Source organism: Cytobacillus oceanisediminis 2691, assembly GCF_007678455.1.
In the GTDB taxonomy this organism is placed as follows: domain Bacteria; phylum Bacillota; class Bacilli; order Bacillales; family Cytobacillaceae; genus Mesobacillus; species Mesobacillus oceanisediminis_A.
In genome coordinates, this window is the sequence record NZ_VEEP01000001.1 from 229471 (window position 1) to 287141 (window position 57671).

General features: G+C 42.6%; 53 protein-coding genes and 1 other annotated feature (2 of these 54 only partly in view). Of the genes, 42 read left to right on the forward strand and 11 right to left on the reverse strand.

Going from position 1 to position 57671, the window contains the following annotated elements; all coding sequences use genetic code 11:
- From FS736_RS01175 to argF, 4 genes are all read left to right on the forward strand, one after another.
- On the forward strand, nt 1–487 hold the 3' end of the coding sequence (locus FS736_RS01175; protein WP_144474533.1) for an acetylornithine transaminase. 668 nt of this gene lie to the left of the window's left edge; the window shows 487 of its 1155 coding nt (coding positions 669–1155); its start codon lies off the left edge, out of view; it ends in the stop codon at nt 485–487.
- Between the two features lie 75 nt (nt 488–562).
- A complete protein-coding gene (locus tag FS736_RS01180) occupies nt 563–1642 on the forward strand; it encodes a carbamoyl phosphate synthase small subunit (protein WP_144474534.1) in 1080 nt (359 codons plus the stop codon).
- Nucleotides 1635–4736 (forward strand): carbamoyl phosphate synthase large subunit, encoded by a 3102-nt coding sequence (locus tag FS736_RS01185; protein ID WP_144474535.1) that lies wholly within the window; start codon nt 1635–1637, stop codon nt 4734–4736. Before FS736_RS01180 ends, FS736_RS01185 begins: the two co-directional genes overlap by 8 nt.
- Nucleotides 4733–5689, forward strand: coding sequence for an ornithine carbamoyltransferase (gene argF, locus FS736_RS01190; RefSeq protein WP_144474536.1), 957 nt, complete (start codon nt 4733–4735; stop codon nt 5687–5689). Before FS736_RS01185 ends, argF begins: the two co-directional genes overlap by 4 nt.
- Nucleotides 5690–5733: 44 nt before the next feature.
- On the opposite strand, the gene FS736_RS01195 is transcribed toward argF, so the two are convergent.
- Nucleotides 5734–6546: an undecaprenyl-diphosphate phosphatase gene (locus tag FS736_RS01195; RefSeq protein WP_144474537.1), complete on the reverse strand. Its 813-nt coding sequence runs from the start codon at nt 6544–6546 to the stop codon at nt 5734–5736.
- A gap of 149 nt (nt 6547–6695) precedes the next feature.
- Between FS736_RS01195 and FS736_RS01200 the strand changes: the two genes are divergently transcribed.
- On the forward strand, nt 6696–6878 hold the full coding sequence (locus FS736_RS01200) for a YjzC family protein (protein WP_079508079.1): 183 nt from the start codon (nt 6696–6698) through the stop codon (nt 6876–6878).
- A gap of 94 nt (nt 6879–6972) precedes the next feature.
- A complete protein-coding gene (gene clpB, locus FS736_RS01205; RefSeq protein ID WP_144474538.1) occupies nt 6973–9573 on the forward strand; it encodes an ATP-dependent chaperone ClpB in 2601 nt (866 codons plus the stop codon).
- 46 nt (nt 9574–9619) lie between these two features.
- On the opposite strand, the gene FS736_RS01210 is transcribed toward clpB, so the two are convergent.
- Nucleotides 9620–9808: a YjzD family protein gene (locus tag FS736_RS01210; RefSeq protein ID WP_144474539.1), complete on the reverse strand. Its 189-nt coding sequence runs from the start codon at nt 9806–9808 to the stop codon at nt 9620–9622.
- A 291-nt stretch (nt 9809–10099) separates the two neighbouring features.
- Here FS736_RS01210 and FS736_RS01215 point away from each other — a divergent pair, with 291 nt between their 5' ends.
- The 4 genes from FS736_RS01215 (at nt 10100) to FS736_RS01230 (ending at nt 13047) form a co-directional block, all read left to right on the forward strand.
- Nucleotides 10100–10843: a lipase family protein gene (locus tag FS736_RS01215; RefSeq protein WP_313959695.1), complete on the forward strand. Its 744-nt coding sequence runs from the start codon at nt 10100–10102 to the stop codon at nt 10841–10843.
- A 67-nt stretch (nt 10844–10910) separates the two neighbouring features.
- Nucleotides 10911–11738: an NAD-dependent epimerase/dehydratase family protein gene (locus tag FS736_RS01220; RefSeq protein WP_144474540.1), complete on the forward strand. Its 828-nt coding sequence runs from the start codon at nt 10911–10913 to the stop codon at nt 11736–11738.
- A gap of 144 nt (nt 11739–11882) precedes the next feature.
- Complete coding sequence (locus tag FS736_RS01225) at nt 11883–12833, forward strand: BMP family ABC transporter substrate-binding protein (protein ID WP_144474541.1); 951 nt, start codon at nt 11883–11885, stop codon at nt 12831–12833.
- A gap of 25 nt (nt 12834–12858) precedes the next feature.
- The gene (locus FS736_RS01230; RefSeq protein ID WP_144474542.1) at nt 12859–13047 is read left to right on the forward strand and encodes a ComZ family protein; all 189 of its coding nucleotides are present in this window, start codon (nt 12859–12861) and stop codon (nt 13045–13047) included.
- Nucleotides 13048–13072: 25 nt separating this feature from the next.
- Here FS736_RS01230 and FS736_RS01235 read toward each other — a convergent pair whose 3' ends face one another.
- On the reverse strand, nt 13073–13384 hold the full coding sequence (locus FS736_RS01235) for a hypothetical protein (RefSeq protein WP_144474543.1): 312 nt from the start codon (nt 13382–13384) through the stop codon (nt 13073–13075).
- Nucleotides 13385–13645: 261 nt separating this feature from the next.
- On the opposite strand from FS736_RS01235, the gene FS736_RS01240 reads away from it, so the two are divergent.
- The 15 genes from FS736_RS01240 to FS736_RS01310 all read left to right on the forward strand — a co-directional run bounded on the left by FS736_RS01240 (nt 13646) and on the right by FS736_RS01310 (nt 31282).
- Nucleotides 13646–14578, forward strand: a complete 933-nt coding sequence (locus FS736_RS01240; protein ID WP_144474544.1) for a beta-ketoacyl-ACP synthase III — start codon at nt 13646–13648, stop codon at nt 14576–14578.
- 53 nt (nt 14579–14631) lie between these two features.
- Nucleotides 14632–15873, forward strand: a complete 1242-nt coding sequence (gene fabF, locus FS736_RS01245) for a beta-ketoacyl-ACP synthase II (RefSeq protein WP_144474979.1) — start codon at nt 14632–14634, stop codon at nt 15871–15873.
- Between the two features lie 347 nt (nt 15874–16220).
- Nucleotides 16221–17204, forward strand: a complete 984-nt coding sequence (locus FS736_RS01250) for an ABC transporter ATP-binding protein (RefSeq protein WP_144474545.1) — start codon at nt 16221–16223, stop codon at nt 17202–17204.
- Nucleotides 17201–18223: an ABC transporter ATP-binding protein gene (locus FS736_RS01255; RefSeq protein WP_144474546.1), complete on the forward strand. Its 1023-nt coding sequence runs from the start codon at nt 17201–17203 to the stop codon at nt 18221–18223. Before FS736_RS01250 ends, FS736_RS01255 begins: the two co-directional genes overlap by 4 nt.
- 84 nt (nt 18224–18307) lie before the next feature.
- Complete coding sequence (locus tag FS736_RS01260) at nt 18308–19957, forward strand: peptide-binding protein (protein WP_144474547.1); 1650 nt, start codon at nt 18308–18310, stop codon at nt 19955–19957.
- A 546-nt stretch (nt 19958–20503) separates the two neighbouring features.
- On the forward strand, nt 20504–21454 hold the full coding sequence (locus FS736_RS01265; protein ID WP_144474548.1) for an ABC transporter permease: 951 nt from the start codon (nt 20504–20506) through the stop codon (nt 21452–21454).
- A gap of 57 nt (nt 21455–21511) precedes the next feature.
- Complete coding sequence (gene opp4C / locus FS736_RS01270; RefSeq protein WP_144474980.1) at nt 21512–22381, forward strand: oligopeptide ABC transporter permease; 870 nt, start codon at nt 21512–21514, stop codon at nt 22379–22381.
- Between the two features lie 193 nt (nt 22382–22574).
- Complete coding sequence (locus FS736_RS01275) at nt 22575–23333, forward strand: DUF2268 domain-containing putative Zn-dependent protease (protein WP_144474549.1); 759 nt, start codon at nt 22575–22577, stop codon at nt 23331–23333.
- 178 nt (nt 23334–23511) lie between these two features.
- On the forward strand, nt 23512–24534 hold the full coding sequence (locus FS736_RS01280) for an ABC transporter ATP-binding protein (RefSeq protein WP_144474550.1): 1023 nt from the start codon (nt 23512–23514) through the stop codon (nt 24532–24534).
- Entirely contained in the window at nt 24534–25520 is a 987-nt protein-coding gene (locus tag FS736_RS01285) for an ABC transporter ATP-binding protein (protein WP_144474551.1), read from the forward strand. Before FS736_RS01280 ends, FS736_RS01285 begins: the two co-directional genes overlap by 1 nt.
- 44 nt (nt 25521–25564) lie before the next feature.
- Complete coding sequence (opp4A, locus tag FS736_RS01290) at nt 25565–27283, forward strand: oligopeptide ABC transporter substrate-binding protein (RefSeq protein WP_144474552.1); 1719 nt, start codon at nt 25565–25567, stop codon at nt 27281–27283.
- Nucleotides 27284–27320: 37 nt separating this feature from the next.
- Entirely contained in the window at nt 27321–28286 is a 966-nt protein-coding gene (opp4B, locus tag FS736_RS01295) for an oligopeptide ABC transporter permease (RefSeq protein ID WP_144474553.1), read from the forward strand.
- Between the two features lie 11 nt (nt 28287–28297).
- A complete protein-coding gene (gene opp4C / locus FS736_RS01300; protein ID WP_144474554.1) occupies nt 28298–29206 on the forward strand; it encodes an oligopeptide ABC transporter permease in 909 nt (302 codons plus the stop codon).
- Between the two features lie 1005 nt (nt 29207–30211).
- Nucleotides 30212–30454, forward strand: coding sequence for a YuzI family membrane protein (locus tag FS736_RS01305; protein ID WP_260983500.1), 243 nt, complete (start codon nt 30212–30214; stop codon nt 30452–30454).
- Nucleotides 30455–30535: 81 nt separating this feature from the next.
- Complete coding sequence (locus FS736_RS01310; protein ID WP_144474555.1) at nt 30536–31282, forward strand: YjbA family protein; 747 nt, start codon at nt 30536–30538, stop codon at nt 31280–31282.
- Nucleotides 31283–31368: 86 nt separating this feature from the next.
- On the opposite strand, the gene trpS is transcribed toward FS736_RS01310, so the two are convergent.
- Nucleotides 31369–32358 carry a tryptophan--tRNA ligase gene (trpS, locus tag FS736_RS01315; protein WP_144474556.1) on the reverse strand — a complete coding sequence of 330 codons (990 nt, stop codon included), beginning with the start codon at nt 32356–32358 and terminating at the stop codon, nt 31369–31371.
- An 80-nt stretch (nt 32359–32438) separates the two neighbouring features.
- Nucleotides 32439–32673: a binding site (T-box leader), on the reverse strand.
- A 61-nt stretch (nt 32674–32734) separates the two neighbouring features.
- Nucleotides 32735–33100 (reverse strand): DUF3899 domain-containing protein, encoded by a 366-nt coding sequence (locus FS736_RS25435; RefSeq protein WP_144474557.1) that lies wholly within the window; start codon nt 33098–33100, stop codon nt 32735–32737.
- Nucleotides 33101–33373: 273 nt separating this feature from the next.
- On the opposite strand from FS736_RS25435, the gene FS736_RS01325 reads away from it, so the two are divergent.
- From FS736_RS01325 to FS736_RS01350, 6 genes are all read left to right on the forward strand, one after another.
- On the forward strand, nt 33374–35077 hold the full coding sequence (locus FS736_RS01325; protein WP_144474558.1) for a peptide ABC transporter substrate-binding protein: 1704 nt from the start codon (nt 33374–33376) through the stop codon (nt 35075–35077).
- A 138-nt stretch (nt 35078–35215) separates the two neighbouring features.
- Nucleotides 35216–36145: an oligopeptide ABC transporter permease gene (opp3b, locus tag FS736_RS01330; RefSeq protein WP_144474559.1), complete on the forward strand. Its 930-nt coding sequence runs from the start codon at nt 35216–35218 to the stop codon at nt 36143–36145.
- Nucleotides 36145–37173, forward strand: a complete 1029-nt coding sequence (opp3C, locus tag FS736_RS01335) for an oligopeptide ABC transporter permease (RefSeq protein WP_144474560.1) — start codon at nt 36145–36147, stop codon at nt 37171–37173. The genes opp3b and opp3C overlap by 1 nt, the downstream gene beginning before the upstream one ends.
- Before the next feature lie 17 nt (nt 37174–37190).
- Nucleotides 37191–38225, forward strand: coding sequence for an ABC transporter ATP-binding protein (locus FS736_RS01340; RefSeq protein ID WP_144474561.1), 1035 nt, complete (start codon nt 37191–37193; stop codon nt 38223–38225).
- A gap of 22 nt (nt 38226–38247) precedes the next feature.
- Nucleotides 38248–39189, forward strand: coding sequence for an ABC transporter ATP-binding protein (locus FS736_RS01345; RefSeq protein WP_144474562.1), 942 nt, complete (start codon nt 38248–38250; stop codon nt 39187–39189).
- A 170-nt stretch (nt 39190–39359) separates the two neighbouring features.
- The gene (locus FS736_RS01350) at nt 39360–40565 is read left to right on the forward strand and encodes a putative glycoside hydrolase (protein WP_395883491.1); all 1206 of its coding nucleotides are present in this window, start codon (nt 39360–39362) and stop codon (nt 40563–40565) included.
- 98 nt (nt 40566–40663) lie between these two features.
- On the opposite strand, the gene FS736_RS01355 is transcribed toward FS736_RS01350, so the two are convergent.
- Entirely contained in the window at nt 40664–40849 is a 186-nt protein-coding gene (locus tag FS736_RS01355) for a hypothetical protein (protein ID WP_144474564.1), read from the reverse strand.
- A 200-nt stretch (nt 40850–41049) separates the two neighbouring features.
- Between FS736_RS01355 and FS736_RS01360 the strand changes: the two genes are divergently transcribed.
- From FS736_RS01360 to pepF, 6 genes are all read left to right on the forward strand, one after another.
- Nucleotides 41050–41619 (forward strand): GNAT family N-acetyltransferase, encoded by a 570-nt coding sequence (locus FS736_RS01360; protein ID WP_144474565.1) that lies wholly within the window; start codon nt 41050–41052, stop codon nt 41617–41619.
- 435 nt (nt 41620–42054) lie between these two features.
- The gene (gene spxA / locus FS736_RS01365) at nt 42055–42450 is read left to right on the forward strand and encodes a transcriptional regulator SpxA (protein WP_079508109.1); all 396 of its coding nucleotides are present in this window, start codon (nt 42055–42057) and stop codon (nt 42448–42450) included.
- A 1014-nt stretch (nt 42451–43464) separates the two neighbouring features.
- On the forward strand, nt 43465–44136 hold the full coding sequence (mecA, locus tag FS736_RS01370; RefSeq protein WP_144474566.1) for an adaptor protein MecA: 672 nt from the start codon (nt 43465–43467) through the stop codon (nt 44134–44136).
- A gap of 245 nt (nt 44137–44381) precedes the next feature.
- Complete coding sequence (cls, locus tag FS736_RS01375) at nt 44382–45893, forward strand: cardiolipin synthase (RefSeq protein WP_144474567.1); 1512 nt, start codon at nt 44382–44384, stop codon at nt 45891–45893.
- A gap of 117 nt (nt 45894–46010) precedes the next feature.
- Complete coding sequence (locus tag FS736_RS01380; protein WP_144474568.1) at nt 46011–47213, forward strand: competence protein CoiA; 1203 nt, start codon at nt 46011–46013, stop codon at nt 47211–47213.
- Between the two features lie 150 nt (nt 47214–47363).
- Nucleotides 47364–49181 (forward strand): oligoendopeptidase F, encoded by a 1818-nt coding sequence (pepF, locus tag FS736_RS01385; protein ID WP_144474569.1) that lies wholly within the window; start codon nt 47364–47366, stop codon nt 49179–49181.
- Between the two features lie 797 nt (nt 49182–49978).
- On the opposite strand, the gene FS736_RS01390 is transcribed toward pepF, so the two are convergent.
- The 4 genes from FS736_RS01390 to FS736_RS01405 form a co-directional block, all read right to left on the reverse strand.
- The gene (locus FS736_RS01390; RefSeq protein WP_144474570.1) at nt 49979–50860 is read right to left on the reverse strand and encodes a ClpXP adapter SpxH family protein; all 882 of its coding nucleotides are present in this window, start codon (nt 50858–50860) and stop codon (nt 49979–49981) included.
- The gene (locus FS736_RS01395; RefSeq protein WP_144474571.1) at nt 50857–51258 is read right to left on the reverse strand and encodes a globin domain-containing protein; all 402 of its coding nucleotides are present in this window, start codon (nt 51256–51258) and stop codon (nt 50857–50859) included. The genes FS736_RS01390 and FS736_RS01395 overlap by 4 nt, the downstream gene beginning before the upstream one ends.
- A 220-nt stretch (nt 51259–51478) precedes the next feature.
- Nucleotides 51479–52123, reverse strand: coding sequence for a lytic transglycosylase domain-containing protein (locus FS736_RS01400; protein ID WP_144474572.1), 645 nt, complete (start codon nt 52121–52123; stop codon nt 51479–51481).
- Nucleotides 52124–52142: 19 nt separating this feature from the next.
- Nucleotides 52143–52730: a CYTH domain-containing protein gene (locus FS736_RS01405; protein WP_144474573.1), complete on the reverse strand. Its 588-nt coding sequence runs from the start codon at nt 52728–52730 to the stop codon at nt 52143–52145.
- Between the two features lie 118 nt (nt 52731–52848).
- Here FS736_RS01405 and FS736_RS01410 point away from each other — a divergent pair, with 118 nt between their 5' ends.
- The 5 genes from FS736_RS01410 to FS736_RS25380 all read left to right on the forward strand — a co-directional run bounded on the left by FS736_RS01410 (nt 52849) and on the right by FS736_RS25380 (nt 57287).
- Nucleotides 52849–53229 (forward strand): UPF0738 family protein, encoded by a 381-nt coding sequence (locus tag FS736_RS01410; RefSeq protein ID WP_260983501.1) that lies wholly within the window; start codon nt 52849–52851, stop codon nt 53227–53229.
- Between the two features lie 34 nt (nt 53230–53263).
- Nucleotides 53264–53902, forward strand: coding sequence for a GTP diphosphokinase (gene yjbM / locus FS736_RS01415; protein ID WP_144474575.1), 639 nt, complete (start codon nt 53264–53266; stop codon nt 53900–53902).
- A gap of 31 nt (nt 53903–53933) precedes the next feature.
- Nucleotides 53934–54734 (forward strand): NAD kinase, encoded by an 801-nt coding sequence (locus FS736_RS01420; protein ID WP_144474576.1) that lies wholly within the window; start codon nt 53934–53936, stop codon nt 54732–54734.
- Between the two features lie 452 nt (nt 54735–55186).
- On the forward strand, nt 55187–56092 hold the full coding sequence (locus tag FS736_RS01425; RefSeq protein ID WP_144474577.1) for an RluA family pseudouridine synthase: 906 nt from the start codon (nt 55187–55189) through the stop codon (nt 56090–56092).
- Nucleotides 56093–56201: 109 nt separating this feature from the next.
- Nucleotides 56202–57287 (forward strand): CAP domain-containing protein, encoded by a 1086-nt coding sequence (locus tag FS736_RS25380; RefSeq protein ID WP_313959696.1) that lies wholly within the window; start codon nt 56202–56204, stop codon nt 57285–57287.
- Nucleotides 57288–57344: 57 nt separating this feature from the next.
- On the opposite strand, the gene prpE is transcribed toward FS736_RS25380, so the two are convergent.
- On the reverse strand, nt 57345–57671 hold the 3' end of the coding sequence (prpE, locus tag FS736_RS01435; protein ID WP_144474578.1) for a bis(5'-nucleosyl)-tetraphosphatase PrpE. 411 nt of this gene lie beyond the right edge of the window; 327 of the gene's 738 nt are visible here — the last part of the coding sequence; its start codon lies beyond the right edge, outside the window — the gene reads right to left on this strand; its stop codon occupies nt 57345–57347.

Below are 57671 nucleotides of genomic sequence, written 5' to 3' on the forward strand. Positions count from 1 at the left end.
GCACTTTGGAATCTCACCCGATATCATAACGGTTGCAAAAGGGCTTGGTAATGGATTGCCAATTGGTGCAGCCGTCGGTAAAGCGATACTTGCAGAACATTTTGGCCCGGGTAGCCATGGATCAACATTCGGAGGGAATCCAATCAGTACCGCTGCTGCTTCCGCTGTAATGGATATTATCTTTGAACATGAATTCCTTAAAGAAGTATCTGCCAAAGGGGAGACTTTGTTTCAGTTGCTTGACCAGGAACTTGGCGATTTGGAAGTGGTAAATGAAATCAGGGGCATTGGCTTGATGGCCGGTATAGAATTGACTGTTGCAGCCCAGCCTTATCTCTCCCAGCTGAGGAAGGCGGGATTGATCACTTTGCCGGCAGGAGAAAAGGTGATAAGGCTTCTTCCGCCGCTGATTGTAACTGTCGAAGATCTGCAAAAGGCAGTATCTGTATTAAGAGAAATGTTAATAAAGCAAACCGTAACAGCTTAAGAGCTGTATATTTTTTAAAAATAAATGAATAAAAATTTATGATTATAAATAAATATTCAACTGGAGAGGTGACAAATGAAAGGATATTTGCATCTGGCTGACGGAAAGACATATCAGGGATCCCTGCTTGGTTCGCTTCCTGAAGAGGGAATCGCCGGTGAAATTGTGTTTTTCACAGGAATGACAGGATATCAGGAGGTACTGACCGATCCTTCCTATAAGAATCAAATCATTGTGTTCACTTATCCGCTGATTGGCAATTACGGTATAAATAATGAGGATTTTGAAAGCAAGAAGCCGCATGTTGCAGCGGTAATTGTCTGTGAAGCTGCCAAAGAGGCCTACCATTATGAAGCACAGCATTCTTTTACCGAGTATCTTGAAAAATGGAATATTCCGGTCCTTGAACATATTGATACCCGTGAGCTTGTAAAAAGCATCCGGCAAAATGGCACGATGCCGGCAGTTCTGGCAGCTGGCCGTGAAAGTACTGTATGCTGCGACACCATCGACAGCCTGAAGGTAAAAGAGGTTTCAGTCCAGTCACCGGTGACGATTGGAAGGGGCAATACCCACATCGTATTGGTCGATTACGGATTCAAAAAATCGATTGCCGACTATCTCGTTAAACAAAGCTGCCTTGTTACAATCGTTCCCTATGATTATAGTGCGGAACAAATTTCGGCACTGAAGCCTGATGGGGTGCTTTTATCAAATGGACCAGGAGATCCAAAAGAGTTGATTGATCAGCTGCCGGAAATCAGGAAAGTGGCTGAATATTATCCGGTATTGGGAATCTGTCTCGGCCATCAGCTGGCGGCCCTTGCTTTCGGAGGGGATACGAGAAAAATGCTGTTTGGACACCGGGGAGCAAACCAGCCTGTATTCGATGTGACGGGAAACCGTGTATTCATGTCATCACAAAATCATAGCTATGCGGTTGATCAAGATAGTATCGAGCATACAGGTTTGAAAATACGGTTCCTTAATAAAAATGACCAGTCCATCGAGGGGCTTTACCATGAAAAACTGCCGCTGATTACCGTTCAATTTCATCCAGAAGCAAGTCCGGGACCTGAAGATAGCATCTTCATATTCGAAGAATTCATCAATACAGTCAAATACAGAAAGCGGAGAGAAGTCAGCTATGCCTAAGGATACAAGTATTAAATCAATATTGGTCATTGGATCTGGCCCCATTATCATCGGCCAGGCAGCAGAATTTGATTATGCAGGAACACAGGCCTGCATCGCTCTGAAAGAGGAAGGCTACCGTGTCATACTTGTCAACAATAACCCTGCCACCGTCATGACGGATCATGTGTTTGCCGACGCAGTCTATTTTGAGCCGATGACAGTGGAAAGTGTAGAAAATATCATCAAAAAAGAAAGGCCAGATGGCATTCTCGGCACACTGGGCGGCCAGGCAGGACTAAATCTGGTTTTTAAGCTGAGTGAACAAGGAATCCTCGAAAAATACCGTGTGAAAGTACTTGGTACTTCAGTGTCGAGCATCAAGCAGGGGGAGGACAGGGAAGCATTCCGAAGCCTGATGCATAAGCTGAATGAGCCTGTGCCGGAAAGCGAAATCGTACAAATGGTGGAAGAAGCGGCTGCTTTTGCAGAAAGAATCGGTTTTCCGCTGATTGTCCGTCCAGCCTATACACTTGGCGGCACAGGAGGCGGAATTGCCGATGATATGGATGAATTACTGGCGCTTGTTTCCGGGGGATTGAATGAGAGCCCAATCAACCAATGCCTGGTGGAAAGAAGCATTGCCGGCTTCAAAGAAATTGAATATGAAATGATGCGTGATTCAGCTGGAACTTGTATCGCCATTTGTAATATGGAAAATATCGATCCAGTGGGAATCCATACAGGTGACTCGATCGTCGTTGCACCTTCCCAAACGCTGACTGACCGTGAGTATCAAATGCTCAGGACTTCGGCGGTTAAAATTATTTCGGCTTTAGGAATTGTCGGAGGCTGCAATATCCAGTTTGCCCTCGATCCTGAAAGCAAGAAATACTACTTGATTGAAGTGAATCCGCGTGTAAGCCGGTCTTCAGCGCTCGCATCCAAAGCGACAGGTTACCCGATTGCCCGTATGGCAGCAAAGCTGGCCGTTGGATATAACCTGGCAGAGATCAAGAACCCGGTAACGGGAAATACATTCGCCAGCTATGAGCCGGCGCTCGATTATGTAGTAGTGAAAATCCCGAAATGGCCGTTCGAACAATTCCCTCACATTGACCGGACACTGGGGACGCAAATGAAGGCAACCGGGGAAGCGATGGCGATTGACAGAAACTTTGAGCGTGCATTCATCAAAGCCGTCAGGTCCCTTAACATCAAAACCTTGGACTTGAAGCTGCCTGCTATTGCGGATCTTTCCGTTGAAGAGTTATACACCCTTGCAGACAATCAGACAGACCAGCGGATATTTGCTTTGCTGGAACTGCTGCGCAAAGGCGAGAGGATGATGGCTCTCCATGAAAGAACCAAAATAGATCTGTTCTTCCTATCTAAATTCAAATCATTGATTGAAATGGAGAAGGAAATTGAAGGATACAATATCGAAATCATTACACCATCTGAACTAAGAATTTTAAAAGAAAAAGGTTTTAGCGATGCCTATCTGGCAACAGTTTGGAAGGTTGCGGAGAAAGCTGTCAGGGAACTGCGAAGAGAGCAAGGTATAGTGCCTGCATATAAGATGGTCGATACATGTGCTGCTGAATTTGAATCAGCATCCAATTATTTTTATTCGAGCTATTTTGGAGAAAATGAGGCGATGGCTAAAAGCGGAAAGCGGAAGGTCCTCGTCATCGGAAGCGGCCCAATCAGCATCGGTCAGGGAATTGAGTTTGATTATTGCTCAGTTCACGGCGTCTTTGCCCTTAAGGAAGAAGAAATCGAAACGATCATGATCAATAACAATCCCGAAACAGTCAGCACAGATTTTGCGATTTCCGACAGGCTGTATTTTGAGCCATTGGCATTGGAAGATATCTTGAATGTGATTGAGCTTGAAGGAATTGATGAAGTCATTGTTCAGCTCGGCGGACAGACGGCTTTAAATCTTGCCAAAGGGCTTGAAGAAGAAGGAGTACAGCTCCTGGGAACATCCTCCGGGACAATTGATGTATTTGAGGACAGAGATGAATTTTACAAACTGCTTGATAAATTGGAGATTCCGCGTGTAAAAGGAGAGACAGCTGCTGACGAAGAAGAATTGCGGAATGCAGCCGAGCGTCTCGGATACCCAGTAATGATCAGGCCATCTTATGTCATTGGCGGGTTGAATATGGTCATAATTCATAACCAACAGGAGTTGAATAATGTATTGGAAGAAGGAAATATACATTACCCGATTCTTGTTGATCAGTATCTTGAAGCAAGTGAGGCAGAGCTTGACCTTGCGGCGGATGGTGAGCATATCCTGATTCCGGCGATCATCGAGCATATCGAGAAGACAGGAGTCCATTCAGGGGACAGTTTTTGTATGATCCCTGCCCAGAGCTTCCCGCCAAAAATGAAACGGAAAATGGCTGATTATGCCAAGAGGATTGTGAGCAGTTTGAAATATAAGGGGTTAATGAATGTTCAGTTCATTGTGAAAGGTGAGGACGTGTATTTACTGGAAGTCAATCCACGTTCAAGCAGGACCATGCCGATCGTTAGCAAGGTAGCCGGAGTGGATTTAGTGGAAAAAGCGACAAAAATATTGCTTGGGAAATACTTTTTGTCGAAAGACGAAATCAAACTCGATTCTGATGCACCTTTCATCTGTGTCAAACACCCTGTATTTTCGAACTTTGCACTAAAAGGGCTTGACAGCAAAACAGGTCCTCAAATGATATCGACAGGAGAAGGAATCAGTGTAGGAGCCTCTTTTCAAGAAGCCATAAATAAAAGTTTTCATTCCTTAAATGGAAAGAGTGTCAACGGTACCATTGCCATTGCTGATAAGAAGGTTTTATCGGAAGTGGAAAACAAATTCCCTTCTTTACAGCTTGTGGATATTGACCATGTAACTGAAGATAACTTAATCGCTGCCTTGTATTGCCCCGGGACTTTGAAAGAGGATATCGCTCTAAGGGAGTGGGCAGTAAAGAACAGAAAAATCGTCTTGACCCAAAAGGAAACATTATATGCTTTTTTAGAAAGCCAATCCATGCAATCCTGGAATGTAAAATCCCTAGGAGAATGGCTGACAGAAAAAAATGAGGAAGTGATTGTAAGATGACAGCACTGCAACAGCTTGATACCAATCTAAAAGGCAAAGATTTATTAACTCTTGCCCATATAGAAAAACATGAGATTCTGGCATTGCTGGAAAAGGCAATGATCCTCAAAGAAAAAACGCTCAAAAAACAATTTGACCAGCCTTTAAAAGGGAAAATCCTTGGAATGATTTTTGATAAATCCTCGACTCGGACCCGGGTTTCATTCGAAGTAGGCATGATTCAGCTTGGAGGCAGCGCTCTATATTTAAATGGCAATGATCTTCAGCTGGGGAGAGGCGAATCGCTAAGCGATACAGCCCAGGTTCTTTCACAATACCTGGATGGCATCATGATCAGGACGTTTTCACATAAATCGGTGGAGGAGCTGGCACAGCATGCCGATATACCGGTCATTAACGGATTGACCGATTTATATCACCCATGCCAGGCGCTGGCCGATCTGATGACGATATACGAAAAGAAGGGTAAGCTGGAAGGACTCAAGCTGGCATATATCGGGGATGGCAACAATGTCGCACATTCCCTGATGATCGCCTGCACAAAAGTGGGTCTCGACATATCGCTTGCATGTCCAAATGGATATTACCCTGATTCGCAAATTATATCCCTTTGTGAGAGCTTTGCAGCAAAGAGTGGTGCAAAACTCGTCATTACTGAATCGCCATCAGAAGCTGTTGCTGAAGCAGATGTCATCTATACAGATGTCTGGACGAGCATGGGACAGGAAGGCGAAAACGAAAAAAGAATGAAGGACTTTCAAGATTTTCAGGTTAATGCTGAATTGCTGACGGCAGCAAATGATGATTACCTTTTCATGCACTGCCTTCCCGCACATCGAGGAGAAGAAGTAGCCGCAGATATCATTGATGGTCAGCACTCAGTCATTTTTGAGCAGGCAGGAAATCGACTTCACGCCCAAAAAGCTTTGCTGGTGGAGATTTTGAAGGACTAGATACAAATAAAACCGGCTAAATGTTAGCCGGTTTTTTACCTTAATTAAGAGAAAAGGATCACTGCTGTGCCAGCAATGAAGCAATAAATCGCAAAATACTTCAGATTTCCCTGGGCCATGATATTCATGAACCATTTTAATGAAAAGTAAGAGGCGATTAGTGAAGCAATAAATGCAAATACATACGGTAATGCCAGATCCTTAAGAAATGGGTCTTGTAAAATGTCCGAAAATCCAAGGATCATGCCGCCGACACTGACAGGAATATATAACAGGAAGGAATATCTTAAGGCTGTTTCCTGTTTCATGCCAAGCGCCATTGCGGCAACAATCGTAGCACCCGAACGGCTGATTCCTGGTATGAGGGCTACAGCCTGGGCAAGACCAACAATAATCGCATCCCTAAAACTTAAATCACCGTCACTTTTGCGCCCCCGCAAATTCCGAATCATCCAAAGTGCAAAGCCAGTCACCAATAATGTAATGCCGACAGTTTTTATTGAAGCTAAATTTCCCTCGATAAAGTCGCCAAAAAGGATGCCGATGACTCCTGCAGGAATCGTTCCGACAATCAGGTAGATAATGAACATAAAGTCAGACTTCGCTTCAGGATCTTTATCCTTAAGATATGCAAGTCCATTGACAATTAATCGCCAGATATCTTCCCGATAAATGAATAATACCGCAAATAATGAAGCTGTGTTCACCAAAAGGGCAAAGCTCATGCCCCTGATTTCAAGCCCGAAAAAATGCTCGGCAATTTCAAGGTGGCCGCTTGAAGACACGGGTATTGGCTCTGTAATTCCCTGGAATAAACCTAAAAGTATGTATTTGATCAAATCAAAGAAATTCTCCATAATGATTTCTAATCCTCCATGTTTTTTTAACCCATACAAACTAATGTACAGCATATCCCTTTTTTTTAAAAGGATAAAATAAGCATTAATACTTTGGTTGAGAAAGTAAATAATATTACAGCCGGAATACTTATGAAGGAGGAAGGCAAATGGGTCAGAGTCATCAGTTCCGTGCCGGACAAAAGGCACCTAATAATGGTATTTACATTGAAATCGGCGAAACAGGCAGCAATGTCAACAACCCGCAAAAAATCAAGCTGAAAGCTGGGGATCGCTTTCCTGAAAACTCCAACCATAATCGCCACTGGACATACATGCCAAAATTTAAATAAAAGCAGTAAAGCCATCCAGTGCGGATGGCTTTACTTTATGGAAAATTTTATTATAATGAAATAAAGGTCAAAAAAGGTCAAAGGAGTGATTGGGTTGGATTTAAATAGAATGACGGAAAGCTTACAGCAGGCATTTGTATCAGCCCAGACCCTGGCTGTTCAACATAATCACCAGGAAGTGGACGATACCCATCTGTTGCTCTCCATACTTGGACAAGACGGTAACCTGGCCGCTACCCTATTGACGGGCTTAGGAATGAATCTGGAAAATTATAAAGAAGTCTTAAATAATTCCCTTGCAAAAAAACCACAAGTTTCAGGAAGCGGCGTCGAACAGGGGAAATTATATATTACCTCGACACTGCAAAAGGTTTTGGCACAAGGCGAAAAGGAAATGAAACAGTTTGAGGACGAATATCTGTCGGTAGAACATGTTATCCTGGCAGCACTCGAAACTGCAGGTTCCGAGGCTGGATCTGCCTTGAGGAATTCAGGCATAACGAGGGCAAAACTGCTGGCAAGAATCAAAGAGGTTAGGGGGAATCAGAGAGTGACTTCACAAAACCCAGAGGCGACTTACGAAGTTTTAAAAAAATATGGACGTGACCTAGTTGAGGAAGTCCGCTCAGGTAAGGTTGACCCGGTAATCGGCCGGGATAGTGAAATACGAAATGTAATCCGTATCCTATCAAGGAAAACAAAAAACAATCCAGTCCTGATCGGGGAACCTGGGGTCGGCAAGACTGCTATAGTGGAAGGTTTGGCACAAAGGATCGTGCGTAAAGATGTTCCAGAGGGCTTGAAGGATAAGACGGTATTTGCACTTGATATGAGTGCGCTGATTGCTGGTGCGAAGTTCCGCGGCGAATTCGAAGAGAGATTGAAAGCCGTTTTGAATGAAGTGAAAAAAAGTGAAGGGAAAATCCTTCTGTTCATCGATGAACTCCATACAATCGTAGGGGCTGGGAAGACAGAGGGCGCTATGGATGCAGGGAATATGCTGAAGCCTATGCTTGCCCGCGGGGAACTTCATTGCATCGGCGCGACAACTCTCGATGAGCATCGTAAATACATTGAAAAAGACCCCGCATTGGAACGCAGATTCCAGCAGGTACTGGTACAGGAACCGGACGTAGAAGATACAGTTTCAATTTTAAGGGGATTGAAAGAAAGGTTCGAAATCCACCATGGAGTGAATATCCATGACCGTGCACTGGTTGCTGCTGCCACATTATCTGATCGGTATATAACGGACAGATTCCTGCCTGATAAGGCGATTGACCTTGTTGATGAGGCGTGTGCACTAATCCGTACGGAAATTGATTCAATGCCCTCTGAACTTGATGAGGTAACCAGAAGGGTCATGCAGCTGGAAATCGAAGAAGCTGCATTGACAAAGGAAAAAGATGATGCCAGCCGGGAACGCCTTGAAATTCTTCGTAAGGAACTCGCGAATTTAAGGGAAAAAGCGAATGGGATGAAGGCAAGGTGGCAGCAGGAAAAAGAGGGAATCCAAAAGGTTCAGGAAAAACGTGAAATGTTGGAAAAACTGCGCCGTGAACTGGAAAAAGCAGAAAATGATTATGATTTGAACAAGGCGGCTGAATTAAGGCATGGCCGTATTCCTTCGCTGGAAAAAGAGCTGAAAGAGCTTGAATTGGAGGTTAGCAAGAATGAAGATGACAGGCTTCTTCGTGAGGAAGTAACCGAAGAAGAAATTGCCGGTATCGTTTCACGCTGGACGGGCATTCCAGTAATGAAACTGGTTGAGGGGGAACGGGAGAAGCTTCTCAAGCTTGAGAGCATCCTGCATGAACGAGTTGTAGGGCAGGATGAAGCGGTATCTCTCGTTGCCGATGCAGTCCTAAGGGCAAGAGCAGGAATCAAGGATCCAAACAGGCCGATTGGTTCATTCATTTTCCTTGGCCCTACAGGGGTTGGTAAAACGGAGTTGGCGAAGACGCTGGCACAATCCTTGTTTGACAGTGAAGAGCATATCATCCGAATCGATATGTCCGAGTATATGGAAAAGCATGCTGTTTCAAGGTTGATTGGAGCCCCTCCAGGATATGTCGGGTATGAAGAAGGAGGACAGTTGACAGAGGCTGTCAGAAGGAATCCATATTCTGTCATCCTTCTCGATGAAGTGGAGAAGGCGCATCCTGAAGTATTCAATATCCTCCTGCAAATGCTGGATGATGGCAGGGTAACCGATTCGCAGGGAAGAACTGTCGACTTTAAGAACACGGTAATCATCATGACATCCAATATCGGTTCACACCATCTGCTTGAGCGGCAGGACGGTGCCGAGGAAATCTCTTCTGAAACAAGGGACCTGGTCATGTCCCAGCTGCGCAGCCATTTCCGTCCTGAATTCCTGAATCGTGTCGATGAAATCATTTTGTTCAAGCCGCTTGCATTGAAAGAAATCAAAATGATCGTCGGAAAGTTGGTTTCAACTCTGCAGGGAAGACTGGCAGATCAGCAAATCCAGCTTGATATCACGGATGAAGCCAAAGAGTTTTTAGCAGAACATGGTTTCGATCCTGTCTATGGTGCCAGACCGTTGAAGCGATTCATCCAGAGAAGCGTGGAAACCAAACTTGCAAAAGAAATTATCGCTGGCAGGATAAAAGAGAAAAGTAAGGTGGAAATTGGAATTGAAAATGGGGATATTGAGTTGCGAGTTGAATAACAAAGAAAAAAGTCATCCAGCTGGATGACTTTTTTATGTACTTTAATTAATGACCGTGCTTCTCTTCGGAACCGCCAGGAAGGACTGCAGGAATCACGAGGATGATTATGGTTGCCAAAACAGCCAGGATCGTGCTTTGAGCCAGGTCCAATCCAACGCCAATCATTGCGCCGGCTACATAATTCAGCATTAGAACAAGAAGGAATGTCCAGAATAAAGTCCAGAAATATTTCACGATTTTCACCTCTTACATTATTAAATCTTTTATCATCTTACCACAAGCCATCTAAATTATAAATAATATTTAAATAAAATGAAAAGCGTTTTCATGTAATCAATCGATTTTCCCGTCTGTAGGAATTATTATAGAGATGTAGATAAAATTTCAGGCCATTTGATATGTTTGGCAAATCAAAAAGTCATTTATGAAGATTCTAAGGTTTAATGAGAAAAATGGGCAAACTCCCGTTCATTTCCTGATAAATAACATACAGTAATATGAATAATCTATAGGGAAGGGGTTGGTATGGTGGAGAGCCGGAACTTTAAACTGGATACCGAATGGAACGTGATACATTATCCTGAAAGACCAAATGGTTTCGGTATCCTGGCAATTGGAGACGAAAGACATTTTGTAAATGGAAAAAGCAGTTTTTGGACACAGAATGAAGGTAAACGTTCAATGCTGAACATTTGGAAAAATGAAGGATATACTGTTTTTTATTCAAATTTATACGGCAGGCATTGGGGAAGTGAGAAGGCTGTCGACCTGGCGAAAAGATTGTGCACTCATATTGTCCGCAATGAAATTTTGAACCCATACTTCCATATCGTTGCTGAAGGGATGGGGGCACTCGTCGCATTGAAACTATTAGCCGACAGCGATAATAAAATCAGATCACTGGTTCTGATCAATCCAATCCTCTCATTAACTGCCCATCTGGAACAGGAAAAAGAGAACAAGTTTTTTTATAAAAAGCTTATAGGAGAACTGGAAACGGCGTACGAAACCGGTATCAAGAATCTTCATCAGCGACTTCATGATGAGGATGCAGGTTCCGAAAGCTTCAATAAAGAAACACCGGTAAAAATCATTCATGTTTTGTCTGGGAACAGAGCATATAAACAATCGAATGTCATTAAGCATTTATCAGTTGAATGGGAAAAAGACAGTTTGCCGATTACCATAAGTTACGTGCTGCCCGAAAAAAAACTGCAGATAGGATTCCAAATCGTCCAATTTCTGTCCAAACATGAGCAGGTCCTATAACTCCTTGCAAATATTTTCAATATTAGATTCATAGGATACAAGAGAGTAATTGCAAGGAGGAATTTACATGGAAAGGGCAACTATTGTTGGGGTATACGATTTTATAGGCTATAGTCTTTGTCGGCATTTGCTCGATATGGGCATTGAAGTGGCGGGAATCCATCCTATCGGTGAAAAAGAGAACGATTATACAGAAGAGAAGTGTTTGGAAATTGGCAGGAATGCAAACTTCTCAGAAATCAGTTCATTAGAGTGGCAGACGGATGAAGCTTTTGATTACTTATTTGTTACTCTGTTTGAAGTATTCCTCCAACAGGAGCGCACAGCAGATTATCTGGAGACAATTTTACCTAAACTTGAGTCACGGCAATATAATAACCAGCGGACAGTTTTGCTCCTTCCTGCATATTTGGCGCATGAAAATGTGAAGCTGAATAAGACTGATTTAGGATTGGACCTGTTTATCAACAGTGTAAAGTCTTCAGTCCTGATAATCTATCTGCCGACTATTTTTGGGCCATGGCAGCCTGAGAAGTGTTTTTTCCAGAAAGCGATGAATCATGCCTCAAATCAAAGAGGAGAAATCCTCGAAATCGATCCTTGGGAGTGGACAGAGGATTGTTTGTATATTGATGATGCTGTTAACTTGATTAGGAAAATGGCTGAATCCGGGGAACAAGGGCAGTTTATACTGTCAAGCGGACAACCTGACAGATGGGAAGAGTGTGCCAGGGAACTGCTTGGACAGGACCCAGCAGTTCCTGATAGCCGGTTTGCAAAATCAAAGGTAAAAGGGGCCGTCAAGGTCAAAAAAGTGAAAAAAAACGAAGAAGTCAGCAAAGGGTTGAGGAAACAAAGGGAGCAATATTACCGGATACACGACAGCAGAGTCTGAAGGGATTTTCCATAAATCACTTTTCAAACGATACTCCACAGAGTAAAATGGTAAAAGATTCTTTTACTCGGTTCCATTTTAATAAAGCGAACACTGCTGGATCATATAGTATAAGAACAGTGGCGCATAAAGGAGATGCATCGGATGCTGAAACGTTTCGGGCTGATATTGTTAAGCCTTCTTTTGCTTGGAGGATGCGGACAACCTATTGCATCCGGGAAGGTAGAGAAAGTCGGCCTGCTGGTGCCTGAAACTATTGATGATCAGGTGTGGGGGACAAAGGGATATCGCGGTCTTCTGCAAATCCAGACCCGTCTGGGTGTTGATGTTTTTTTCAAGGAAGGTATGGATTCCCAAGAAGCTGTAGAGGAAGCTGTCAAGGAGTTCGACCGTAAAGGTGTGAACCTGATCTATGGCCATGGCAATGAGTACGCTGCCTTTTTCAATAAGATATCTGAAGAATATCCAGATATCCATTTCATCAGTTTTAATGGAGATGCCCGAAAGAAGAACACGACAAGTCTGAACTTTGAGGGATATGCTATGGGATTCTTTGGAGGTATGGTCGCGAGCCATATGTCTGAAACTGGCAAGGTCGGTATCATTGCAGCTTATGAATGGCAGCCTGAAGTCGAAGGATTTTATGATGGGGCCATTTTTGAAAATAAGAATATGAAGGTCAACATCCGTTATGTTGGCCACTGGGATGACCAAAAGAAAGCGCTGGAAGTTCTTGACGAAGTTTTGGACGAGGGAGCGGATGTTATTTATCCTGCCGGAGATGGGTATAATGTTCCCGTTATCGAAAAAGTGAAGGACAGCGGCTTTTATGTGATTGGCTATATTTCTGACCAGTCCGATTTCGGCGAGTCGACGGTTCTGACGAGTACTGTCCAGCATGTTGACGACTTGTATGAATTAACGGCTGAGAAGTACAATAACGGCAATCTTGAATCTGGCAATTTATCATTCGACTTTCAAGACGGTGTGATTACCCTTGGCAAATTCAGCCCTGATGTCGATTCAGAGTACCGCAAAAAGTTAAATACTTATATCAATACTTATAAAAACACTGGCAAATTACCTAATCAATGATTTGACACTATAGGAGGCAAAGAACATGCAAAATAATGACAAAACAATGGAATTCATGCAAATCGCCATGAAGTACCTGCCAGAAGCCCAGCAAAAACTGCAAGAAGCAGGCATCGAGCTGACAATGGACAATCTGCAGCCATTTTTCACCCTGTTCACAAAAGTAATGAACGAAGCATATGAACTGGGGAAAGCAGACGCTGCACAGGAATAGATAAAAATAAAAGCTGAGGCATGCCTCAGCTTTTATTTTTATCAATGATCTGGTTAAAAAAAGGCTTTACTTTGCCCAAAAGGGGCTTTAGTTCCCTGGCTGATGTGATCAATGTATCAACATGGTACATCACTTCATCTAAATCAATTTGATCAAGGTACTTGCTTAAAGGGGAAGAAGGCTCTGCTGGTTGGTCATTGCTTTCGGCTATGTTCCTCTGACCTCCAAACATGATGTGGTCGAAATGATCGAATTCCTGTCCTTTCTCATCGCCGACTTCTTCTTCACTTCTCCTGAGCTTGAAACCAAACAGGTCTCTAGCTCTTTCATCCTCCATTTTCATTCCCACCTTTCTCTATCTCTTTTTACATCAATATAGTGCAAACTGGCGGCTGGCACTTGTCAGTTTTCAGACGTAATGTCCTCACTGTCAGTCTATGAAGAATCTGGTCATATGGACTGGGTCAATAGTGGAATTCTTATTTTTCAGTTGCAGCAGGGGAGGATTATCTGCTAAAATTAGTACCAAGTCATAATAATTGATAACAATAAATTGTGCTAAATAGACAGAATCCAAAAGATAAAGGAGATGGATCCCATGAATGCAGGGATAATTGGGGTTGGGCGGTACTTGCCTGAAAATATAGTAACGAACCTTGATCTGGAAAAGAAAATGGACACTTCGGATGAGTGGATCCGCACAAGGACGGGGATTGAAGAAAGAAGAATTGCAAATGATGATATGGATACATCACATTTAGCCTATCGTGCTGCAGCAGAAGCCATCAAAAATGCTGGTATTTCTGCTGAAGAACTAGACTTGATCCTGGTAGCTACAGTTACGCCGGATCAGCCTTTCCCAACGGTGTCATGCATGCTCCAGGAACAGCTTGGTGCGAAAAAGGCTGCAGCAATGGACTTGAGTGCCGCATGCGCCGGATTCATGTATGGGATGGTAACCGGAAAGCAGTTTATCGAAGCAGGTACGTATAAGTACGTGTTAATAGTTGGTGTGGAGAAACTATCCAAGATCACTGACTGGAATGATCGGAATACAGCTGTACTTTTTGGTGATGGTGCCGGTGCTGTAGTGATGGGGCCAGTGTCAGACGGTAAAGGAGTACTTTCGTTTGAATTGGGTTCTGACGGAACCGGCGGAAAGTATCTGTATCAGGACGACTATATTGTGATGAACGGCCGGGAAGTTTTCAAGTTTGCGGTAAGGCAAATGGGTGAGAGCAGCATCAATGTACTTGAAAAAGCCGGCCTTTCAAAAGAAGATGTAGATTTCCTGATTCCCCACCAGGCAAATATCAGGATCATGGAGTCTGCACGCCAGCGTCTTGAGCTTCCTATTGAAAAAATGTCAAAAACAGTCCATAAGTACGGAAATACATCTGCCGCTTCAATCCCGATTTCGCTTTTTGAAGAACTAGAAGCTGGAAAAATCAAGGATGGCGATGTAGTCGTAATGGTAGGCTTTGGCGGGGGATTGACCTGGGGCGCGATTGCCATGCGATGGGGTAGATAATTAAAATAACTTCAATCAAAATAAGAGATCAGATAAAGGAGATGCAATAAATGATGGAGAAACGCAGAGTCGTAGTTACTGGAATCGGGGCTGTCACGCCCCTCGGCAATGATGCAGAAACTACCTGGAAAAATATTGTGGAAGGTGTATCGGGAATCGGCCCGGTCACAAGGCTAAATGCCGATGATTTTCCGGCAAAGGTCGCAGCAGAAGTAAAAGAATTCAATGTTGAAAACTTTATAGACCGGAAAGATGCAAGGAAAATGGATCGCTTCACACATTATGCTGTTGCCGCATCCCTGATGGCTGTAAAAGATGCCGAGCTGGAAATTACCGATGAGAATGCGCCGCGAGTTGGTGTATGGATCGGATCGGGAATCGGCGGGATGGAGACATTCGAGCAGCAGCATGAAACATTCATGAATAGAGGGTACCGCAGGGTCAGCCCCTTCTTCGTGCCAATGATGATTCCTGACATGGCAACAGGACAGGTATCGATCACTCTTGGTGCAAGAGGCTTTAACTCATGTACAGTGACAGCGTGTGCGACGGGGACAAACTCAATCGGTGATGCTTTTAAGGTCATCCAGCGCGGTGATGCTGATGTTATGGTAACAGGCGGGGCAGAAGCACCAATAACAAAAATGTCTTTTGCAGGATTCTGTGCAAATACTGCCTTATCGACCAATCATGACCCAGAGAAAGCAAGCAGACCATTCGATAAAAACCGTGATGGCTTCGTGATGGGTGAAGGCGCTGGAATTGTCGTTCTTGAGGAATTAGAACACGCATTGGCCCGCGGAGCAAAAATCTATGCCGAAATCGTCGGCTATGGCGCAACTGGAGACGCATACCATATCACCGCACCCGCTCCAGAAGGTGAAGGCGGGGCAAGAGCGATGAAAATGGCCCTTGATGATGCAGGGCTTGCACCAGAAGAAGTTGGTTATATCAATGCACATGGAACAAGCACCGAGTATAACGATAAATATGAAACAATGGCGATCAAGACAGTCTTTGGCGAACAGGCATACAAGCTGGCAGTCAGTTCAACAAAATCGATGACAGGCCACTTGCTTGGAGCAGCAGGAGGAATTGAGGCAATCTTCACCGTACTTGCATTGAAAGAAGGAATTTTGCCTCCAACAATCAATCTTGAAAATCCAGATCCTGAATGTGATCTTGATTATGTTCCAAACGAAGCACGCAGCCAGCAAGTAAACGCAGCAATCAGCAATTCGCTCGGTTTTGGCGGCCATAATGCTACAATTGCTTTCAGAAAATACGAAGCTTAATGATATCGGTAAAAGTCCTTCGTAATAGAAGCAGGAACCCTTTCGGCAGGGTTTCTGCTTTTTTTGTCGATGAATCCTTTCCGTACCTCCTATGCCCATGAGAATTCCATTTAGGGGCTAATTACACTCTTATAAAACTTCTTCCCCTCATACTAGAATTTGCCTCAATACTCTTTAGTTTCATGAAGAAAGCAGCATTGCTATCAAAAGATCCTTTCAAAAAAAGTAATGAAAGTGTAATAAAAGTACCATGTTCCTAATAATTAATAATTATCAGAATGTTTTATTCAGGCCGATAGTGTCTTCTTTTACTATTAATTTCTTGGGATGGGCGGTGTGCAAGAAACGTGACAGCCTTATTGGAGCTAAAGAACCTAAAAACCTATTTTAAAAGAAAAAAGACAGTGATTCCTGCTGTGGACGGAGTGGACCTTGTCATCAATAAAGGGGAAACTGTCGCTTTGGTGGGAGAATCGGGATCCGGCAAAAGCATTACATCTCTATCAATCATGCGATTGATTCCTAGCCCGCCCGGGGAAATTGTGGACGGGCAGATCCATTTTGATGGGCGGGACCTTGTGATGGCCACAGAGGACGAAATGTGCAAAATCCGAGGCAATGACATTTCGATGATTTTTCAGGAACCGATGACTTCACTGAATCCTGTGCTTACCATCGGTGAACAAATAACCGAAGTCCTGACATACCATCAGGGATTGAATCAGGCAATGGCGAAGCAAAAAGCCATCGAGATGCTGGAACTCGTTGGCTTTTCACGAGCGAAGGAAATTATCAATGATTATCCCCACCGGCTTTCGGGAGGAATGCGCCAGCGGGTGATGATTGCGATGGCCATGAGCTGCAACCCAAAGCTTTTGATTGCGGATGAGCCAACTACAGCTTTGGACGTGACAATCCAGGCGCAGATCCTGGATCTGATGAAGGATTTGAGCACAAAATTCAATACCTCGATCCTGATCATTACCCATGACCTTGGAGTGGTTTCCGAAGTCGCAGACCGGGTTGTCGTCATGTACGCGGGCCAGGTTGTGGAGCAAGCAATCGTGGAGGACCTGTTTGAAAATCCACTGCATCCTTACACTGAGGGCCTGATGGGTTCCATCCCGTCGGTAGACGAGGACCATGCCCGGCTTGTGTCAATAGAAGGAAATGTACCTTCACCCGAGAATCTGCCAAAAGGCTGCCGTTTTGCTCCTCGATGCCCACATGCCTTTGACCGCTGTTTCAGTGAAATGCCAAGTCTTGTGAGGAAATATAGCACACGGTCTGTAAGGTGCTTTTTACATGAAAGCAAGGAGGTGGAGAAATGATTGCAGCCAAGGAATCACTGGAAAACAAATCAAAACAAGATAGCTCCGAAACCTTGCTTGAATTACAAGATTTAAAAAAGCACTTTCCTATTAAAGCAGGACTATTCCAAAAGACAGTTGGTCATATTAAAGCGGTTGACGGAATAAATTTGAAGGTGAATAAAGGAGAGACTCTTGGAATTGTAGGAGAATCAGGCTGTGGCAAATCTACTGTCGGCAGGACGATTATAAGGCTCTATGAACCTACCAATGGAAAAATCATTTTCAACGGCAAGGATATCTCCCATCTTTCGGAGAGTGACCTGAGAAGGGATGTACGCAAAAATATACAAATGATCTTCCAGGATCCATTCGCTTCGCTTAATCCGAGAAAAACATTGAGATCAATCATCAGGGAGCCTCTTGATACCCATCAATTGTATAAGAGCAAAGAGAGGGACATTCATGTTGAGAGCTTATTGGAAAAGGTAGGACTAAATGCTTCGTTTATCAATCGTTATCCCCATGAATTTTCCGGGGGGCAGCGCCAGAGAATTGGAATAGCCCGAACACTGGCATTGAACCCGGAATTGATTATAGCCGATGAAGCTGTTTCTGCCCTGGATGTTTCCATTCAGGCACAAATCATTAATCTGATGGAAGACCTTCAGGAGGAATTTGGGCTTACTTATATTTTTATCTCCCATGACCTAAGTGTTGTCAGACATATTAGTGACAGAGTTGGTGTCATGTATCTAGGAAAAATGATGGAACTCGCTGCAAAAAAAGACCTGTATGCAGAACCGCTGCATCCATATACACAGGCACTCTTGTCAGCTGTTCCGGTTCCTAGAAAGAAAGGTGTCATGAAACGTGAGCGCATCATCTTGAAAGGCGAGCTTCCGAGTCCATCGAATCCGCCCAAAGGGTGTGTATTCCATACAAGGTGTCCAGCTGCATTTGACCTTTGCAGACAAGTGGATCCTGAATTCAAAGAAGTCAAGAACAACCATTTTGTTGCCTGCCATCTATATACATAGGGCAGCTGCAGAAACTGAAGGGGGGAGATAGGTATACCTTTCTGCTTATCTAGAAAATCAGTAAAAATTTAAGGGGGAAATGATGTGAAATTAAGAAAAGCTTCATGGTTATTAATCAGTCTTACCCTGATCCTGTCGATTTTCCTGACTGCGTGTACAGGAAATTCAGCTGAGGATCCTAAAGAAACTCCTGGAGATGATGGCAAGAAAGAAGAGGAAGCTTCAGGACCGCAGCAGGGCGGGGATTTGATCATTGGTTCCACTGGTGCGCCTACCGTCTTCAACCCACTTTATTCAACTGATACATCCAGTTCGGACATTGAAGGTTTCATTTATGACAGCCTGGTGTCATCGGATACTGAATTCAATCCGACTATGAGCATGGCAGAGTCGATCGATATCTCTGACGATGGCCTGACCTTTACAGCGAAATTGAAAAAGGGCATTAAATGGCACGACGGAGAAGAGTTCACTGCTGATGATGTAGTGTTCACGTTCAGCATCCCGAAAAACCCGGATTATAACGGCGAGCGCGGATCAGCTTTCGAATCAATGGAATCCGTCAAAAAAATTGATGATTATACGGTCGAGTTCAAACTGAGCAAGAAAGATGCTTCTTTCTATCCGGTTTCACTGAGCTACTATATCCTGCCAGAACACATCCTGAAAGATGTACCGGTTGCCGAACTTGGTGAGCATGAATTCAATACGAAAAGTCCAATTGGTACTGGTCCATTCAAATTCGTTGAATGGAAAGACGGAGAGTATGTAAAGGTTGAAGCCTTCGATGATTACTTCAAAGGCCGTCCATACCTTGATACGCTCACCTATAAAATCGTTCCTGATATGGATGCCATGATCGCGCAAATCCAGGCTGGAGATATTCATTTTGCAGCTGGTGTTCCTGGAACTGATATTGAAACAGTCAAGTCATTCCCTGGTGTGAAGGTTGAGTCAGGCCTTGCTCTTTCCTACACATATCTGGGATACAACCAGAAGAATGATCTGTTCAAAGATAAAAAAGTCCGACAGGCAATTACACACGCAATCGACAGGGAAGCAATCGTAAATTCTGTCATGAACGGTGACGGTAAAGTCGCTGATGTTCCAGAGAGCCCACTTTCATTTGCATACAATGACGATGTTCCGAAATTTGGATATGACGTCGAGAAAGCAAAATCATTACTAGCCGAAGCTGGCTGGAAGGACACAGATGGTGATGGAATCCTCGATAAGGACGGCAAGAAATTCTCTTTCACGGTAAAAACAAACCAGGGTAACAAAGTAAGGGAAGATATTGTCGTGGTTCTACAAGAGCAGCTGAAGGAAGTCGGAATCGAAGCCAAGCCGGAAATTGTTGAATGGAGCGCATTCATCGAGCAAATTTCTGCGCCAAACTGGAATTACGACGCACTTGTACTTGGATGGAGTCTGTCAACATTCCCGGATCAGTATGATATTTTCCACTCTAGCCAGATGAAAGAAGGCTTGAACTTCGTCTGGTACTCAAACCCTGAGGCAGATAAGCTGATGGAAGAAGCGAAGCAAATCCTTGACCAGGATGAGTACAAAGCAGCGTATGCCGAAATTTATAAGATGCTGGCAGAAGACCAGCCATACACATTCCTGTACTATCCAAATGTACACAGGGTCATGCCTGCGAATCTGGAAGGCTATGTATTCCACGCGAAGGATGATTTTTATGAAATCTCCAAGTGGTGGCTGAAAAAATAGGATCAGGATGGGGGGAAGGGAGTGTCCCTTCCCTTTCAGATTTTAAGTGCCGCCAGCTTACCCAAGGCGTTTTCTTCCGCCCAATGAAGTCAAAGAACGACTTCACTGGTCGGCCCTCCGTGGCACACGATGTGCTAGAACCGCCAGTCACAGGACGTGGCGTTTTTAGGCGGGCAGCGCTTGTCGGGGCAGACCAAGGTGCTTGCGCTTTTCATTGTCCAGCTCCAGCGCCTTGCCCCTCGAGTCGCTTCGGTCCGCCCAATGAAGTCAAAGAACGACTTCAGTGGTCGGCCCTCCGTGGCACACGAGGTGCTAGACCCGCCAGCCACAGGACGTGGCGTTTTTAGGCGGGCAGCGCTTGTCGGGGCAGATCAAGGCGCTTGCACTTTTCATTGTCCAGCTCCAGCGCCTTGCCCCTCGAGTCGCTTCGGTCCGCCCAATGAAGTCAAAGAACGACTTCACTGATCGGCCCTCCAGCGCTTGTCGGGGCAGACCAAGGCGCTTGCGCTTTTCTTATAATCTCTTAATTTTTAAAGGAGAATTGCCATGCTATCTTATATCATTCGCCGAATACTGATGGCCATTCCTTTGCTGCTGGGCATTACGATTGTCTCTTTTGCCATCATGAAGCTGGCCCCCGGGGATCCTGCCAGCTTGATGATGGATCCGACCATCAGCCCTGAGGACAAGGCCAGGTTCATGGAAAGATACGGTCTTAATGACCCTATTCATATCCAGTATTTGAAATGGCTGGGAGCCATGCTTCAAGGTGACTTTGGTACTTCACTGATCCGCAAAGGTGTTCCTGTCATAGAAATGATCATGAACAGGATGCCGAATACCATTTTATTAATGGTCGTTTCGACATTGCTGGCATTGTTGATTTCAATTCCATTTGGAGTCATATCGGCAACCAGACCGTATTCAAAGCTCGACTATTCAGTGACCATTACATCATTCCTCGGCGTCGCAACACCAAACTTTTTCCTCGGCTTGATCCTGATCATGGTTTTTGCCGTCCAGAATAATTGGTTCCCGACAGGAGGGGTCGCAACCCTGAATGCTCCTTTCAGTCTATGGGACAGGATCCACCACTTAATCATGCCAGCATTTGTTTTAGCCGCTGCCGATATGGCAGGGCTGACACGTTATACCAGGTCTAGCATGATGGAAGTGATCAAGCAGGATTATATGAGGACTGCGAGAGCAAAGGGCTTCAAGGAAAACAAAGTCATCTATAAACACGGGCTTCGAAATGGCCTGATCCCAGTCATCACCATTTTTGGCCTGATGATTCCTTCCTTCATTGGGGGAGCTGTCATTGTTGAAAAAATCTTTACCTGGCCAGGGATTGGCTTGTTATTCGTGGATTCTGCATTCCAGCGGGATTACCCGGTGATTATGGGGCTCACCGTCATCTCGGCAGTGTTTGTCGTCATTGGGAATTTGATCGCCGATATCCTGTACGCAATTTTTGATCCAAGGATCGAGTATTAAGGGGAGGTAAACATGGCAAATACAAATCTAGCTGGAAATAAATCTGGCAGTCTGGAAATGCACGGTGTCAACACCTCGCATGATACAATGCTTGGGATCATTGTCAGGAAGTTCATGAAAAACAAGCTAGCCATTTTCGGCGGCATTTTCCTGATCGCCATCATAACTGCTGCACTGTTAGCGCCAGTGATCGCCCCGTTTTCACCTTCCAAACAAAACCTGCTGCTAAAACTGCAGGCGCCGAACAGTGAGCACTGGCTTGGGACAGACAGGTTTGGCAGGGATGTTTTTTCAAGACTATTATTTGGAGCCAGGATCTCTTTATTGGTCGGTTTCGCCTCAGTGCTTGGATCGATTACAATCGGAACCTTCCTTGGAGCAGTAGCAGGCTATGTAGGCGGGATTGTTGATGCGATGATCATGAGATTCGTCGATATCATCCTTTCGATTCCATCCATATTCTTATTGATTACATTGGTCACGATCTTCAAGCCGGGAGTAGATAAGCTGATTCTGATCTTCGCGCTATTAGGGTGGACAACTACCGCCCGATTGGTAAGAGGTGAATTCCTTTCGTTAAGGTCGAGAGAGTTTGTACTTGCATCCAAAACAATTGGAACAAAAACGCCTTCAATCATTTTCTCCCATATCCTGCCGAATGCCATGGGACCAATCATCGTCTCGGCCACATTGTCAGTAGGTTATGTTATCCTGGCCGAATCGGGATTGAGCTATTTGGGCCTGGGCATTCAGCCGCCGCATGCAAGCTGGGGGAATATGCTCCAGGACGCACAGAACTTCACAATCCTCTTAAAATCATGGTGGTACCCGCTTGCACCGGGATTAATGATTCTTCTCACTGTCATTTGCTTCAACTTTGTCGGGGATGGACTGAGGGATGCGTTAGATCCGAAGATTAATGAATAGTTTAAGAAAATAAGTACAACTACAATTATTTGCAAGTGTTAGCAGAGCCAGGATTACCCTGGTTTTTTTGTTGGGAAAATTTTCACACCGAAATAGACGAATTCTAGAACAGCTGGCTGTGGTCTTCATAGTATAGCTGTAAAGTTGATTTCTTCGGAGGGAGTAAGATGGGGTAGTCAGGACGGATGAATGGTTGGAAACAGATTTCAACAGGCCTCAGGTTATATGTGAACAACTGCTTGCTTTTTTTGAAGGTGATGCTGATGCGAAAAAAGTATACAGTTATTTAAAGAACTTTGGCATGTACAAGCCGGAGCGAAGGAGCAAAAAGATTTTTGAGGAACTAAAATCAGGAAAATTCTGGTCAGCAACTGAAAAGATTTTTCGTAAATACCAACGGAAATGGAAAGGTCCAGATATTCCGATTTTCATTTTTCCCATGGATGTCTCCAATTCAAGGCTGATGAAAGAAGGCAAAGGGAAGTCTGGCTTGTCTTTTATTGATAAAATGTTTATTTTCCTGACTCCGTTGGAAGACGAAAAAGAACTTGAAGCATTATTTGTTCATGAATATCATCACGTATGCAGGATGCGGGCACAAAAGAAAAGTCCTGCTGATTATACCCTGCTTGATTCAATCATTTTGGAAGGGCTGGCAGAGCATGCGGTCGCCACTTATTGCGGTGAGGAATATACAGGCGATTGGAGCAGGCGATATTCGACAAAAACATTAGCGGGATTTTGGGACGAAGAGATTAAAAAAAAACTGTCACTTACCCGAAATGACCGTGAACATGATCAAATTTTATTCGGGTTGGGGAGCAAACCAAGGCTCCTCGGTTATGCCATGGGCTATGAAATTGTAAAACAATATAAGCAGCTGGGAAATTTTACTGAAAAAGCATCCTTCTATTCTCCTGCAAATGAATTTACAAAGTTGCTAAAATTTTAACATTTAATTTAACTATAAAAAACCCTGTTACTTTAGGGTTTTTTATTAATTTTGAAAAGTAATAAATTTCCCAATTGAAAAATAAGTATTGCAAATGTAATAAAACTGTAATAACATTTTATTAAAATATATCGAATATGCAGAATATTTTATTATTTAAATGTGAGAAGGTGTCCTAATGAGCAACTATTCAATACATAACGAAGCACCTTTGCTAGAGGTCAAGAACCTTGAAACAGCATTTAATATTGATGGTGAGTATTATAACGCTGTAGATAAGGTAAGTTTTGCTGTCAAACCAAGACAGATTGTCGGGGTTGTTGGCGAATCAGGGTGCGGGAAATCGGTAATGAGTCTTTCAGTCATGCAGCTTCTTCCAAAAGGAGTTGGCAAAATCCGCGGCGGCGAAATTGTGTTTGAAGGCGTTCATCTTGAAAAGATGTCAGAAAAAGAAATGAATAAAATCCGCGGCCGTGATATTTCGATGATCTTCCAGGAACCAATGACTTCGATGAATCCAGTTTTCACGATAGGATTCCAGCTGCAGGAAGTCCTGTTCAACCATACAAAAATTTCGAAATCAGAAGCAAGGCAGAAGAGTGTAGCATTATTGAAGAGCGTCGGCATTTCACGCCCGGAAAAGATTGTTGATGAGTATCCGCATCAATTGTCCGGCGGTATGAGACAAAGGGTCATGATCGCCATGGCGATTGCCAACCAGCCTAAGCTTTTGATTGCGGACGAGCCTACTACGGCATTGGATGTAACTGTCCAGGCGCAGATTCTTGACTTGCTCAAAAGCATCCAGGAAGTAAATGATATGTCCGTCATTATGATCACACACGATCTTGGCGTCGTCGCAGAAATGTGTGATGAGGTTATCGTTATGTATGCGGGCAGGATCGTTGAACGTGCAGATGTTGACACACTGTTCTATAACCCTAAGCATCCATACACTGAACTGATGATGGGCGCTATTCCAAAAATGGATGAGGATAAAGAAGAATTAAGCTCAATCAAGGGAATTGTCCCATCACTTAAGAATATGCCTGCAACCGGTTGCCGTTTTGCAAACCGCTGCCCAAAAGCAATGCCAGAGTGTACAAGCATCACTCCACAGCTTGGAGAGGTTGAACAAGGTCATGAAGTGGCGTGCATTCTATATGAAGCAAGTATGCCAAAAGAAGGAGTCAAGGCATAATGAGCAATACAATTATAGTAGAAAAAGAGAATTTGCTGGAAATTAAGAATCTTAAAACCTACTATCCTGTAAAAGGCGGTTTCTTCAGACGTACAATCGGCAACGTCAAGGCAGTCGATAATGTATCATTCGAAATCAAGAAGGGTGAAACACTTGGACTCGTTGGAGAATCAGGCTGCGGCAAATCAACAACAGGAAGGACAATCATCCGCCTGTTGAATGCTACAGAAGGAGAAATCCTTTTTGAAGGAAAGGATATCACCAAACTGAGAGGCAAAACTCTCCAGGCAATCCGCCAGGACATCCAAATGGTTTTCCAAGATCCATATGCTTCGCTGAATCCGATGCAAATGGTGGGCGACATCGTTTCCGAACCAATCAGGAACTTCAAGAATGTCAGCATGAAGGACTTGAAGGATGAGGTAATGGATTTATTGAACAAAGTAGGTCTTCCTGAAGATGCTTATTATAAATACGCCCACGAATTTTCGGGCGGACAAAGACAAAGGATCGGCATTGCCAGAGCGCTTGCGTTAAGACCGAAACTCATCATTGCGGATGAGCCGGTATCAGCCCTGGACGTTTCTGTACAATCCCAGGTTCTCAATCTTTTGAAAGAACTTCAGAAGGAATTTGATCTTACTTTCTTATTTATCGCTCATGACCTTAGTGTCGTTAAACATATGAGTGACCGGATCGGCGTAATGTATCTCGGCAATATGGTTGAAATTGCTGACCGCAACAGCATGTATGCTGAGCCGCTCCACCCATATACACAGGCTTTGATCTCAGCCATTCCAATGCCAGACCCGCGCAGGAAAAAAGAAAGGATCGTCCTTGAGGGGGATGTGCCAAGTCCACTGAACCCGCCGACAGGATGCCCATTCCATCCGCGCTGCCCGGCTGCGATGGCAGAGTGTTCCCAAGTGAAGCCAGCTTTAAAGGAGGTGAAGCCAGGACACCGAGTTGCTTGCCACCTTTACTAGGGCATAATTTTTACAAAAAATAAAAGAAAAACGGGGGGAAAACCATGAAGAAACCATTGCTTTGGCTAGCTATGCTAGTACTGGTTTTATCAACATTCCTTGCTGCGTGCAGCGGAGGAGAAAAAGAAAAGACGACTGCTGATCCGAAAGACGGAGAAAAAGGCACTGCTGAAGAAGGAAAGCCACAGGATGGCGGTACATTGACTTACGCTCTAAGCTCTGAGTTCAAAGGCCTTTTGAACTGGAACTTCTATGATGCTGACGGAGACGATGACATCATCGCATTCTTCGATGATCCATTGATCGACTATGATGAAAACCTTAAGGCTGAGCCAAACATTGCCAGCTGGAAAACTGATGACAATAAAGTTTTCACATTCACATTTGAAAAAGGCGTAAAATGGCACAATGGCGAAGAATTAACAGTTAATGACTGGGTATTCGCTCTTGAAACGATCGCTAAACTTGGTGGAGAACACCAGCGCTGGTCTAACGTTAACACAATCGAAGGTGCTAAGGAATACAACGAAGGCAAGGCTGACAAAATCTCAGGTCTTGAAGTAGTTGATGACTATACTTTGAAAATCACTTTTGACAAAGCTCGCGTAAACAACCTTGAAAATGTTTGGGCTTACCCGCTTTCTCGCAAGGAATTCGAAGGAATCGATCCTAAGGATATGGCTGCTTCTGAGCAGGTCCGCACTAAGCCTGTCGGAACAGGTGCTTACAAAGTGACAAAGGTTATCCCTGGTGAATCAGTAGAGCTTACTCGTAATGAAGACTACTGGAAAGGCAAGCCGCATATCGAAAAAATCATTGTTAAAGTTATCGATACTTCACTTACAACTGGTGAACTTAAGAATGGAACACTTGACATGACTCCATTCCACCCAACCGTTCTTCCAGAAATTGAAGCGCTTGACAATGTTGAAGTAGTAAAATATCCTGGCTTATCTTACTACTATATTGGTTTCAAACTTGGTAAATACGATGGCAAGAAAAACGTAATGGACAAGGATAAGTACGCAAGCAAAGAATTGCGTCAGGCTATGCTGTTTGCAATTGACCGCCAAGCGTGGACAGATGCATTCTTCAGCGGATTAGGCAAGCCGCTTAACCGTCCAATCCCATCTTCTCACTGGATTGCAGCACCTAACGAAGATATGCCGATCCAATACGAATATGATCCAGAAAAAGCGAAAGAAATCCTTGATAAAGCTGGTTATGTAGATAAGGACGGAGACGGCTTCCGTGAAGATCCAAAGGGCGAGAAGTTCACTGTTAAGTTCTCTCACTACGCAACTGGCAACCCAACTTTCGAAGCACGTGCTAAAGCTATGACTCAGTACTGGGAAGAAGTTGGCTTGAAATCTGAGCTTCAAATGACAGATGTTAACCTTTACTACGATCAACTTGAAAAAGATGACCCAGCTCTAGAAGTATTCTACGGCGGATGGGGAACTGGCGCTGATCCGGATCCACTGCCACTTTGGGGGATTGAATCTGTATGGAACTACCCTCGCTGGGTAAATGACGACGCTCAAAAGCTTCTTGAAGATGCTGTTGACCTAGAAGTTGTAGGAACTGACACTGAGAAGCGTAAGCAGCTATATGCTGACTGGCAGAAGATTTTCAACGAAGAAGTACCAGCACTTCCAATCCTTGAACTAGAAGAAGTTATGGCTGTTTCTAAGCGTGTTCAAGGCGTTAAGTTCGACGTTTCTGGTTCTAACTCACCTCATGAATGGTGGATCAAGCAATAATTATTGAGCACCACCTATTCAGTTAAGGAGAATGCATATGCTTAAGTACAGTTTACGACGCATACTCGGAATGATTCCTATGCTTTTCCTTATCTCCATCGTAGTGTTTTCCCTGGCGAAACTTATGCCAGGGGACTCACTCAGTGGGGAGATCGATCCGAACAACACGGATCCGGCATACATAGAAGAGATGCGCGAGAAGCTGGGTTACAATGACCCAATCCACATTCAGTATTTCACATGGATTTCAAACTTCATGCAGGGTGATTTCGGGAAATCGACCCGCTATAAAATCCCGGCGAGTGAAATCATTGGTGAACGTTTGCCTAACACTATTTTTCTAGGTTTCTCCAGTATTCTAATCACTTATATTCTAGCGTTTATCATGGGTATTTATGCCGGCAGAAAGCCGTATACAATCGGCGACAACGTCATAGGCACCGCAAACTATATAGGGTTGGCACTGCCTTCATTCGTTGCGGGTGTGTTCGCAATCTATTTCTTTTCATTCAACTTAGGCTGGTTCCCTTCGAATGGATCGGTTGATATATCCACGACAGAAGGAACAGCTGCATATTGGTTAAGCAGACTACACCATGTATTTTTACCAGCACTTGTTTTAGGTCTATTGAGTACTGCAAGCTATACGCAATTCCTGCGTAATGACATTATAGAAAACAGCCGTAAGGACTTTGTAAGAACGGCAAGAGCCAAAGGAACACCTGAAAAGAAAATCTACAATCAGCACATCTTACGTAACTCAATCATCCCGCTGATTACCTTCCTTGGATTTGATATCGTAGCACTCGTTGGCGGTGCAATCATCACCGAGACGATCTTCACTTATCCTGGAATAGGTCAATTATTCTTGAACTCTGTCAGTCAAAGAGACTATCCAGTCCTCATGACCTTGACCATGATGTTCTCATTCTTGACTTTGTTTGGAAACCTGGTTGCAGACATACTATATGGAATTGTTGATCCAAGGATCAGGCTGGATTAAGGAGGATGGCTATGGAAGTTTCTACAGCAAAAAATACACAGATAAACCTGAAGCCGGAAAAAGGCTTGTCTCCTTGGGCCATTGCACGCAAGAAGTTCATTAAGAACAAGCTTGCGATGACAAGTCTGATCTTTTTGATCATCGTTACCGTTGTCTCTTTCCTGGCTCCATACATCACTACGATCGATATCACTAAAATCAATATCAGTCAAATGTCCCTTAAGCCATCCGCAGAGCACTGGCTGGGAACGGATAAAAATGGCCGGGACGTTTTCACGAGATTATTGTATGGCGGAAGGGTATCACTTTTAGTCGGAATTAGCTGTACACTATTCGTTATCATCTTTGGAACAATTGTAGGTTCAATCGCTGGATACTTCGGCGGAATCGTGGACAGCATGCTGATGCGTTTTACAGACTTTGTCCTGAACTTCCCATTCCTGGTATTCGTTATCGTATTGGCTACAATTTTCTATGGTAAAATCAATGGTCTTGTTATCCTGATCATGGTTATCAGCTTGCTGAGCTGGGGCGGGGTAGCACGTATTGTCCGAAGCAAGATTTTGGCTGAAAAAGAGAATGAATACATTCTTGCTGCGATTTCCATCGGATGTTCACCATTTAAAGTCATAACAAAGCATCTGCTTCCAAACGTCCTTTCTACCATCATCGTGCAAGCAACAATCTTGTTTGCTTCAATGATTGTCGCAGAAACAGGACTAAGCTTCCTCGGATTTGGTGTTCCATCTGAAATCCCAAGCTGGGGCAACATGCTTGCATTCGCAAATGAACCAGACGTATTACAAGGAAAGCCGTGGATTTGGATCCCGCCAGCCCTTGCCATCACACTGACGATTTTGTCCATCAACTTCGTAGGTGAAGGCCTGAAGGACGCATTGAATCCAAGATCACGCCGTTAAAAAATCTACCATACACAGGTAGATTTTTTATTTTGTTCTATTGTAGGAAGTTGGGTGCGGAACGTGTTCTAAGTTCGGACAAAAAGACGAGCCAGAACGCTTAAAATAGCCGAAACAGCCCCAAGTTCGGACAAAAGAACAAGCCAGGTTGCTTGAAATGTCCGAAGTGGTCCCAAGTTCGGACAAAAGATCAGGCTGGAGTGGCTGAAATGTCCAAAGCAGCCCTAAGTTCGGACAAAACAACAAGCCTTGGTGCATGAAATGTCCGAAGCAGCCCCAAGTTCGGACAAAACAACAAGCCAGGATGCATGAAATGTCCGAACCAGTCCCAAATTCGGACAAAACAACAAGCCAGGATGCATGAAATGTCCGAAGTAACCCCAAGTTCGGACAAAACAACAAGCCAGGATTCGTGAAATGTCCGAAGTAATCCCGTGTTCGGACATAAGACCAGGCTTGAGCACATGAAATGTCCGAAGCAGCCCCAAGTTCGGACAAAACAACAAGCCTGGGTGCATGAAATGTCCGAAGCAGCTCCAAGTTCGGACAAAACAACAAGCCTTGGTGCATGAAATGTCCTAACCCCAAGTTCGGACAAAAGAACAAGCCAGGATGCATGGAATGTCCGAAGCAGCCCCAAGTTCGGACAAAACAGCAAGCTTGGGTGCATGAAATGTCCGAAGCTACCCTAAGTTCGGATAAAACAACAAGCCTGGGTGCATGAAATGTCGGAAGCAGCTCCAAGTTCGGACAAAACAATAAGCCAAGATGCATGAAAAGCCTGAAGCGTTCCCGTGTTCGGACAAAACACTGAGCATGGATGCTCGTAAGTTCACAAGCAGCCCAGGTACAGACATCATTCTCAATTTTAGCCAGTACAATGAATATTCCGACCGTGCCAACCTGTCTCTATAATGAAGGCAGGTTCAAGTACTTTCTTACCGACTTCCTTCATATGTATATATAAAAATGGACAGGCAGGGGTGAGTAGGTTGCATGATCTGAATGTCAATTGTGAAAAGAGCCAATTTGATGATTTTTAGGTTGTTTGTTTTGACGATTGGTTTTGGTTTGGCTGTTTCGGGGGGGATCAGCACAATCGCATATTTGAATATGATTACTGCTGGTCACGGAGTAGATGAATATTTAGCGTTTATATCGCGGAGGGTGGAGTGTTACCTTCTTCCTGCAGGAATTAGCATCATTTGGTTAAGTATATACTGGCCGCATAATCATGAGGAAAATTGATCTTCCTTTTAAGGAATAATTTTACTTAGTGCTGCCCATACTGATGGACAAACAGTTTCTTGAAGTGAGGGGTTATAAATCATGTTGTATCTTCATGATGTCTGGGTAAACTGGTTCGAAGGGGAAGAGAACGGCTATAATGTCTGCCACTTTCATGAGTGGCGCAAGGACGATGGAGTAGAGCTCCTTGACCAGGTGCCGCTGCTGAAAATTGACCATCTGTTATTTAATTACATTGAGAACGATTTATCAGAGTTGCCTCAACAGCTTCTGGATGACATTTACCGCAAGGCATACTTGAGGAAGAACCATGAACGTACGCAGCTTGATTATTGTTTCGTTGTTTCTGATGGAACAGGAATTCTTGCTGTGGACACCATCGGTTACAATATCCCGATTCGCAAAAGCCGCCTGATTCCGAGACAGGAACAGCTAGTTTATGAAATGATTGAAAATCAGGATACGATTCAGTATGGGTTCAATGACCAAACTGCTCTGAAGGATTTCCATATCTTATCGCCATCACCAGATTTAATGAGGGGATTGACCCGGAAGGAAAGACAATTGAAGCAGTTGTTGTTCATGGCGATGGACCAGTTGAACTCTTCAAAAAATGTAGCTGAAGTGCGCTACTGGTTCACTGAATGGAAACCTGAACAATATGAAGTGATTCAACAGCTTTCCTTTGAAGATGTTTGGGAAAGACTATATGATGAGACAAAATTCGGCTGGTCAGGAAAGCATGAGAAGTTCTGTGAAAATATCATAAAAGGCCAGGCATTCTTCGAAAAATTATGGGAGATGGAGCACGGTCCGAAAGTGAATTAGGAGCTGATGTACTCAGCTCTTTTTGTTTTTTACATATAAGACGGTTGAATTGAAAAGGAGCTGGTAAATGCCAGCTCCTTTTCTGATTATTTTCTCTTGCGGCCAAGCCCCATTGCGTTCTCCATTTTTTTGACCATCTTGTTTGCGACCCGGTTAGCTTTATCAGCGCCATTATCAAGAATTTCATCCAGTTCAGGAGAATCGATCAATTCATAGTACTTTTTCTGAATGGGTTCGATTACATCCACGACAACCTTTGCCAGGTCTGCTTTGAAATCTCCGTAACCTTTTCCTTCATATTCCTTCTCAAGATCAGCAACAGATTTGCCGGTCAGAATGGAGTAAATAGAAAGAAGATTGGAAATGCCGGGTTTGTTTTCTTTGTCGTTTTTCACGATTCCTTCTGAATCAGTAACAGCACTTTTGATTTTCTTTTCAATTTGTTTTGGATCATCCAGCATTGAAATAAAAGCTTTATTGTTCGGATCAGACTTACTCATTTTTTTCAATGGATCCTGGAGCGACATTACCCTTGCACCAACTTTTGCTATCCGGACTTCAGGAATGGTGAAGATGTCATTATATTTTTTGTTGAATCGTTCAGCCAGGTCTCTTGTTAGTTCAAGATGCTGTTTTTGGTCTTCTCCGACAGGAACCAGGTCTGTTCCATATAGAAGGATGTCAGCTGCCATTAGAGGCGGGTATGTCAATAGGCCTGCTGAAACTGCTTCTTTACCAGAAGACTTATCCTTGAACTGGGTCATTCTTTCAAGTTCTCCGATATAAGCAACACATTGCATCATCCATCCAGCCTGAGCATGTGCCGGAACCTCTGATTGAATGAAAAGTGTAACCTTTTCAGGATCAATTCCGGATGCGATGTACAAGGCTGCCAGGCTTTTGATATTTTTACGGAGCTGCATCCGTTCCTGGGGTACAGTTATCGCATGCTGGTCAACGATGCAGAAATAGCAATTATACTCATCCTGCAATTCCGTGAATTGCTTCATTGCCCCGATATAATTGCCAAGTGTAATCGTTCCGCTCGGCTGGATGCCGGAAAAAATGGTTTGCATAAAAAATTCCTCCTTCTATTATGGTTCTTCTTCCTAAGAACAAAAAGAAGAACGCAAAAAAGGACCATTCGTCCCCTACTTGTAGGGACGAATGGTCCGTGTTGCCACCCTAATTACTCACGAATGAGTCACTCTGCCCATGCTTGTGCTGCATGGCTTCCTTTAACGCAGGATTTACGCCTGGATCTACTTACTGCTTAGTTTCGAACCAGAAGCTCGGAAGTCCATTCCAAATGCCAGGCTGTTTGTTTCCACCGACCACAAACTCTCTGAGAAGCCTTAAACAAATGTACTATTCTTCTTCATTGCTTTTAAAGATTTATTAAAAATGATTATAATCAAATTTACCATCATAAGCAAGTGGAACAGGATTCTTTTACAAATAATAAACGTAAAGGGCTGCCAGCATGAAAGCTAAATCCAGGAGACTAATAATAAGAAGGGGGTTCGCATTGAAGGTGACCAACTCGGACAGAGGAGTCATTTCCTCAAACGACTTCTTCTTCTCTCCTTCTTCCTTCTTGGTAAAAACAGTACGGAAAGAATAGGACATTGTGTCAAAGAAACCTGAATTGACAGTATAGACAAGTAAGGAGATGAATAATAGTGCACTAGCAATATAAAAAGAAATATTGATATAACTCAGTAAGGTAAAACCTCTACGAACGAGGAAAGAGAGGAAGAGAACTATCAACTGCGATGAAAAAAAACCGAAAAAAATTTTCCCAACTTTATTGCGCATTTTACGGATTCTCCCTTAAATTGCTATTTCATTAAAGTAATATTTTAAAAAAACTCTGTAAAAAACTTAAATATTACAATAGGTAACACATTGATTTCATTGAACAAAGGCTTATAAGTCACCATTATAACATAAATCAACTAGGAAATTTATTACTATTGTTTCAAAGTTGTAAATTTTTCTCGCAAAAATATTGAACATTTAATTTAATCTATGTATAATAGGGAATGTAAAAAGTTTTCAGAAAACAACAAAAAAGAGGGGGCAAAACTTTTGAAAAAGTCTAAATTTTCATTGCTATTAGTTTTGACTCTAGTATTCTCTCTATTTCTGACTGCTTGCAGCAGCGGAGATAAGGATACTGGAAAAGACAAGCCTGCTGATGAAGGCACAAAAGGCGAAGAAACTGCTAACGTACCACAGGAATTAAGAATGTTGGATTCTTCCGAGATCCCAACTATGGACACTGTCTTAGCTGAAGGTTCTACAAGTTTCACTTACATAAACAACGTAGGTGAAGGTCTTTACCGCCTTGACCAGGACCACAAGCCGGTTCCTGCACTTGCTGATGGCGAACCAGAAATCAGCGAAGATAAGACTGTTTACACTTTCAAACTTCGCGATTCTAAATGGTCTAACGGCGAGCCTGTAACTGCACAAGACTTCGTATTTGCTTGGCAGCGCGCAATCGACCCTGCAACTGCTTCTCCATATGGTCCTTACATGATGGGCGGCAAAATCAAGGGTGCTGCAGAAATCACTGAAGCTGGAGCAAATAAGAAAGACTACGACCTTAACACTCTTGGTGTAAAGGCAATTGACGAAAAAACTTTGGAAGTAACTCTTGAAAAGCCAGTAGTATACTGGGCTGACCTTTTCGCTTTCCCAACATTCTATCCTCAAAACCAGAAGTTTGTTGAAGAGAAAGGCGAAGCTTTCGCAAGCAATGCTGAAAACTTACTTTACAACGGACCTTTCAAGATGACTAAGTGGGAAGGTACTGACGCCACTGAGTGGGTACTTGAAAAGAACGAAGATTACTGGAATGCTAAAGATGTAACTCTTGAGAAAATCACTGTAAACGTAGTAAAAGATTCAAACTCTGCTGTAAACGCATTTGAAGCTGGCGAAACAGACATGACTGGATTGCTTTCTTCTGATATCGTTCCATCATACGAAGGCGATGAGCGTATGCTTAGCTGGATGGAGCCAACTGTATTCTGGATCAAGATGAACCAGAAGAACGAAGCTCTTAAAAACGTAAACATCCGTAAAGCAATCGCAATGGGCTTCAACAAAGAAGACCTTGCTGCAAGCATCCTGAACAATGGTTCAGTAGCTGCTAACTATTTCGTACCAAAAGATTTCGTAACTCTTGACGGTGAAGATTTCCGTGAAAAGTACGGCGACATTGTTACTTTCAATGCTGAAGAAGCTAAAAAGGCTTGGGAAACTGGACTTAAGGAACTTGGCGTAGATAAGCTTGAGATTCGCTACCTTGGTGGAGACACTGAAGCAGCTAAGAAGACTGACGCTTACATCAAGAACCAATTGGAAACTAACCTTCCAGGTTTGACTGTCAAACTTGAAAGTGTTCCTTTCGCAGTACGTCTAGAGCGTGACAACGCTATGGATTATGATCTTCAATTCGCAGGATGGGGCCCTGACTACGGTAACGCATTGTCGTTCACTGACCTTTGGATCACTGATGGCGGAAGCAACAGAATGGGATACACTAATCCTAAATACGATCAGTTGATCAAGGACGCTCAAGGCAAGCTTGCAACTGATGAAAAAGCACAATGGGAAGCTCAGCAGGAAGCTGAAAAGATCATGCTTGGAGAAGATTTTGGTCTAGCGCCGGTTTACCAGCGTGCAGCTAACATCCTATTGAACCCAGGAGTTAAAGGTCTTGCGATCTACAACTATGGTCCTGACTATAACTTCCAATGGGTTAAGATTACTGAAGCAGAATAATAACTAAAGCAGTTTCTTATTTCAGAAGGTAATAATTCTGATGATAGAAAGAGAGTATATCTAGATATACTCTCTTTTTCCCTGTGAGGCATTTGTCGAATAATAGGGAAAATTAAAATAATATAGGAGGTGCACACTATGGGAAAATACCTGGCTAAAAGGATTCTCTTTATGATTTTGACTCTTTTCATTATTGCGTCCATAACGTTTTTCTTAATGAAAATCATACCTGGTACGCCATTTGCGAGTGCAGCTAAATTGCCGCCTGCGCAATTGCAAATAATGAAAGCTAAGTATGGATTGGACCAGCCTGTGCCTGTACAATATGCTAAATATATTGGCAACCTGCTGCAAGGAGATCTGGGTATCTCATTTCAATTTAATAACACACCGGTAACCGACCTGATGATCAAGCGTCTTGGTCCATCTATGCAATTAGGAGCCCAGGCTATGATTGTTGGAACCATATTAGGCATCATGCTCGGTATATTTGCCGCTCTTAGACAAAATACATGGGTGGATTATAGTGCAACATTTATTGCAGTTTTGGGTAAGGCTGTGCCAAACTTTGTTTTTGCTGGTCTTCTTCAATATTTTGTAGCTGTAAAATTAGGCTGGTTCCCAGTGCTATTCTGGAAAGGATTTGAATATACAATCCTGCCAACCATTGCATTATCTATTTTCCCAATAGCAATTTCAGCCCGATTCATGAGAACAGAAATGATTGAAGTTTTAGGGTCGGATTACATCCTTCTAGCTAAAGCAAAAGGTGCAAGTTACTATGAAATCGCAGTAAAACATGCTTTGAGGAATGCACTTATTCCTTTGGTAACTGTACTAGGGCCTTTGGCGATCTCTTTGATGACAGGTTCACTAGTAGTAGAAAAGATATTTGCTATTCCTGGATTAGGAGAGCAGTTTGTAAAATCTATTACTGTTAATGATTACCCTGTTATCATGGGAACAACTATTTTATTTGCTGCTTTATTTGTGTTTATCATCCTTGTAGTGGATATTTTATATGGAATCATTGATCCACGAATCAGACTGTCAGGAGGTAAAAAGTAATGGCTAATCTTGAAACGAAAATTTCAAAAGATCGCTTTCAGCCTGCAATCATTGATTCAGCTAAAAGCGAAGAAATTAACAAGCCGAGCTTAACCTTTTGGCAGGATGCTTGGATGCGTGTGCGTAAGAACAAAGGTGCCCTGGCAAGTTTAATTGTTATGGTTCTGCTTGTTTTAATGGCCTTCATTGGTCCTTTAATTAGTGGAAAAGATTTTGACACACAAAAAGTCAGCCATAATAATTTGCCGCCAAGAATTCAGGGGCTTGAAAATATCAGTTGGCTCCCTTTTGATGGAGTTAAGGTAAATAAAGCCGGCAAAGAAATTAATATGTATGAAGTTAAAAAAGTAGACGAGTATTATTGGTTTGGTACTGACGCGTTAGGACGTGACCTTTTCACACGTACTTGGAAGGGAACCCAAATCTCTTTGTATATTGCTTTGCTTGCAGCGCTGATTGATATGATTATTGGTGTTGCCTATGGGGCGGTATCAGGGTATTATGGCGGCAGACTGGACAATGTTATGCAAAGGATCACAGAAGTCCTTGTTGGTATTCCTACAATGATTGTTGTAATATTAATGATTCTTGTGCTTCAGCCAGGTATCATCTCAATTACTGTTGCTCTGACAATAACGGGTTGGGTTGGAATGGCGCGTGTCGTCCGTGCACAGGTTTTAAAGCTTAAGGAACAAGAGTTTGTTCTTGCATCTAAGACATTAGGGAATTCTGACGGGAAGATTATTTCCAAACATTTACTCCCTAACCTTGCTGGTGTCATTATTATTAACACAATGTTTACTATTCCAAATGCGATTTTCTTTGAAGCATTCCTAAGCTTTATTGGACTTGGTCTGCAGGACCCATTAGCTTCATTGGGTACTTTAATCGATGAAGGATTTAAAGTATTAAGATTGCATCCACATGAGATGATCATCCCAGCTATCATCATCAGTCTTATCATGATTACATTCAATATGCTGGCAGACGGATTGCGTGATGCGCTTGATCCGAAAATGCGCGATTAAAAGGGCAGGTGAATATAATGGAAAATATTTTAGAGGTTAAAGATTTAAATATCTCCTTCCATACATTTGCGGGAGAGGTTCAGGCAATCCGCGGTGTTAATTTCGATCTGAAAAAAGGAGAGACCCTGGCGATCGTAGGCGAGTCGGGTTCTGGAAAATCAGTAACAACTAAAGCAATCATGAGATTATTGCCTCCTGGAAACTCGGAAATTAAAAATGGACAGATTCTATTTGACGGCAAGGATTTAACAAAGCTGACTGACAGACAAATGCAAAAAATTCGTGGAAAAGACATTTCGATGATTTTCCAGGATCCGATGACATCCTTAAACCCAACAATGACTGTTGGCAAGCAAATCATGGAACCGCTGATCAAGCATCAAAATATGAGTAAATCTACGGCAATGGAACGGGCTGTCCAGCTGTTGAAACTAGTAGGTATTCCTAAGCCGGAATTAAGGGTCAAGCAATATCCGCACCAATTTTCCGGTGGTATGAGACAAAGGGTTGTTATTGCGATTGCATTAGCATGTAACCCAAAGGTCCTGATTGCTGATGAGCCAACAACGGCTTTGGATGTAACCATCCAGGCACAGATTCTGGAATTGATGAAGGATCTGCAGAAAAAGATTGATACATCTATTATCTTCATTACCCATGACCTCGGTGTTGTTGCGAACGTAGCAGACAGGGTTGCCGTAATGTACGGTGGTAAGATTGTTGAAATTGGAACAGTTGATGAAGTGTTTTACAATCCGCAGCATCCTTATACATGGGGATTGATTAGTTCGATGCCAAGTCTTGATGCTAAGGAAGAAGAGCTATATGCAATTCCTGGTACACCGCCAAACTTATTGCATCCGCCAAAGGGAGATGCCTTTGCGCCACGAAATGAATATGCAATGCAAATTGATCTTGAAGAACAGCCTCCAATGTTTAAAGTGTCCGATACACATTATGCTGCTACATGGCTGTTGCATCCGGACGCTCCAAAGGTAGAACCGCCGGAAGCTGTGAAGAGCAGAATGCGCAAATTCATGGACATGAAATAAACTGTAGGAGGAGGACTGGCTGATGGAAAATAGAGAAAAACTTCTTGAAATAAAGAATCTGAAGCAATACTTCAATATTGGACAACCAAATGAAGTAAAAGCGATTGACGGAATTACTTTTGATATCTTTAAAGGAGAGACTCTTGGACTGGTTGGAGAATCAGGCTGTGGTAAGTCCACAACCGGGCGCACAATCATCAGGCTTTACGATGCAACAGATGGAGAGGTCCTTTATAAAGGTGAAAATGTACACGGCAAGAAAAGTAAAAAAGATTTGAAGAAATTCAATAGAAGTATGCAAATGATTTTCCAGGATCCTTATGCATCCCTGAATCCAAGGATGAAAGTATCCGATGTTATTGCTGAAGGCATCGATATTCACGGCCTGGCCAAGAGCAATAAGGAAAGAATGGAAAGGGTATATGAACTACTTGAAACTGTTGGCTTAAACAGAGAACACGCCAATCGATACCCACATGAATTTTCAGGCGGTCAAAGGCAGCGTATCGGGATTGCCCGTGCACTTGCCGTGCAGCCGGAATTTATTATTGCAGACGAACCAATTTCCGCTCTAGACGTTTCCATTCAGGCACAGGTTGTTAACCTGATGAAGAAACTGCAGCGTGAAAAAGGGTTGACATACTTGTTTATCGCACACGACCTTTCAATGGTAAAATATATCAGTGATAGAATTGGTGTAATGTACTTCGGTAAGCTGGTTGAGTTAACGACTGCTGAAGAATTGTACAAAAATCCACTGCATCCTTATACTCAATCATTGCTATCGGCGATTCCGCTTCCAGATCCTGAATCTGAGCGTACACGCCGCCGCAAAACATATGATCCGAATGTACATCAGTATGCGGATGGAGAAGAAGTGAAAATGCGTGAAGTAGTACCAGGGCATTTTGTTTATTGCTCTGAGAAAGAACTTAAACAGTATCAGCAACAATATGTAAAATAATCAAAGCGATCTCTTAATTTGAGATCGCCTTTTTTTTGCATGACTTTGGCGGAGGGAATAAATTCCATATGAAAATATTAATCTATAATATCTAAACCTGTCGAAAGTGGGTAAAATAGAATTAACAATAGATATATAATGAATAATTGATGTACGGTTTGAAAGGAGAGGTGTTTGTGCAATTTAAAAAAATCGCAGCAGCAGCACTATTGGCTGCCTCTATTTCGCAAGCAAGCGGAACAGTTTTTGCTGAATCGAAACCATATGAAACGGAGAAACTTCCAGTCAGGGAACACCAGTCATTGGTGAGGGAAATTCCAAAACAGCTGCCCAGGTTCAAATTTGACTCTGGCTATCAATTTGAGTACCCCGATGCAGTCAGGGGAATCTATGTTACCGGAAATTCAGCAGGAGGGGAGAAGTTTTCCAGTCTGGTGAATCTAGTCGATAAAACGGATTTAAATGCGATGGTGATCGATATAAAAGACGATCATGGATTTCTTACATACAAGCCCAGTGATGACTCTCCATTTAAAGAGATTGGAAAGCCATATATCAAGGACCCCAAAAAAATGCTTAAGACTATGGAAGAAAAGCAAATTTATCCTATAGCGAGGGTAGTTGTTTTTAAAGATACTGCACTGGCAAATAAGAAGCCTGAATGGTCATATAAGGATGGGAATGAAGTTTGGAAGAACGGAAGGGGAGAATCATTCGTCAATCCTTTTGTCAAAGATGTTTGGGAATACAATGTCCAAATTGCGAAAGAAGCCGCCAAAATGGGTTTCAAGGAAATCCAGTTTGACTATGTCCGTTTCCCTGAAGGATTTGAACGGAGAGACAGCACCCTTAAATACTCAATGGGAGATTATCAGAATATCGAGATGGATAATATCCAAAAAAGAGTAAAAGCTGTGACTGATTTCGTCGCATATGCACGCGAAGAATTGAAGCCTTATGATGTAAAAGTATCTGTTGATATATTCGGTTATACAGCAACACTTCCAGAAGCTCCAGGTATAGGACAGAATTTCTCGAAAATCTCTGAAAATGTCGATGTCATCTCTTCGATGATCTATCCTAGCCATTGGACTTCATATTTCGGTATTACAAAGCCTGATACCCAGCCATATAGGCTTGTCGAGGAATATGCCAAGCTGGAAAAAAAGAAGCTGGCTGAATTAAAGACTCCGCCCATATCACGACCATGGCTCCAGGATTTCACAGCATCGTGGCTTGGCAGCGGGAATTACATCGTGTATGGTAAAAAGGAAGTCGAGGACCAAATCAGGGCACTCAAGGATCAGGGCATCAATGAATACTTATTATGGAATGCCAGCAACAGGTATTCCCCTAATGTTGATTACACACCATAAACAAACAAAAAGCCTGAAGGGATAATTCATCCTTTCAGGCTTTTCATATTGTTAGATAATCGCCATTATAAAAGTTATAATATTAGATGTAATGTGAATTACTTCTTGCTGCCGCCAACATTTTTCCAGCCGTCTTGCACTCTGGTTGATTGGTTGACGAATTCATTTCTTTTGTTCCCACTAAAGAATCTGGTACCAACTCCATTAGTGATGACACCAATTGTTGCGGTAATACCCACGATCAGCAAAGCAACGATAGTTAAATCCATTATGTAACCGCCCATGATAAACCTCCACCTTTTTTTCACAATTTCATGATTGTGGTAAATATAAATGCATGATCCCTACATCTTTATTTTAAAAGAATTGTAAGCGTATTAAAAGGACTTTATTTAGAAAAAATAATACGAGCATTTTGATCATGAGTATATAAGAAAAGCTGGGTGCTTATCGGGATGGAATAAAATTGAAAAGGAGATAAGCAATGCATTGGTATGAAAAATTAAATCAGTATTTCCCGATTGAGGAAATGAAATCAAAGGAACACATGGAAACATTATTAAAGGAAAGGCCTGAAATTTATCATAAGGATGAAGGGCCAGGTCACGTACTTATGTATGTTGAAACCGATGATTTCGTATTCATCGATTATCTCTTTGTCTCAAAAGATACTCGAGGCCAGGGGCTTGGACATAAGCTGATAGAAAAGCTCAAGGAAAAAGGGAAGCCTATCATCCTCGAAGTAGAGCCGGTTAATTATGAAGATACAGATACCGAAAAAAGACTTCGGTTTTACAAAAGGGAAGGATTTGAACATGCACGAACGGTTGGATACAGACGCAGGTCGCTGGCAACAAAAGAAATCAATGAAATGGAAATTCTATACTGGTCGCCAAATGAATCATCAGAAGATATAGTGTATGAAGCAATGAAAAAAACCTATAATATGATCCATACTTATAAAGATAAGACGTTCTACGGGGAGTCCTACCAGCCAGTAGAGGAAGTATTGACGGTTGAAGATAAACGGGATGACTTACTTGAAGACCTTTGACCATACACGCAATCAGGTGCAATCGCCCTGGTTGCGTTTTCATTTTGAAGACCATAATTGAGAATCAAAAAAATAAATAATAAAATGTTTAAGCATATCAAAAGCGGGTAAATATAATTAAATTATGAATTTGTGCGCTGACGGACAGAACCGCCTGGAATTTTACGAATATTTATATAGATTGAAATCAGAGGGAGATGAAAATTATTCATTTTTAATGAAACTTTTTTCTATTTCATTCGTTATATATAAAGAAGGACAAAAATTCTTACATAGTCACCCGCGTGAATTTTTTTGAAAAGGATACCTTTTATCCTCTTCATGGTGTATAATAAACAATATGAATTATAAAATTAAACTTATTATTATTTAATAAATGACAGCTCATTTGAAGCAAATAATATATAAGTAAATCTTAAGGAGTGTGAATTACCAATGGTCACTTTATACACTTCACCAAGTTGTACTTCATGCAGAAAAGCAAAATCATGGCTTGAAGAACATGAAATTCCATACACTGAAAGAAACATATTTTCTGAGCCTTTATCGATTGATGAAATAAAGGAAATACTTCGAATGACCGAGGATGGAACGGATGAAATCATTTCAACTCGTTCGAAGACATTCCAAAAGTTAGATGTTAACCTGGAGACAATGCCTTTACAGGAATTGTTCGAAGTAATCAAAGAAAACCCAGGCTTACTTCGCCGCCCGATCATAATCGACGAAAAGCGCCTGCAGGTTGGTTATAATGAAGATGAAATCAGACGCTTCCTTCCGCGGAAAGTCCGCACTTTCCAATTGCGCGAAGCACAGCGCTTAGTCAATTAAATTTATTAAGCTCCCAATTTTGGGAGCTTTTTTTGTTTTGGGATTTTGTCTATTTCTACTCTTACTTTAGACAGCTTTTCTTTGTATTCCACTAAAGCTGTCTGAACTCTGGCTTACTTCGGACAGCTTTTCTTGGTTTGCCACGAAAGCTGTCCGAACTTTGGCTTACTTCGGACAGCTCTTCTTGGATTGCTACTAAAGCTGTCCGAACTTGGACCTACTTCGGACAACTTTTCTTCGTTGTTCACTAAAGCTGTCCGTACTCTGGCTTACTTCGGACAGCTTTTCATTGTTTGCCAGTAAAGTTGTCTGAACCGAGACTTACTTGGGACAGCTTTTCTTGGTTTTCCACCAAAGCTGTCCGAACTTGGATTTACTTTAGACAGCTTTTCTACGATTGCCACTAAAGCTGTCCGAACCTAGGCTTACTTCGGACAGCTTTTCTTCGATTGTCACGAAAGCTGTCGGAACTTGGACTCCCTTCGGACAGCTTTTTTGGGTTTGCCACGAAAGCCGTCCGAACTCTGGCTCACTTCAGACAGCTTTTCTTGGTTTTCCACCAAAGCTGTCCGAACCCAGGCTCACTTCAGACAGCAGGACAGTAGTAAACGGTCGATAACCCAACAAAGAACGCCAATTGAAGATCGAACCTCGACTCCTTCATCAAAGACAGTCAGACAAATTGAAATCAAGCCAAGTTTCTGCTAAAATGTAAAGAATACTTTAATTTTATAGTTGCCTTTGTTTTGTGAAATTTCAATGGTATTAAACCAGTGAATTGCGCACAAAACTTGAAACAATAAGAAAAAAGCCTTTTATAAAAATGGGTGCATATTTTATTTCCAAAATGGCTGATGATAACATAAAATGAAAGTACAAGATTATTCTATTTACCTTCCTTTAATAAAAACTTGGTGATTCAGACTCATTTATTAAGGGTAAAAGATATGGACCAACTGCTTTTTGGGGGTATTTAGTCCCTTCAAATCTTTGCCTGGAAGGGAGAGAAAGCGAATGGAAATCGAGCGCATTAATGAGAATACGGTAAAGTTCTACATTTCATATATGGACATAGAGGAACGCGGGTTTGACCGGGAAGAAATCTGGTATAACCGTGATCGCAGTGAGGAACTGTTCTGGGAGATGATGGATGAAGTCCATGCAGAAGAAGAGTTTACTGTTGAAGGTCCATTATGGATCCAGGTCCAGGCCCTGGAAAAAGGTCTGGAGGTATTGGTTACAAAGGCTCAATTGTCAAAGGATGGGCCGAAATTTGAACTGCCGCTTCCAAATGATAAAATGAAAGATATGCCAGTTGATGAGCGAATCGAAGAGCTGCTTGACCATCAATTTAATCCAAAAGGATTTGATGATGAAGAGAGTTCGTTCGAGGATGATCTTGAATTCTTATTACTTTTTAAGGATTTCGAGGATGTCATCTCGCTATCAAAACGGCCGGGAATCGATAATATCAAAACAAGCTTGTATAGTTATTCTGACAAGTATTATTTATATATTGAATTTCCTGAGCAAGATTTCGAGGATGAAGAGGAAATTGATAATATTCTAAGTGTCCTTCTCGAATATGGGCAGGAATCAAGCATGACGATTCATCGTCTTGATGAATATGGCAACAAGATTATCGACAATGATGTATTCAATGTCATAAGGAAGCATTTTTCCTGATACAGGGCCGATTTCAGAAATGAAATCGGCTTTTTTAATCGAGCTCCCTTCTTTCCCCTTGGCGTCGCTTCGATTTTAACAATGAAGTAAAATATCGGCATCCCCAACCGGTTCTGCAGCGCTTGTCTGGTTCAAAACTGAGAGTTTGTAGTTTTTTTGATATAATTTGTATGAATCCCATTACTAAATAGAAACGTATATATACAGTGGTTTGGAAATCAGAAGCGGGAAAACAGGTGGTTACCATGAAAAATACAGTTCGAATTTTAACGTTTATATTCATTTTGGCAGGCATTTATTATTTCTTTTATGAAAAACTTGATGCTGTTTATTTAGGATACATAAGTATTTTCATGACATTAACCGTGATCTTTATCAGCTTTGTAATCTTCCTTGAGAATCGTCATCCAGCCCAGACTTTAACCTGGATTATCGTTCTCGGTGGTTTCCCGGTTGTGGGTTTCATATTTTATTTATTATTCGGCCGGAACCATCGGAAGGAAAAAATGTTCCGCCGTAAATACTTTCTTGATAAGCAAACTTTTACACGAATTGAAGGGGACAGCGAAAGGGCGAACAGAGCACGGATGCTTGAAATGGAAGAAGATCACCGGCGCTTGTTCAATCTTGCCCAGAAGCTCGGGAATAGCCCCATTTCCTTTGCAACATCAACAAAAGTGCTGACAAATGGTGATGAAACTTTTAGCCATATTCTCGAAGAATTGAAAAAGGCAACCCACCATATCCACATGGAATATTATATTGTGCGCGATGATGCAATCGGCCATGAAATCAAGGATGTTCTGATTGAAAAAGCCAAAAAAGGAGTAAAGGTCCGGTTCCTGTATGATTCGGTTGGATCTTGGAAGCTTTCAAAAAAATTTATCGGCGATTTGACTGAAGCAGGTGTCGAAGTGGTTGAATTTGGTCCTGTCCGCCTTCCGTTCCTGAACAGCAAATTCAATTTCCGTAATCACCGGAAAATCATTGTGATTGATGGTACAGTTGGCTTTGTCGGAGGATTGAATATCGGTGATGAGTACCTCGGAAGGAATAAGGATTTTGGATTTTGGCGTGACACTCACTTAATGGCAAAAGGAGAAGCAGTAAGGAGCCTGCAGCTGATCTTCCTGCAGGATTGGTATTATATGACGAATAATAGCTTTTTGACGGCAGAGTACTTATCGCCTGCACTGGAGGTTAACACTCACGGTGGGGTTCAAATGATTGCAGGAGGCCCAGACAATGAGTGGAGTGTGATCAAGAACATCTTTTTCTCGATGATTTCGTCAGCGGATAAGTCAGTCTGGATTGCGTCTCCATATTTTATTCCGGACGAAGATATTTTCAGTGCGATCAAAGTGGCTGCCCTAAGCGGCCTTGATGTCAGGCTGCTTGTCCCAAAAAGGCCAGATAAAAGAATCGTCTTCTTCGCTTCAAGATCGTATTTTCCAGAGCTTCTTGAAGCAGGGGTAAAAATTTATGAATACGAAAAAGGGTTCATGCACAGCAAAATAGTCATTGTTGATGGCCAGCTTGCTTCAATTGGCACGTCCAATATGGACATGAGAAGCTTCCACCTGAACTTCGAGGTCAATGCTTTCCTCTATAAAACAAGCAGCACATTGAAACTGGTGGAGGAGTTCCAAAGTGATATCCAGCAATCAAAGGAAATTGATATGAATGATTTCAATAAACGCAATATCGGTTACAGGCTTCTCGAGTCAACATCAAGACTTCTGTCGCCCATGCTTTAGCAGTCCGTATTTGTTACGGGCTGTTTTTTTTCTGTGAACATTTTGTTAATTGTTTCAATTATAAGAGGTGATCACTCCTATACTCCCGAATAGAACTAGGAGAAAGGAGGTTCAATAATGCTAGTGGCAAATAAGTTTAATGGGGAAGTATTTTCACTCGCAAACGGTGATACCAAGAAAGAATTGGAGAAGGTCAGGTCCCGGGAAAAGTTTTACTGTCCTGATTGTGGCGAAGAGGTAATCATGAAGCTCGGCAATAAGAAAATCTGGCATTTCTCCCATACTGCAAGCGGAAGCTGCCAATATGAGTATGATCGAGAATCTGAGTATCACCTTTCTGGCAAGCTTAAACTATATAATTGGCTGAAGAAACAGGGAATTCATGCTGAGCTGGAAAAGTTCGATCAGCAGATGAGACAAAAACCGGATATCGCATTTGATTGGAAAGGTCAGAAATATGCAATTGAGTTTCAATGTTCAGTCATTCATGCTGATATTTTCGAAAAAAGGACAAGAACCTACCTGGAGCATGATGTGATCCCTCTATGGATTGCAGCCGAGAACCTGATCAAACGCATTTCCCATATGGTTGTATCCATGAATCATTTCCTCTATCTCTTTCTGCGAAGAACCAAACATGCCTGGAATTTGCCTGCTTTTTGCCCAGTCTCAGGCCAGCTCATCAACCTTCATGGTGTTATTCCTATTTCCTCAAGAAAGGCAATCACGATACTAGAAGTAAAGAGTCTGAGTCAATCTTCAATCGAGGATCTCCTCAGTCCTAAAGCAAGACAGTATCCTTTTTTAAAAATTTGGCAAACAGAAAATCAAAAGCTGAAATCCCGTTATCTGATGAATCATGGAGCGTGGCAAAGTCGTTTCCTAAAAGAATTATACCATAATCGCCTCAGCCTTCTAACTCTTCCCGCTGTCCTCGGACTGCCTGTCCACTCGAGCCCCTATATTGAAACACCGTCATTGATGTGGCAAACATACATCTATCTTGATATCTTTCGGCATCATAAATCAGGGGAATACATTCGATATGCACGAATAAGGGCTGCATTTGCTAAAAGAGTCAAAAAAGGGGATATCAAACTCAGGACCCTGCCGGCTGCCGGGCATAGAGATGCCTGGTATGCTTTAGCAGAATATGTTTTCCTTTTAACAAAGATCGGGTACCTGGAAAAGATTGATTCGGGGACAGTTAAGGTACAAAAAGAGATTGAGTTTCCATCTTCAGTCGACTGTCAATTGAAGGCGGAAACCAAATTTTATGCTGAGTTTGAAAATAAAATAGTGCAATCGGTCTTCCAATAACATGAAAAAAGAAATTAAAGAGTAAAATAAGGAAGTTAACGAAAAACTTTTCATCTCTTTCTTTTTTTTGAAGGAAATAAGAACCGATTATCGAATAATATGATAGTAGAAAAGTTTTTCGAATTCCGAAATTTTGTTAGGAGGATCCATATGTCTGATGAAACAGCAGTAAAAAAATTGCCATCAAGAGATGAGGCTGCCACCGAGAATACGTGGAGACTTGAAGATATTTTCGCGAGTGATGATGCCTGGGAAAAAGAATTCAATGAAGTGAAGAGCTTAGTTCCTTCTGTCCAGGAATATCAGGGAAAACTTGGGGATAGTGCGGATCAGCTTTACGATGCACTGCAATTGCAGGATAAGCTATTAGAGCGCCTTGGCAGATTATATACATATGCACATATGCGCTATGACCAGGATACAACAAATTCTTTTTATCAAGGACTGGATGACCGCATCAAGAATCTGTATTCCCAGGCGGGAAGTGCACTGGCTTATATTGTGCCGGAAATCCTGGCTGTCGACGAAGAAAAGATTAAAGGCTTTTTGCAGGAGAAGAAAGAGCTGAAGCTTTATGAGCATGCTTTGGAGGAAATCAATCTTCAGAGACCGCATGTCCTTTCAGCCGAAGAGGAAGCGCTGCTTGCACAGGCAGGGGAGGTAATGAGTTCACCGTCAAATACTTTTGGCATGCTGAACAATGCGGATTTGGAATTCCCTTCGATTAAGGACGAGAACGGTGAAGATGTGGAAATCACCCATGGCCGTTACATCCGTTTCCTTGAAAGTGAAGATCGCAGGGTACGCGAGGATGCCTTCAAAGCGGTTTACAAAACATATGGCAGCTTCAAAAATACATTTTCAAGCACATTGAGCGGCAATATCAAGAAGGATAACTTCAATGCAAGAATCCGTAAATATGATTCTGCGAGGCATGCTGCACTTGCTGCGAATAATATCCCTGAAAGTGTTTATGAAAACCTTGTGAATACAGTGAATGATAACCTGCACCTGCTTCATAGATACGTAAAGCTTCGAAGGAAGGTACTGGGCCTCGATAAGCTTCATATGTATGACCTTTACACACCATTGGTGAAGAACGTGAAAATGGAAATCCCATATGGAGAGGCTAAAGATTATGTCCTAAAAGGCCTAGAGCCACTTGGACAGGAATATAATCAGGTCCTTCAGGAGGGTTTTGAAAATCGCTGGGTAGATGTGTATGAGAACAAAGGGAAGCGCAGCGGTGCCTATTCTTCGGGTGCATATGGCACAAATCCATACATCCTGATGAACTGGCAGGATAATGTGAATAATTTATTTACGCTTGCACATGAGTTCGGACATTCGGTCCACAGCTACTACACTAGGAAAACTCAGCCATATCCATATGGAAACTACTCAATTTTTGTTGCAGAGGTAGCTTCCACATGCAATGAAGCGCTTTTGAATGACTATATGCTGAAAACGATTGATGATGAGCAGAAGCGCTTGTATTTACTGAATCACTATCTCGAGGGCTTCAGGGGAACTGTGTTCAGACAGACCATGTTCGCTGAATTTGAACATATGATTCACCAGAAAGCACAGAATAACGAAGCTTTGACAGCTGATTCTCTCACAAAGGATTATTATGAGCTCAATAAAAAATACTTCGGTGAAGAAGACATCATTATTGATGAGGAAATCGGACTGGAGTGGTCTAGGATTCCGCATTTCTATTACAATTACTATGTATACCAGTATGCGACAGGCTTCAGTGCAGCGACAGCACTGAGCAAACAGATCCTTGAGGAAGGACAGCCTGCTGTCGAACGATATATTGAATTCCTGAAATCAGGAAGCTCTGACTATCCAATCGAAGTCCTGAAAAAGGCAGGAGTGGATATGACAAGCTCGAAGCCAATTGAGGAAGCTTTGAAGGTATTCGAAGAAAAGCTGAACGAAATGGAAGCATTGCTTTCTTAGTACAAAAAACCGGCTGCATCATTGCAGCCGGTTTTTTCAATTAGAATCCTTTGAACTTTTTTCGGTTATTTAAATATATCAGTAAAATAAAAAGGGAGAAGAACAGAATGGGGGAGGTCAGGTATAAAGGTAGAAGATGCATCAACCCTCCGATATGGAGAACAAATGAAAAAAGGATGAATAGTGCTATAAGAAAGAGACCTATTTTGTCCACGTACATCACTCCGGATCGCTTTATACATGATATATATGCTTCTGTCCATATATTAATGATTGGTATTTGACAATATTGTGAAATAACACACAAGTGTATTGTTATACTGCTAAAGCCTATGGTATATTTATGACGTGAAGTTGATCACAAACAAACATTTACCCCTTTGTTTGACCGTGAAAAATTTCTCCCATCCCCTTTGTTCGTATAAAATAGAAAAAAGGCCTTGCAGTTGGAGAGCTGCAAGGCCTTTTTCTGCATGCAATGATATAAATAGCCAGTTTCACGCTGATTGAAGGCTAAATCCGGCGAGATCCTTTCAATTTCAGTAATGCGTGAAGTAGTATTGGCGTTTATTATAATGGTGCGACTCCACTTTGATCTGATTTCTGCGCATTTTGAATCAATTTGCCAACATTTTTGATTAATTCAACCACTTTTAAGATTATTCGACCACATTTTGAACTAATTCGACCACATTTTAAAATTATTCGACCACATTTTGAATTAATTCGACCACTTCAACAACAATGCCAAAAAACATGCACCGAACAGCAAAAAAAATGACCGGGCATCTGCACGGTCATCCTTCTAGATATCGCCAGAACATCCCGTATTTTGCAGGGATTTGTTCAACCATTTGCTTTAACATCAGTTTTTTTAATTCCTTCTCAGCCTGAGGCACTGTGATGTCGTAAACTACAGCCACTTCCTTGGAAGCAACCATTTTGTACTGCATCAAAAATTGTTCCAGGCTTGGCGGCTGGGCTGCATCTGGTTTTTGCTGTAGCATTTCTTCAAGAATCTGGACGTATACCTCATATGGATAAAGTCCGGTAATCTTGATGCCTTCTTCTTCGACATTGGCATTGAAAAAGACAAGTGTCGGAATTTCCTGGACGTCCATTTCATTGGTGATTTTCAAATCACACTGGAACGCCTTTGCAGCTGTTTCTGAATGAATATCTGTCACGAATTCTTCAACGTCCAGCCCCACACTTCTGGCGCAATTTTTTAGCACCTCAAAATTCGAGACATTCTGTTTTTCAAGAAACAATACTTCCTGAAGTCTTCGCAGAAAGCGGATGCCTTTCTTTTTTCCCTGAAGTTCTGCCGATTTAATAGCAATCGAAGCTAAATAAGGAGACGAAACAGGGTTTTCGAACCAAAGCGAGCCGTCACAGGACATACCTGTTCTGCTTGCTGTCTTTTCCCATAGCTCAGCAATCGTTTCGTAGCGTTTTTTTCTGTTCATGTTCAGGGTGGCAAGACGGCCGCTCAATACATGTTTGATTGAAAAATACTTGCCATATTCGACCTGCAGCTTTTTTATGATTGGCTCTAATGCCCAGCATTCAGGACAAAGCGGATCAACGAACATATAAATTTCTATAGGCTTCTTGTCCAAACTCTGGCAGTATTCTGACGGGTCATAGCTTAAAAGATTTTCGCGGCTGAGTCTCATGAGTTCTCACCGGTTTCATCATCTGGTGTATTGATCATATGCTGAGCGGTAAGGTAGAGCCTTGCGTAAAAATCCTCCCTGACAGAACCATCGAGAACCACTTCATCCATGGCCTCTGCCATGCATGCAAGCCAGGCTTTCGCCCTGACTGGCGTAATTTCGAAAGGCAGATGTCTGGCACGAAGCATTGGATGGCCATGTTCGTTGGTATATAAAGGCGGCCCGCCTAAATATTGAGTCAGGAACTGCTTTTGTTTACGGGCAGTTTCTGTTAAGTCGTCCGGGAATATAGGAGCAAGATCAGGATGCATTCCAACGCGGTGGTAAAAAGCATCGACCAGCCGGTGAAGTGTCCCTTCGCCAATGGCTTCGAATGGTAAGGTCTTATTCTCAACCATATTGATAACTCCTTTAAAATAGATTTTAGAAATTTCATTCTGCTTTGATAGTTATGCTATTTATTGTAGCAATGCTAAATTTATATCTCAAACAAATCGGCTTGTGTTCTGCGAAAACTGTCTTTTGCTTTCATTAATTTCGGCTTGCTTTACTAATTTACACAAAAAAGCCGCCTGTTACCACTGACAGGCGGGCGAAAATAGAGGAATTATTATCCTTTTAACTGTAATAAACATCGGTCACTTTCCGTACATAGTTCTGTGTTTCCTTGAATGGGGGAATCCCGCCGTATTTATCAACATTTCCAGGTCCTGCATTATATGCTGCAAGTGCAAGTTCAATATTATTGTCATATCTATCAAGCATTTGCCGGAGGTATTTAGCGCCTCCAAGAATATTATCTGCGGGATCAAAGACATTTTTAACTCCGAGGCCCCTTGCTGTTGAAGGCATCAGTTGCATCAATCCGGAGGCACCGGCATGGCTTACGGCGTTAGGATTGAAATTGGATTCCTTTTGAATGACTGATTTGATCAGCTTGGCTGGTATATTGAACATAGCAGCGGCCTGATCGATCATACCATCAAAATCTGTATTATTTTTGGCCGCTACCTTTGTCAGTTGAATGGGAGGGAGCATTTGGGCAATGTTTTGCTTGGATATATCATATGAGCCCACAGCAGCTTGAGCATTTTCGAACAGCTCTTCCAGCTTTGTTGCCGTGGCGCCAAGGGCATTGCTCTGGTCATTCAAAATGCCGGAAAGCATGTCCTGAAAAAGGTCGTTTCCCGATTGGCCCGGGGTTCGATTGAAATTTTGAAGCGCCTGCAATTCAAGCATGGCTTTTAACTGATCAACATTCATAATGATTCTCCTGCCTGGTCTATTCTCTTAAAAGATTATACTTTTTAGCGTAAAAGCGTTTGATCTTATTATCGGTTTGTCGAACAGGTATTTTTAGTTCAGTGAGTAAATTGGAAAAATTTAGAAATCCTTCCGACTCATCTGTCACTTCATATTCTAGCTCAAAATCCTCTGTATTTAAATAGTAACTATGGTCTAGGACTAGTATTCCCTCTTTATACTCAACCTCAGCGCGCACCGTTGTCAGCGACCCGAAGTATTGCAGTTCATTCATATTGGAAATTAAATCGGATACAGCGTCCTTCACTTCACCATCAGGCAATTTGCCTGTTTTTAAGGCTTCATTTGCCTGTCCTTCAGTCAGAATCTGATTCGTTTCGAGCAATCCCTGTTTTGCAGGCTGTTTTAAAGTCAGTTCAAACTCATTGCCTTTTTCCCTGATCCGTAGTGCTGATCCTTTATCCTTCAAGGTAAAAGAAGGTGTATCGAAATAATGATTGATTTGTTTTTTGAATTGTTCCGGCTCCAGTTTGAAGTAACTTGACAGGTAGTGGAATTCTTTCTCTGTCAGCATGTTCTTGAATTCGATCTCGATATTTTGGCTCAAGTCCGTCCGTCCTTTCCAATAAGCTGTCCTTATTATCTCGCGAAATCCTGTTTGCTTCAATCTTTAGTAGAAAATGGTTCGATATGATAAAATAAAAAAGATTATGGAGGTTGAAAAAATGAGCAAAAAGATTATCGTTACAAATGCAAAAGTAGAAAATGATGAGCTCCTGCTCTTGACAGACAGGGAGACAAAAATAACAAGCCTTGCAGCAACTGGGCAAATGCTTGTGGATTCTGATCAATTATCCTTTATTTATATTGTTGATAATGAAGATGGATATCAATATGTCACCATTCCTGAAGTTGCCTGGAATGCCATACAGCAAGGTCTCCAGGGCGGGCTGGAAGTGTTTCTTGCAAATGCCGGCGGCAAGCTTAAATTGGAAAGCTTCCGTGATGAAATGGAATATTTGATTGAAAATATAACAGGGAACAGCAATTATGGAGAGGAAATGGTCACGAAAGTGGAACAGGTTTTTGCCGCACCCTCCGCTTAAGCTTTCGTGAAAAGAACCGGATGAGGTGACTGATGTGAAACACTGGGATCAATTTTTAGAACCTTATAAACACGCTGTGGAAGAATTGAAGGTAAAGCTTAAAGGAATCAGGAGCCAATATGAGCTTCATTCCGACCATTCCCCGATTGAATTTGTCACGGGAAGGGTAAAGCCAATTGCAAGCATACTGGACAAAGCCCATCAAAAAGGGATTTCACTGGATAAACTCGATTCCGAAATGCAGGATATCGCAGGCTTGAGAATCATGTGCCAGTTCGTGGATGACATCAAGACAGTCGTTGAACTGTTAAGGTGCCGGAATGATTTTGAAATTATCGAGGAAAGGGATTATATCTCGCATAAAAAAGCAAGCGGTTACCGCTCTTACCATGTGGTCATCCGTTATCCCGTCCAGACGATCAGGGGAGAAAGAAAGATTCTTGCTGAAATCCAAATCAGGACGCTGGCAATGAATTTCTGGGCAACGGTGGAGCATTCATTGAACTATAAGTACAAGGGGCTTTTCCCTGAAGATATTAAAATCAGGCTGAAGCGGGCTGCAGAGGCTGCGTTCCGCTTGGATGAAGAGATGTCGACAATCAGGGGAGAAATCCAGGATGCACAGGCATTTTTTACACGGAAAAAAGAAATGCAGCAGGATGGGAAGAAATAGTATAAATCCGATATGCAGGGGTGTTTGATACATGAAATTCGCGATTACTTCAAAGGGAGACTCCCGGTCTAATACATTGATGCATAAAATGAGGACGTATCTTTTGGACTTTGATCTAGAATATGATGAAGACCAGCCGGACATCTGTATCTCTGTCGGAGGGGATGGCACGCTTTTGTATGCTTTCCATCGTTACAGCAGCAGGCTGGATAAAACAGCATTCATTGGAGTACATACAGGACACCTAGGCTTTTATGCAGACTGGGTTCCTGAAGAAATCGAAAAACTTGTCATTGCCGTGGCAAAAACACCGTACCAGGTGATTGAATATCCGCTGCTTGAAGTCATTATCAGGTACCAGCACGGCGGCAGGGAAACCAGGTATCTTGCCCTGAATGAATCCACCGTAAAATCAGTTGAAGGTACACTGGTCATGGATGTTGAAATCAGGGGCCAGCATTTTGAACGTTTCCGCGGAGATGGTTTATGCGTATCCACGCCATCCGGAAGCACAGCTTATAACAAAGCACTGGGCGGGGCAATCCTTCATCCATCCCTGAGAGCGATCCAGGTAGCAGAAATGGCATCCATCAATAACCGGGTGTTCAGGACAGTGGGATCCCCGCTGATCCTGCCTGACCACCATACTTGTACTTTGAAACCTGTCAACAGGCCTGATTTCCAGGTGACAGTGGACCATTTGACCTTATTGCATAAAGATGTGAAATCGATCCAATTCCGGGTTGCGGATGAAAAAATCCGTTTCGCGCGATTCCGTCCCTTCCCATTCTGGAAAAGGGTGCATGATTCCTTTATCTCTGATAGTGATTAAGGGTGATTTCGGCTTCCCGAAAAGGAAGAGCCTTTTAATGGGGCACTTCAACGATCATGGAAGTCCAAAATATCTAGGAAACCGGCTTTAATGGACATTTCAGAGCACGTGAAAGTCCAAAATGTCTAAGAAACTGGTTTTAATGGACATTTCCATGCACGTGGAAGTCCAAAATGTCTAAGAAACCAGCTTTAATGGACATTTCAATGTCTGTATAAGTCCAAAATGTCTAAGAAACTGGTTTTAATGGACATTTCCATGCACGTGGAAGTCCAAAATGTCTAAGAAACCGGCTTTTATGGACATTTCAGAGCACGTGGAAGTCCAAAATGTCTAAGAAACTGGTTTTAATGGACATTTCAATGCATATGGAAGTCCCAAATGTCTAAGAAACCGAATTAATGGACAATGGACACGTAATAATCGAAACAACGAAGACAGGAGCCGCTGATATGGCGAAAAACTTCACAATGGAATTTACTGCCGGGATTTCTGACGAGGGAAAGATGCTGAGGGAATTTCTCAAACAGATGGAAATCTCTAAATCGGCTCTTACTGATATTAAGTTCAAGGGCGGATTTATTTCCGTGAATGGTCAGGAAGTGAATGTCAGGTACATCTTAAAGCCTGATGATCGAGTCAGAATTGAATTCCCTCCTGAAATTCCTTCTGAGGGAATGAAGGGAGAAAAGTTCCCTCTTTCCATTATTTATGAGGATGATTACTTACTGGTGGTGAATAAGCCTTCAGGCATGAACACGATACCTTCCAGGGAGCATCCGTATGGCAGTCTTGCCAGCGGGCTGATCGGATATTATGAAGAAAACGGAATATCTGCTACTACCCATATCGTTACCAGGCTTGACAGGGATACGTCAGGGCTGGTGCTGATTGCGAAACATAGTCATGTTCATCATTTGCTCAGTAAGCAGCAGCGTTCTGGCGGTGTAAGCCGGAGCTATGAGGCATTAGCTGAAGGAATCATCGAGCAGGATGAGGGAACCATTGAAGCTCCGATTGCGAGGAAACCTGACAGCATCATCGAGCGGGAAGTCCATTCAAATGGACAATACGCATGTACTCTGTTTAAGGTTGCTCAACGGTATGGTGTCTTCACTCATATACACCTCAGGCTGAAGACCGGCAGGACCCATCAAATCCGAGTACACATGAGCTTTATTGGCCATCCGCTGCTTGGTGATACTTTATATGGGGGCAATAAAAATAAAATAGCAAGACAGGCATTGCATTGCCGGGAACTTCTTTTCACCCACCCTTTTTTACATAAGGAAATGCATTTTACCGCAAGTCTCCCAAAGGATATGCAGGAAGTGCTGAAAGAAGGCAAATCGTTATAAAAGCGATTTGCCTTTTTAACATTTCTCTCAAATATTTCATCAGATAAATCCACTCAAAAAATCAAACGATAAAGAAGTAATAAATGAAATATGAAGGAGGAAGCAGCACTTGAACATCTATAAAAACGGAAAAGTAATAGCAGTTTCTGCTGTCATGTTATTAGGTCTTGCAGCATGCAATACCAACAATGATGAAGCGATGGATTTGCGTGATAACAGGGTGACCACCCTGGGGAAAGACCAGGCTGGTTATTGGGATAATGATGCCAACAGAATAAAGCAGCAAAGACGAAGAGCTGAAATAAATGCTGCTAAAGGAAATAAGACTGGCCCTAAGATTAATCAGAATGGCATGAATGCAACAAGTGAAATCATGCAAATGCCTGATGGGTATATTACAGTTGACCCTAACTCTTACAGTACTGAGATTCCAAGTTCAAAATATCCTCATACCGAAATGACGGAAGGCGGATTGACATTAACAGAAGGCCAACAAGCAGATCTTAATAATATGCGTGAAGATTTGCAGCGAGGCATTGACGTTGAACTTCCTGATTTCCAAAGGGGAGGGATTCCTGCACCAACAGAGGGGGCTGCTCCTGCTCCACAGCAAGAAGCACCCGCACCTGATCAGGTAGCTCCAGCTCCACAAGAAAGACCGGCAACTGAACAAGAAGCTGCACCTGCACCTCAAGAAAGACAAGCACCTGTTCCTGAGCAAGGAGCAGCGCCAGCTCCAGCTCCACAAGAAAGACAGGCACCGGAACAGGAAGCTGCACCAGCTCCAGAGCAAAAAGCAGCGCCAAGTGGAACGGAGATCAGTGATTTTGAATCAAAAGTCATTGACCTGACAAATGAACAGCGCCGTAAAAATGGCCTGTCAAACCTGCAGCCTGATACAGCCTTAAGTAATGTTGCACAGGAAAAATCAAATGATATGCAGGCGAAGAATTATTTTTCGCATACAAGCCCTACTTATGGTTCACCTTTCGATATGATGAGGGACTTCGGGGTTTCATATAATTCAGCTGGGGAGAACATTGCGATGGGACAGCCGAGTCCTGAAGAAGTCGTCAATGCATGGATGAACAGTGAAGGTCATCGAAAAAATATTTTAAGTCCGAATTTCACACATATTGGTGTTGGCCATACATCACAAGGACACTATTGGACACAAATGTTTATTGGCAAATAAACGGACAAAGCTAACCACTAATTCAAGTGGTTAGCTTGTTCATTGTATGGGTATTTATTATATCTCCCTGAACTTTTCGGGAACAAAAGGCATGGTTGAGGGAACAGATATTAATTCCATTTCAGGATAACGAAGAGCTGACAGTTTGCCGCCAAAAACAGCTCCCGTATCTATATTATAGGTATTATTCAGGATTCTTGGTTCCTTCACCGGTGTATGGCCATAAACGATGACCGCCCTTCCTTGATAATTCTTCGCCCAATCACGGCGCACGGGAGTCCCGTCTGGATTGTTTTTGCCGGTGATATCACCATAAAGAACAAAGGTTTTAACTTTTGAATTGCTTTTTCCTATGTACTCTTCACGGATTCCTGCATGGGCTAT

Excerpts from the sequence above, each read along its gene's own strand:
- FS736_RS01180 (WP_144474534.1), top strand. The coding sequence starts at position 563 with ATGAAAGGATATTTGCATCTGGCTGACGGAAAGACATATCAGGGATCC.
- FS736_RS01185 (WP_144474535.1), top strand. The coding sequence starts at position 1,635 with ATGCCTAAGGATACAAGTATTAAATCAATATTGGTCATTGGATCTGGC.
- argF (WP_144474536.1), top strand. The coding sequence starts at position 4,733 with ATGACAGCACTGCAACAGCTTGATACCAATCTAAAAGGCAAAGATTTA.
- FS736_RS01195 (WP_144474537.1), bottom strand. The coding sequence starts at position 6,546 with ATGGAGAATTTCTTTGATTTGATCAAATACATACTTTTAGGTTTATTC.
- FS736_RS01200 (WP_079508079.1), top strand. The coding sequence starts at position 6,696 with ATGGGTCAGAGTCATCAGTTCCGTGCCGGACAAAAGGCACCTAATAAT.
- FS736_RS01215 (WP_313959695.1), top strand. The coding sequence starts at position 10,100 with ATGGTGGAGAGCCGGAACTTTAAACTGGATACCGAATGGAACGTGATA.
- FS736_RS01220 (WP_144474540.1), top strand. The coding sequence starts at position 10,911 with ATGGAAAGGGCAACTATTGTTGGGGTATACGATTTTATAGGCTATAGT.
- FS736_RS01225 (WP_144474541.1), top strand. The coding sequence starts at position 11,883 with ATGCTGAAACGTTTCGGGCTGATATTGTTAAGCCTTCTTTTGCTTGGA.
- FS736_RS01230 (WP_144474542.1), top strand. The coding sequence starts at position 12,859 with ATGCAAAATAATGACAAAACAATGGAATTCATGCAAATCGCCATGAAG.
- FS736_RS01235 (WP_144474543.1), bottom strand. The coding sequence starts at position 13,384 with ATGGAGGATGAAAGAGCTAGAGACCTGTTTGGTTTCAAGCTCAGGAGA.
- FS736_RS01240 (WP_144474544.1), top strand. The coding sequence starts at position 13,646 with ATGAATGCAGGGATAATTGGGGTTGGGCGGTACTTGCCTGAAAATATA.
- fabF (WP_144474979.1), top strand. The coding sequence starts at position 14,632 with ATGGAGAAACGCAGAGTCGTAGTTACTGGAATCGGGGCTGTCACGCCC.
- FS736_RS01255 (WP_144474546.1), top strand. The coding sequence starts at position 17,201 with ATGATTGCAGCCAAGGAATCACTGGAAAACAAATCAAAACAAGATAGC.
- FS736_RS01265 (WP_144474548.1), top strand. The coding sequence starts at position 20,504 with ATGCTATCTTATATCATTCGCCGAATACTGATGGCCATTCCTTTGCTG.
- opp4C (WP_144474980.1), top strand. The coding sequence starts at position 21,512 with ATGCACGGTGTCAACACCTCGCATGATACAATGCTTGGGATCATTGTC.
- FS736_RS01280 (WP_144474550.1), top strand. The coding sequence starts at position 23,512 with ATGAGCAACTATTCAATACATAACGAAGCACCTTTGCTAGAGGTCAAG.
- FS736_RS01285 (WP_144474551.1), top strand. The coding sequence starts at position 24,534 with ATGAGCAATACAATTATAGTAGAAAAAGAGAATTTGCTGGAAATTAAG.
- opp4A (WP_144474552.1), top strand. The coding sequence starts at position 25,565 with ATGAAGAAACCATTGCTTTGGCTAGCTATGCTAGTACTGGTTTTATCA.
- opp4B (WP_144474553.1), top strand. The coding sequence starts at position 27,321 with ATGCTTAAGTACAGTTTACGACGCATACTCGGAATGATTCCTATGCTT.
- opp4C (WP_144474554.1), top strand. The coding sequence starts at position 28,298 with ATGGAAGTTTCTACAGCAAAAAATACACAGATAAACCTGAAGCCGGAA.
- FS736_RS01305 (WP_260983500.1), top strand. The coding sequence starts at position 30,212 with ATGTCAATTGTGAAAAGAGCCAATTTGATGATTTTTAGGTTGTTTGTT.
- FS736_RS01310 (WP_144474555.1), top strand. The coding sequence starts at position 30,536 with ATGTTGTATCTTCATGATGTCTGGGTAAACTGGTTCGAAGGGGAAGAG.
- trpS (WP_144474556.1), bottom strand. The coding sequence starts at position 32,358 with ATGCAAACCATTTTTTCCGGCATCCAGCCGAGCGGAACGATTACACTT.
- FS736_RS25435 (WP_144474557.1), bottom strand. The coding sequence starts at position 33,100 with ATGCGCAATAAAGTTGGGAAAATTTTTTTCGGTTTTTTTTCATCGCAG.
- opp3b (WP_144474559.1), top strand. The coding sequence starts at position 35,216 with ATGGGAAAATACCTGGCTAAAAGGATTCTCTTTATGATTTTGACTCTT.
- opp3C (WP_144474560.1), top strand. The coding sequence starts at position 36,145 with ATGGCTAATCTTGAAACGAAAATTTCAAAAGATCGCTTTCAGCCTGCA.
- FS736_RS01340 (WP_144474561.1), top strand. The coding sequence starts at position 37,191 with ATGGAAAATATTTTAGAGGTTAAAGATTTAAATATCTCCTTCCATACA.
- FS736_RS01345 (WP_144474562.1), top strand. The coding sequence starts at position 38,248 with ATGGAAAATAGAGAAAAACTTCTTGAAATAAAGAATCTGAAGCAATAC.
- FS736_RS01355 (WP_144474564.1), bottom strand. The coding sequence starts at position 40,849 with ATGGGCGGTTACATAATGGATTTAACTATCGTTGCTTTGCTGATCGTG.
- FS736_RS01360 (WP_144474565.1), top strand. The coding sequence starts at position 41,050 with ATGCATTGGTATGAAAAATTAAATCAGTATTTCCCGATTGAGGAAATG.
- spxA (WP_079508109.1), top strand. The coding sequence starts at position 42,055 with ATGGTCACTTTATACACTTCACCAAGTTGTACTTCATGCAGAAAAGCA.
- mecA (WP_144474566.1), top strand. The coding sequence starts at position 43,465 with ATGGAAATCGAGCGCATTAATGAGAATACGGTAAAGTTCTACATTTCA.
- cls (WP_144474567.1), top strand. The coding sequence starts at position 44,382 with ATGAAAAATACAGTTCGAATTTTAACGTTTATATTCATTTTGGCAGGC.
- FS736_RS01380 (WP_144474568.1), top strand. The coding sequence starts at position 46,011 with ATGCTAGTGGCAAATAAGTTTAATGGGGAAGTATTTTCACTCGCAAAC.
- pepF (WP_144474569.1), top strand. The coding sequence starts at position 47,364 with ATGTCTGATGAAACAGCAGTAAAAAAATTGCCATCAAGAGATGAGGCT.
- FS736_RS01390 (WP_144474570.1), bottom strand. The coding sequence starts at position 50,860 with ATGAGACTCAGCCGCGAAAATCTTTTAAGCTATGACCCGTCAGAATAC.
- FS736_RS01395 (WP_144474571.1), bottom strand. The coding sequence starts at position 51,258 with ATGGTTGAGAATAAGACCTTACCATTCGAAGCCATTGGCGAAGGGACA.
- FS736_RS01400 (WP_144474572.1), bottom strand. The coding sequence starts at position 52,123 with ATGAATGTTGATCAGTTAAAAGCCATGCTTGAATTGCAGGCGCTTCAA.
- FS736_RS01410 (WP_260983501.1), top strand. The coding sequence starts at position 52,849 with ATGAGCAAAAAGATTATCGTTACAAATGCAAAAGTAGAAAATGATGAG.
- FS736_RS01420 (WP_144474576.1), top strand. The coding sequence starts at position 53,934 with ATGAAATTCGCGATTACTTCAAAGGGAGACTCCCGGTCTAATACATTG.
- FS736_RS01425 (WP_144474577.1), top strand. The coding sequence starts at position 55,187 with ATGGCGAAAAACTTCACAATGGAATTTACTGCCGGGATTTCTGACGAG.